Source organism: Streptomyces sp. NPDC058289, from assembly GCF_042880975.1.
GTDB lineage: Bacteria > Actinomycetota > Actinomycetes > Streptomycetales > Streptomycetaceae > Streptomyces > Streptomyces stoeckheimensis.
In genome coordinates this window covers 1-56,077 of sequence record NZ_JBHVYI010000045.1, presented here as the reverse complement: position 1 = coordinate 56,077, position 56,077 = coordinate 1, and the positions used below count along the sequence as shown (strand labels likewise).

The window sequence follows — 56,077 nt, the reverse complement described above, 5'->3', positions numbered from 1 at the left end:
GATGGTGACCGGGGCGTCCGCGAGCGGGGCGATCGCGGCCATCGTCATGAAGGTGTCGGAGATGTCGCCCATGTCGACGGTGAATCCGCCGCGCAGCGCGCCGGTGCCCGTGACCTCGGTCCAGTCCGCGGTCCTGGTGACCCGCGCCCCGGCGCGCCGCAGCACCTCCACGAACGCGGTGTCGCCCTGAAGGCTGCCGGTGCCGAGACCCTGGACCCGTACGGTGCGCCCGGTGACGGCCGCCGCAGCGAAGAAGTACGAGGCGGTCGAGGCGTCCGGCTCGATGTCGAGGTCGGTGGGCCGGTAGCCGCCCGGGTGGACCGTGATCGCGCTGCCCTCCTCCTCGACCCGGGCGCCGAAGTGCCGCATCAGGGACAGGGTCATGTCCACGTACGGACGGCTGACCAGCCGCGGCACGTCCACCGTGAGCGGTCCGCCCATCAGCGGGGCGGCCATCAGCAGCCCGGAGAGGTACTGGCTGCTGAGCCCGGAATCCAGCTCGATGCGGCCGCCGGCCAGCCCCCGCGCGGTGAGGGTGAAGGGCAGGCCCGTACCGCGCACCTTCGCGCCGAGCCCGGTGAGCGCCTCCAGCAGCGGCCGCAACGGGCGCGCCCGCAACTGGTCCGAGCCGTCGAAGGCGATCTCCCCGCGCCCGGTGGCCGCGAAGGGCGGCAGGAAGCGTGCCGCGGTGCCGGCGTCGGCGCACCAGACCCGGCCGGGGCCGGCCGGTCCGGCGCCGCGCCCGGTGACCTCCCAGACCTCGCCGGAGCCGTCGCCGTAGCCGGAGCCGTCTCCGTAGCCGTAGCCGCTGTCGCCGATGTCGCGCACCCCGCTGCCCAGGTCCGTGAGCGCGGCCCGGAAGGCGAGGGTGTCGTCACTGACCAGGGGCGCGCCGAGGCGGCTGCGGCCGGGGGCGGCCGCCGCGAGGAGCAGCGCCCGGTTGGTGATGCTCTTGGATCCGGGTATCCGGGCGTCCAGTACGGGAGTTGTCACGGCGCTCATCGTACGGAGCCTCTGCGCAGGGCGCGCTCGAAGCTCGCGCGGGCGGCCGCGGCGACCTTCGGCGCGGTCAGGCCGTGGAGTTCGTACAGGGACTGGTACGGGGCGGAGGCGCCGAAGGAGTCGATGCCCAGCGAGGTGCCGGCCGCGCCGACCAGGGCGTACCAGCCGAGGCTGGAGCCCGCCTCGACGGAGACCCGGGCGGCCACCTCGGCGGGAAGCACCTCCTCGCGGTAGGCCTCCTCCTGCGCCTGGAACCACTCCAGGCAGGGCATGGACACGACGCGGGTGGGCAGGCCCCCGTCCTGCAGGATGCGGCGGGCGTCGAGCGCGATGGGCACCTCGCTGCCGGTGGCGATGAGGATGGCATCGGGGCGGCCGCCGTCGGCTTCGGCCAGGACGTATCCGCCGCGCGCGGCGCCCTCGGCGGGGGACAGCCCGCTCTCCTCGGTGCGCTCCAGCACGGGCAGGTTCTGCCGGGACAGGCACAGGCCCGCCGGGCGGTCGTCGTTCTCCAGGATGGTGCGCCAGGCGACGACGGTCTCGTTCGCGTCGGCGGGCCGGACCACGTCCAGGCCGGGGATGGCGCGCAGCGACCAGAGGTGCTCGATGGGCTGGTGGGTGGGGCCGTCCTCGCCGAGCCCGATGGAGTCGTGGGTCCAGACGTAGGTGACGGGCAGCTTCATCATGGCCGCGAGGCGGACGGCGGGGCGCATGTAGTCGGAGAAGACGAGGAAGGTGCCGCCGTAGGGGCGGGTCCCGCCGTGCAGGGCGATGCCGTTCAGGACGGCGCCCATGGCGTGCTCGCGGATGCCGAAGTGCAGGGTCCGCCCGTACTGGTGGCCGGAGTAGGCCTCGGTGGCCAGTTCCTCGGGGATGAAGGACGGTTCGCCCTTCATGGTGGTGAGGTTGGACTCGGCGAGGTCGGCGGAGCCGCCCCACAGTTCGGGCAGTACGGAGGCGAGCGCGTTCAGCACCTCGCCGGAGGCCTTGCGGGTGGCGATCTGGCCGCCCCCGGGGAACACGGGCAGGTTCGCCTGCCAGCCCTCGGGCAGCCGGCGCTCGGAGAGCCGGTCGAAGAGCTCGGCGCGCTCGGGGTTCAGGGCGCGCCAGTCGGCGAGGGTCTTGTCCCACTGGCGGTGGGCTTCGGCGCCGCGGTCGGCGACCCGGCGGGCGTGGGCCAGGACCTCGGCGGGGACCTGGAAGGAGAGCGTGGGGTCGAGGCCCATCGCGGCCTTGGCGGCGGCGGCCTCCTCGGCGCCGAGGGCGGATCCGTGGATGCCGCCGGTGTTGCGCTTCTTCGGCGCGGGCCAGCCGATGATCGTGCGCAGCGATACGAGGGAGGGCCGGTCGGTGGTCTCGCGGGCGGTGGTGAGCGCCCGGTGCAGGGCCGCCACGTCCTCGACGTATTCACCCGTGGCGGTCCAGTCGACCTCCTGCACGTGCCAGCCGTACGCCCGGTAGCGGGCGAGGGTGTCCTCGGAGTGCGCGATCTGCCGGTCGTCCTCGATGGAGATGCGGTTCTCGTCGTAGAGGACGACGAGGTTGCCCAGCCGCTGGTGGCCGGCCAGCGAGCTGGCCTCGTGCGCGACGCCCTCCTCCAGGTCGCCCTCGGAGGCGATGGTCCAGACGGTGTGGTCGAAGGGGGAGGTGCCGGGGGCGGCCTCGGGGTCGAACAGGCCGCGCTCGCGGCGGGCGGCCATGGCCATGCCCACCGCGTTGGCGAGGCCCTGGCCGAGGGGGCCGGTGGTGGTCTCCACGCCCGGCGTGTGCCCGTACTCGGGGTGTGCGGGGGTCAGACTGCCCTCGGTGCGCAGGCCCTTGAGGTCGTCGAGGGTGAGCCCGTAGCCCGACAGGTAGAGCTGCGTGTAGAGGGTCAGGCTCGCGTGGCCGCAGGAGAGCACGAACCGGTCGCGGCCGGCCCAGCGCGGGTCCCGGGGGTCGTGCCGCAGCAGCCGCTGGAAGAGCAGGTAGGCGGCCGGCGCGAGGCTCATGGCGGTACCGGGGTGTCCGTGTCCGGCCGCCTCGACCGCGTCAACGGTCAGGGCGCGGGCGACCTCGACGGCCCGGCGGTCGGCGTCCCCCCAGAGCAGGGCGGACGCGGTGCCCTGCGGGGCTGTGGCGACGGTCATCTCGGGCCTTCCTGTTCGGGGGATTCGACGGGTCTGAAGGGTCTTACGGGTCCTACGGGTACGGCGGTTCCTACGGGTACGGCGGGGGCGCAGGCGGGTGCCGGAGCGGGGGCCGAACCAGGTGCCGAACCGGGTCCCGCCGCGCGGGCGCAGCGGGCCGCCCGGGCACGGGCGTAGCGGACGGCGGGGCGGGTCATCGGCCGAGCCGCTCGTAGGCGGCCCGGAGCAGGTCCTCGTCCGGGGCGCTGAACAGGGCGGGACGGCCGATGGCGTCGAGCACGACGAACCGCAGCCGGTTGCCCCGGGTCTTCTTGTCGATGCCCATCGCGTCGCGCAGCGGGGCCCAGGCTCCGCTGTGGGTGGTGGGCAGGCCGGCGGCGGCGAGCAGGGCGCGGTGGCGCTCGGTGTCGGCGGCGGACAGCCGGCCGTCGAGCCGGGCGAGTTCGGCGGCGAAGACCATGCCGGCGGCCACCGCGTGGCCGTGCCGGACCCGGTAGCCGGCGACCCGCTCGATGGCGTGGCCCAGGGTGTGGCCGTAGTTGAGGTGCTCGCGGCGGCCGTCCTCCCGGAAGTCCTCGGTGACCACCTCCGCCTTGACGCGGATGGCGCGCTCGACGAGCTCCCGGGTGTGGACGGCGCCGGCGGGGTCGTCCTCGACCAGGCGCAGGATCTCCGGGTCGGCGATGAACCCGGCCTTGATGACCTCGGCGAGGCCGCTGACGTAGTCGGCCGGCGGCAGGGTGTCCAGCAGGTCCAGGTCGCACAGCACCCCGGCGGGCGGATGGAAGGCGCCGACGAGGTTCTTGCCCTGAGGCAGGTTGACGGCGGTCTTCCCGCCGATGGCGGCGTCGACCATGCCGAGCAGGGTGGTCGGCACCAGGACGAGGCGTACGCCGCGCAGCCAGCCGGCGGCGGCGAACCCGGCGAGGTCGGTGGTGGCGCCGCCGCCGACGGCGACGACGGCGTCGGAGCGGGTGAACCCGGCGTCGGCGAGGGCCCGCCACAGGCCCACCACGACGGTCATGTCCTTGGCGGCTTCGCCCTCGGGCACTTCGAGGGAGACCACGATGCGTCCCTCGTCGGTGAGTTCCCGGGCGATCCGCCGGGCGGTCGGCAGCAGCGTGCGGGAGTGCACGACGGCCACCCGCAGCGGTTCGGAGCCCAGGACGCGCCCGGTCTCGCCGGTCAGCCCGTGGCCCACGACGGCCTCGTACGGCCGGTCGCCGCCGACCGGGATCCGGGTGCTCGCCGTCAAGGTCGGCATGTTCGGATTCGGCGTGTTCAGCGTCGGGGCGCTCATCGCACGGCCAAGTGGTCGAGGTAGCCGCGGTGGTTGCGGGCGGTCTCGGCGAGGGAGTCCCCGCCGAACTTCTCCAGCGCGGCGTGCGCCAGGACCAGCGCCGTCATCGCTTCGGCCACGACGGCCGCGGCGGGCACGGCGCAGACGTCGGAGCGCTGGTGGTGGGCGACGGCCGGTTCGCCGGTGGCGACGTCGATGGTGGCCAGGGCGCGCGGCACGGTGGCGATGGGCTTCATGGCGGCGCGCACCCGCAGTGGTTCGCCGGTGGTCATCCCGCCTTCGACCCCGCCGGAGCGGGCGGTGCGGCGGCGGACGGCCCCCTCCTCGTCCCGTTCGATCTCGTCGTGGGCGAGGGAGCCGGGGACCTTGGCGAGGCCGAAGCCGTCGCCGAACTCGACGCCCTTGATGGCCTGGATGCCCATGAGGGCGGCCGCGAGCCGGGAGTCGATGCGCCGGTCGCCGTGGACGTAGCTGCCCAGGCCCGGCGGAAGTCCGTACGCGAGCACCTCGACGACTCCGCCGAGGGTGTCGCCGTTCTCGTGGGCCCGGTCGACCTCGGCGACCATCGCGGCGGAGGCCTCCGGGTCCAGGCAGCGCACCGGGTCGGCGTCGACGCGCTCGGTGTCGTCCGGCCCCGGCACCACGCCCTCGGGGGCGACGGCCCCACCGAGGGAGACGACGTGGCTGACGATCGTGATCCCGTACGCCTGCTGGAGGAAGGCCCGGGCGACCTCGCCCACGGCGACGCGGGCGGCGGTCTCGCGGGCGCTGGCCCGCTCCAGTACCGGCCGGGCGTCGTCGAACCCGTACTTCTGCATCCCGGCGAGGTCGGCGTGGCCGGGGCGGGGGCGCGAGAGCGGGGCGTTGCGCGCCCGGCCGGCCAGCACCTCCGGGTCCACGCCGTCGGCGGCCATCACCGTCTCCCACTTGGGCCATTCGGTGTTGCCGACCTGGATCGACACCGGTCCGCCCTGGGTGAGTCCGTGGCGGACGCCGCCGAGGAAGGTCACCTCGTCCCGCTCGAAGGCCATCCGGGCGCCCCGGCCGTGGCCGAGGCGGCGTCGGGCGAGGGAGTCGGCGACCGCCTTGGTGGAGATCTCCACTCCGGCGGGCAGGCCTTCGAGGACGGCGGTGAGGGCGGGGCCGTGCGATTCGCCCGCGGTGAGCCATCGCAAAGTACTCAAGGGTGATCCTCTGTCGTGCGGCGTGGTGGGCCGGCGTGGTGGGCGGTCGGACCCGGCCGGTGGGGCGGCCGGATCCCCGTAGAGGGGGGAAGGATCGCGGAACGGGTCGTACGGGGATCCGCGGGCGCCGGGTCAGACGCCGACGGCCACCGGCGGAGCCTCGATCGGCCCCATCCGCTGGACCCGCCAACCGGCGCCCATCAGGCCCTGGGCCATGGTGACGGCGGTCCCGCGGGCGACCATCAGTTCCACCAGGCCGCTCTCGTCGCCGGGCGAGTGGTCGATGGTCATGTCCTCGATGTTGACGCCGAGTTCGGCGGCGTTCGCGAGGAGCCGGGCCAGTTCGCCGGGCTGGTCCCCGATCAGGACGCGGACCGGCGCGCAGGCGGGCACCGGGTGCCCGTGCTTGCCGGGGATGCGGTCGCGGCCGCTGAGGCCGCGGCCGAGCAGGTCGGCCAGGAGCGTGGTGCCCTGGGCGCGTTCGTCGGCGTCGTCGGTGGCGAGGCCCCGCAGGGCGGACACGGTGACCTGGAGGTCCTCGGCGAGTTCGGTCAGCACGTCGGCGACCGCGGTGGCGTTGGACTCCAGGATGTCGCTCCACAGCCGGGGATCGCCCCCGGCGATCCGCGTCACGTCGCGCAGCCCCTGCCCGGCCAGCCGGCAGGCGTCTTCCGGGAGGTGCTGGAGGCGGGCGGCCATCAGCGAGGCCACCACGTGCGGGGTGTGGGAGACGCGGGCCACGGCCCGGTCGTGGACGTCGCTGTCCATCACCACGGGCACCGCCCCGCACAGGGAAACCATCATGAGCGCCATGTTGAGCGCGTCGCGGCTGGTGTGGGCCGTGGGGGTCAGTACCCAGGAACGGCCCTCGAAGAGGGTGGCGCAGGCGGCGAGCGGGCCGGAGCGCTCCCGGCCGGCCATGGGGTGTCCGCCGATGAAGCTGACGGGGTCGGCGCCTGCGGCGAGGACCCCGATCTCCGGCTCGGTCTTGACGCTGGCGACGTCGGTGTACGAGCGGGCGAGGCCCAGCCTCTGCTGGGCGGCGAGCACGGTGCCGACCTGGGCCGGCGGGACGGCCAGTACGGCCAGGTCCACGGTGGTCTTCGGGGCGCCGAGGGTGCCGGCGCCGAGCGAGGCGGCGGTACGGGCGGCCGAGTCGTTCTCGTCCATGAGGTGGACGGCCACCCCGCGACGGGACAGGGCCAGTGCGATGGAGGTTCCGATGAGGCCCGTTCCCACCACCGCGGCGGAGCGGATCATCTGGGATCCCCGGCGGTGACCAGGTCTCGGCGCAGGGCGGCCGCACCGCCCAGGTAGACGTGCTTGATCTCGCGCTTGGACAGTTCCGTCTCGGCGTACGCGAGGATCCGCACGACCCGGGGCAGGGCCCCGGCGATGTCCAGTTCCTGCGCGCACATCATCGGCACGTCGGTCACGCCCAGTTCGCGGGCGGCGACCGCCGGGAACTCACTGACCAGGTCGGGGGTCGCCGTGAAGAACAGGCTGACCAGCTCCTCCTGGTCGAGCCCGTTGGCGGCGAGCATCTCCTGGAACAGCGTTCGGACCCCGTCCAGCAGGTGGCCCCGCTCGTCGACTTCCAGCTGGATGGCACCGCGCAGGGCACGCACGGACATGGGCTTCTCCCTTTGCTTCAGGACGGTACGTCGATCGGTCGCTCGGGATCAGGCGGCGGCCGGTACGGCTTCGCGGCGGGCCGCGCCGGCCGCCTGGCGGTCGCGGTACAGCTCGGCGACCCGGAAGGCCAGGTCGAGCGACTGCTTGCGGTTCAGGCGCGGGTCGCACGCGGACTCGTAGCGCTGTCCGAGGTCGGTGAGCCGGACCTCGGCGCCGCCTCCGACGCATTCGGTGACGTCGTCGCCGGTCAGCTCGATGTGGATGCCGCCGGGGTGGGTGCCGAGCGCCCGGTGGACCTCGAAGAAGCCGGTGACCTCGTCGAGCACGTCGTCGAAGTGCCGGGTCTTGTGGCCGCTGGGCGCCTCGAAGGTGTTGCCGTGCATCGGGTCGCAGATCCACGCGGGGCGCGCGCCCTCGGCGGTGACCTTGCCGATGAGCTCGGGGAGGATCTCGCGGATGTTGCGGGCGCCCATCCGGGTGATGAAGGTGAGACGGCCGGGCTCGCGCTCCGGGTCCAGCTTGTCGATGAGGCGCAGGGCCTCGTCGGCGGAGGTCGTGGGGCCGAGCTTGACTCCGATGGGGTTACGCACCGTGGAGGCGAACTCGACGTGGGCGCCGTCCAGTTGACGGGTGCGCTCACCGATCCAGATCATGTGGCCGGAGACGTCGTACAGCCGGCCGGTACGGGCGTCGACGCGGGTGAGCGCGGCCTCGTAGTCCAGGAGCAGTGCCTCGTGGCTGGCGAAGATCTCGGAGGAGTGGACGGCGGCCGGGTCGGCGCCGCAGGCGGCGAGGAAGGTGAGCGCGTCGTCGATGTCCCCGGCGAGGCGCTCGTAGCGCTCTCCGACCGGGGAGGCGGCGACGAAGTCGCGGTTCCACTCGTGGACCTGGCGCAGGTCGGCGTAGCCGCCGGTGGTGAAGGCCCGTACGAGGTTCAGGGTGGCGGCGGAGGAGTGGTACATCCGCTTGAGCCGCTCGGGGTCCGGGGTGCGGGACTCCGGGGTGAAGGCGAGGCCGTTGACGGAGTCTCCGCGGTAGACGGGCAGTTCGACACCGTCACGGATCTCGGTGGGCTTGGAGCGGGGCTTGGAGTACTGCCCGGCGATCCGGCCGATCTTCACCACGGGCACGGAGCTCGCGTAGGTGAGGACGGCGGCCATCTGGAGCAGGGTCTGCACCTTGTCGCGGACCTGGTCGGAGCTGACGGCGTCGAAGGTCTCGGCGCAGTCCCCGCCCTGGAGGACGAAGGCCTCGCCCCGGGCGACGTCGGCGAGCCGGTCGCGCAGCCGGTCGCACTCGCCGGCGAACACCAGGGGCGGGTAGGAGGCGAGGTCGTCGAGCGCGGAGCGCAGGGCGACGGGATCGGGGTAGGACGGCTGCTGGGCGGCGGGCAGCAGCCGCCAGGAGTCGACGGCCGTGGCGTGCGTGGCGAGGGTCATGGTGGCTGTGCCTCGATCGGTTTCGGTGGGAAAGGGAAGAGGTGTGGGCCTGTCGCCGCCCGGGATGGCGGCCCCGGGTGCCGGGGGTCCGTACGGTGGTGCGGCCGTACGGACCCCCGGTGGGCAATCCGTTGCAGGAGCCTGTCTCGCCAGGGGCCTAGACCGGCTCGTGGACCTCGGAGGTCCGGGCCGGGGGCGCCTGCGCCTCCGACGGCTGGGCCCCGGCTTCCTCACCGGCGGCCTTGTGGCCCTTGGTGAGGCCGAAGAAGAGCAGACCGCCGACGCCGAGGACGGCGATGACGATGCCCATCGGCACCGCGCTGTCCTCGCCGGCGAGGCCGACGAGCGGGACCACGGCCGCGCCGATCAGGTGCTGGGACAGGCCCAGCAGCGCGGCGGCCGACCCGGCTACGTCGCCGTGGTCCTGGAGGGCCAGCGCGAAGGAGTTCGGCAGGACGAGGCCGACGCTGGAGACGACCAGGAACAGCGCGACGAGCAGCGGGGCCAGACCGGCGTCGGTGAGGACGACGGCGAGCAGTCCGAGGCCGCCGACCGCGGAGACGGCCAGACCGGTGGCGAGCAGGGCGCGCGGGCCGGTCTTGTGCACGATGCGGCCGCTGACCTGGGCGGCGATGACCAGGCCGAGGGCGTTGACGCCGAAGACGACGCTGTAGGCCTGCGGGGACATCCCGTGGATGGACTGGAGCACGAAGGTCGAGCCGGAGATGTACGCGAACATCGCGGCGAAGGCGAAGCCGCAGGCCAGGTTGTAGCCGACGAACACCCGGTCGCCGAGCAGCCGGCGGAAGATCGGGCCGGTGGCCTTGAGGCCGCCGCGCACGCGCCGTTCGGCGGGGTGCGTCTCCGGCAGGGCGCCGGCGACGCCGAAGAGCATCAGGGCGCCGATGATGGCGAGGGCGATGAAGATGCCCTTCCACGAGGTGACGAGCATCAGCTGGCCGCCGAGGACGGGGGCCAGGATCGGCGCGATGCCGGTGATGAGCATCAGCATCGCGAAGAACCGGGCCGCGGCGGGCCCGCTGTGCCGGTCGCGCACGACCGCGGAGGCGATGACGATGCCGGTGGCGCCGCCGAGGCCCTGGAGGGCGCGCAGCCCGACCAGCGTCCAGATGTTGGGGGCGAAGGCGCACAGCAGGGCGGTGACGGCGAACAGCGCCAGACCGGCGATGAGCGGACGGCGGCGGCCGAGCGCGTCACTGACGGGTCCGGCGATGAGCTGACCGATGCCGAGGCCGAGCAGGCAGGCGGTGAGGCTGAGCTGAGCTGCCGAGGCGCTCGTGTTCAGGTCCTCGGCGATCTGCGGAAGGCCCGGCATGTAGGCGTCGTTGGCCAGCGGGCCGAGAGCGGTGAGTGCACCGAGGATGATGGCGAACCGGACGATGCCGGCGCTCTTCGGTGTGGCGGATGAAGTCATGTTTCTGATCCCCTCCGGGGAACGCGGAATCAGTAGGCGACGGTGATGCGGGCCTGGATCGCGTCGCCGCGCTCCAGTTCGTCCACGAAGGCGACCGCGTAGTCCGCGATGCTGATCTGGCTCTTGCCTTCGGCGTCCACCAGGAGCTGCTCACCGCCGACGCGATAGGTCCCGGTGCGCTCACCGGGCTCGATCTGGGCGGCCGGGGAGATGAACGTCCAGTCCAGGGAGCCGGCCTGGCGGTAGAGGGCGAGCGCCTCGCTCTGGGCGAGGGCGTTCTGCTTCCACATGGCCGGGAAGTTCGGGTTGTCGATGACCTTGACGCCCGGGGAGACCTCCAGGCTGCCGGCGCCTCCGAGGACCACGACACGGCGTACGCCGCTGCGGGTGAGGCCCTCGATCAGCGCGTTGGCCGCACCGACGATGATCTTGTGGTCGTCGTCGACGCCGAGCTTGGGGCCGACGGCCGAAGCGACGGCGTCGTAGCCCGCCGCGGACAGTTCGGCCACGGTGTCCGCACTGGTGGCGTCACCGGCGATCACCTTGAGGCCTTCGTGGCTGTTGCCCGCGATCTCGCCGGTGCGGGTCACGCCGGTGACGGCGTGGCCGCGGGAGAGCAGTTCGCCGGCGATGGCGCTGCCGATGTGTCCGCTGGCTCCGAAAAGCAGGATGTTCATGGTGGTGCCTCTTCTTCCTCGGTGATTCTTCGGGGGTGGTGCCGGACGAGGAGACGTCCCGCGGGCTAGTCCTCTTCGAGGAAGTCGGGCTGCTCGCGGATGATCTCGTCCCAGAGCAGCTGGAAGCTGAACCAGCCCAGCTGCTCGTTGCCGAAGCCGTCCCCAGCGGCGACGGCCTGCTCATGGGTGAAGCTCTTGGGCGTGCCCGCCGCCCGGGCGAGCAGCTGCACCTGGGCGCAGCTGTCGTAGGTGAAGAACCAGTGCACGGCCTCGTCGAGCGATCCGCCGACGGTTATCAGGCCGTGGTGGCGCAGCAGGATCGCGCGGTTGTCTCCGAGCTTCTCCGCGATGTCGCGGCCGAGTTCGGCCGAGACCGAGGGGCCCTCGTACTCCTCGTAGAGGACCTGGCGGTTGTAGAAGGCGGCGGACTCCTGGTCTATGGGGTCCAGCAGGCGGCCCAGGGCCCCCAGCGCGCGGGAGTGCGCGGTGTGGCCGTGGGCGGCGGCCGTGGCGCCCGGCTGCATCTCGTGGATGGCCGAGTGGATGACGAACGCGCTGGGGTTGACCCGGTGCTTGCCCTCCACGACGGTGCCCGCAGAGTCCACGCAGATGAGGTCGGCGACGCGGACCAGGTTGAAGGAGACGCCGAAGGGGTTCACCCAGAACCGGTCCTCGTGCTCCGGGTCGCGGACCGAGATGTGGCCCGAGATGCCCTCACCGAAGCCGTACTTGCCGAACAGCCGCAGCGCGGCGGCGAGCCGCTGCTTGCGGTGGCGGCGCGTCTCCTCGTGGGTGGCGAAGACCGGCTCGCTGGGGATCGGCAGGCCGGTGTGCGTGTCCGCCAGGTAGGCGGGCCGGTCGGTCTCGGTGACGCTCATGCTCGGGGGTCCTCATCTCCGGAATCTCCGGGTCGTCTTCCGGTGTCGGTACGGGTACGGGTGCGGGCGGCGGCCCGGCCGTGAGCGGAGCGGGCCCCGCTCGCGGCTAGACCGTGAGCAGGACGTCCTCGTTCTCCTGGGTCGCGGCCGTGACGGTCTCGGCGTGCTGCAGGATCGCGCCGACGATGTCCTGGCTGCGGTCGACCAGGGAGGGGATGCCGAAGGTGAAGAAGAGCGAGCCGGCGGCGATGTTGCCGAGCCCGTACAGGCGCGGGTCGGGCCGGCCGTTGGTGGTCAGCTGGCTGGTCGGACGCGCTATGTGCAGGCCGCCGTGGGGGTGTCGGCTGGCGACGCGGCTGCGCATGAGCGAGGTGACCAGGGGCGCGGCGCTGGTGGGGATGCGCCCCTCGGAGGCGTTGACCGCGCTGATGACGCGGTCGGCCGTGAAGTCGTGTCCCTCGGCGGTGACGACGTCGAAGCCGGCCTCGGGGTTCGGGGTGATGTTCTGCAGGCCGGCGACGATCTCCAGCTTGTCCGCCTCGACGAGGTCGAGGAGGACTCCGGCGCTGCCGGGCGGCATGGGGCAGCACAGGCTCATGATCGTGCGGTAGTGGGCGCGCAGCAGCTGGACCTTGTCCTGTTCGCGCAGCATCGGCCAGACGTCGGGGCCGGTCTCGGGGACGGCGCGCTGGAGGATGCGCAGGCCCATGTGGGGGGAGTCGACCTCTTCGATCTGCCGGCGCAGCCGGTCGACCGGGTCCTCCAGGTCGACCCGGATGATCTCCGAGACCACCGCGTCGAGGTCGGCGCCCACGTCGCGGAACTCGGCCCGCATGATGGTGGCGATGTCCTCGAGGGTGACCTCGGGGTGGATCGCGGCCAGCTCCTCCATCCGGTGCGGGGTGAAGTGCCGCAGCTCGAAGGGGACCGCCTTCTGCCGTACTCCGGGCAGGACGCCTCGCCGGGACAGCAGGCTGATCTTGCCCTGGTGGCCCTGGGCGGCCAGCGACAGGATGATGTCGATGGCGGTCAGGCCGCTGCCGATGATCGCGACGTGCTCCCGCTCGCCGACGTCCGCCAGCTTGTTGACGATCGGGTACGGGTCCCCGACGAAGCCGGGGGTGTCGCCCAGACCGTAGACGTCCTTGGGGCTGTCGCCGCCGACGCACAAGATGGCGTAGTCGAAGGCGCGGGCGCGGCCGTTGCCGGTGCGCAGCAGTACCCGGTTGGCGGCGCGGCTCGCGGAGGTGACCCCCTCGCCGACGAGGTCGACCCGCCAGCCCTGGCGGCGCAGTTCGCCGAGCGCGGCGTAGGCCGTCTGCTCCAGGTACTCGCCGTAGACGGTCCGGGGTGCGAAGCGGCTTCCGGACCAGCGATCGACTCCGGTGCGGACTCCTATGACCTTGTCCCGCGTCTCCAGCCAGTGCTCGAAGTGCTGGAGGTCGCCGGCGCGCACGGACATGTCGTCGGGCGTCGCGTTGACCTTGAGGGTCTCGGTGTCCACCTGGTAGGCACGCCCGCGCCACAGGTGCGGTGACGGTTCGAAGACCGTGAGGCTGCCCGGTTCGCTTTGTGTTCGCGACAACGCGTCGATCAAGCAGACTGCAGCCGCGCCTCCTCCGACGATGCCGATCGAGAATCCACGGGACATGTGTCAGTCACCTATCAATTCGTGGAAGGCGCGGGGTCGTCGTGCGCCGGCCTTGCTGTCCGCGATCACGGTGGCCCTTTCCTCGCCTACTCCGGGGATTCAGTGGGAGCCGCCGGCCGCCCCCGGTGCGGCGGGGGCGGGCCGGTCGGCCGGTGGTTTCGGTTCTCTGCGGCTCGGGTCCGTGCGACTCAGGCGGCGGAGTTCTTGAAGTTCTTCATCGAGACGGTGAAGTCCCCGCGGTTGGCGCGGTAGTCGATGCAGTACTCCTGCGGGTACCAGCCGCCGATCTGCCACTGCTGCGGCTGCTTGATGGGCCAGCAGCGGCTCGGGTTGACCCCGGCGGCGATGCCCTCGAACCAGGCCTTCGTGATCATCGGCTCGAGGAAGCTGATCTTGGCGTCGTAGGCGCCGTAGATGAAGGTCTGGGTGAAGGCGGTGGAGTGCCATTCGGGCGAGTTCATGTCGACCAGGTGGTTGCCCATGGCCGCCTCGGCCACGTTGTTGTTCACGTAGTCCGCCGGCAGGTACTGCGGGGGGATCGGCTTGATGGCCGTCGCGTAGTCGTCGCAGTTGATGGCCAGGCCGCAGGGGCCGCTGCGGATCGCATCGCGCTCCGCCTTGGACTGCGTGTAGAAGTGGAAGTCGAAGTGCGGGGTGTCGTAGATGTGCTCCGGCCCGTGGCCCATCGGGTTGTAGTTCAGCAGGGCCCACTTGAGCGGCATCCCGGGCAGCGCGGTCAGCTGTGAGGGCAGCTCCAGCGGGCGCTCGTGGCCGCCGACGCACTCGGTGTGCTCGTTGACCGTGCCGTTGCCGTCCATGTCGTAGCAGTGGTGGCCGTCGGTCATGGCGGTCGGCAGGCCGGTCAGCGTGTTCTTGGGGAAGACGAAGCCGACGGTCTGCGGGGTGGTGCCGTTGATCTGCGCGTACGTGCGCACGGTGCCGTTGCCGAGCGCGCTCGGGGCGCCGTACGAGGCACAGGGCCCCGCGTAGGAGAGCGTCTCCTCGAGCAGGACCTGCGAGGCCCACTGCGCGACCTTGACGGTGCGCTCGCGGGTCGGGGCGTCCCGCGTCACCAGGCAGACGGTCACCGAGCCCGACGTACGCGCCGCGGCCTCCGCGGTGGAATCCGTCGCCTGGGCCGGGTCGCCGGGCAGGATCAGCAGGGTCAGGGCTGATATGGCCAGGGCCGCCCCGAGGAGCACCCGCCAGCTCAGCAGCTTCTTCGCGCGCACGTCACACCTGTTCCAGTTCGAATCTGTGGAATCCGCCCTGAAGGAAGATCAGGGGGGTCTGGGTCTCGCGGGCACCCATGGCGACGACTTCGCCGATGACCATCACGTGGTCGCCCGCCACCACGTGGTCGCGCAGGCTGCACTCCATCCAGGCCGCCGCGTCGAACAGGAGCGTCCCGGTGGCCTCGCCCGGCGCTCCGGCCACCTCGGTCAGCGCCTGGTCGCGCTCGGGCCGCCGGCGCGCGAACGCGCGGGCGGTGGACTCGCCCTCGGCGCCGAGGATCGAGATCCCGACGACGCCGGTCCGCAGCAGCTCGGCGAAGAACTCGGAGTCGTGACGGAAGCTCAGGGACACCAGCGGCGGTTCGAGGGAGACGGAGGTGAGCGAGTTGACGGTGATCGCGTTGTGGGTGCGCACGCCGTCCTGGTCGGTGTAGGTGCTGACGACGCAGACCCCCGTGGCGAAGGAACGCATCACATCGCGCAGGTCGTGGTTCATGGCCGGGCCTCTCTGCTGGGCGCGGACGGGTGCGCGCGGCGCGTCGGCCGCGGGCACCCGTCCGTACGCGGGCTTGACGGTCAGTTGTCCTGGGCCCAGCGGCCGCGGGTCCAGCCGTCGAGGTCGTAGTCGTCCATGGCCCTCTGGACGAGGTCGCCGTAGTTGTCGAGCAGACCGGCGCCGCGCGACCAGTTCAGGGTGTCGAGGCGCACCTGGTCGGGACCGCCCGCGTAGTTGAGCTCGTACAGCTCGTGGCGGGCGCCGAACTCGGTGCCGATCGCGTCCCAGGCCAGCTTGAAGAGCTTGGTGCGCTCCTCGGCCGTGGCGCCGGTGCCGCGGTAGTAGCGGTCGAGCAGCGGGCGCAGCTCCGGGTTCTGCAGGTCCTTGGCGCTGGACGGGGTCATCAGCAGCGCGCCCGCGAGGTGCTCCTCGAAGAAGCGGTGCGTGCGCTCCCAGCTGAGCGGGGCGAGCGCCCGGTAGCCGGCCGAGTAGTCCATGCGCGGCAGTACGGTGCCGGCCGGGCCGGCCTCCGGGTCCAGGGCCATGGCGCTGGTGACGGCCCAGGTCTGGTGGCGCCAGGCCAGCAGTTCGCCGAGGCCGGCCTGGACGCCGCGGAAGCCGTCCGTGCCGTTGATGCGGGTGCCCTTGTCGAGGATGCCCGCCATGAACTCGAGCTTGACCGACATGCGGATCGCGCCCTGGAAGAAGCCGCGGGAGAGCAGGCCGGAGCGCGGGAAGTACTGGTGGATCTTCTCGGTGTCCCGGTAGATCAGGACGTTCTCCCACGGGATGAACGCCTTGTCGAAGACCAGCACGGCGTCGTTCTCGTCGAACCGGCTGGAGAGCGGGTTGTCGAACGGGCTGGTGGCCTTGCCCTCGTAGGAGGTGCGGCAGACCACCTTCATGCCGGGGGTGTTCAGCGGGGCCATGAAGGCCAGCGCCATGTCCTCGGCCTTGCCGGCTTCCAGGTTGGCCAGGTGGATCTGGCCGACGAAGGCGACGTTGCTCAGCGCCGAGGCGGTGGCCATGAGCTTGGCGCCCTCGACGACGATGCCGTCCTCGCGCTCCTCGACGACCTTGAGGTAGACGTCGCGGATCTCGTGCGCCGGCTTGTTGCGGTCGACGGGCGGGTTGACGATCGCGTGGCTGATCGAGAGGCCCTGGCGGGCGTACTTCTCGTACCAGGCGCGGGCGTTGTCGCCGAAGGGCTCGTAGAAGTCGTGGGTGACGGCCAGGCCGGCCATGAACGACGCCTTGTAGTCGGGCGTGCGGTTCATGAACCCGTAGCTCAGGCGGGCCCAGTGCTCGATGGCGTCGCGGGCCTTGACGAGCTCCTCGGGCGAGTGCGCCGGGGTGAAGAAGCGGTGGACGCGGTACCCCGTGTACCGGTCGACCGTCGTCATCAGGTCCTTGGTGTCCGGGTGGTGGAGCGCGTCGTAGAGGTGCGCGGTCGACCGCGCGGCCATGGCGAAGGCCGGGTGCGTCGTCACGTCCTTGACGAGCTCGCCGTCCACGAAGACCTGGCGACCGTCACGCAGGCTCTCCAGGAAGGAGTCGCCCGTCATGAGGTCGTTCGGAGCCTCGCCGGCCGACTGATCCACTATCGGGACCTGACCCATTTTGGTGTCCTCTCCAGGGGTAATACAAGCGACCGCTGCCGGGCGCACAGTTCGATTGACCCGAGCGTAGGGTCGGCCGCCGATCCGCTCTTGCGGGGCTGCGCACGGACAATTGCCCATCTACGCCAACCCTGGCGCCAACACGTTCGAGGCGGTACGTCAACAACCAGACGGAGACGCCTTGTTGACTTTACAGAGAGGGGTCGAGCCGCGCTTCTCAATATTGCGGAACCATGAATTCCGAATGCCCGGAAATACCTTCGACCCGGCGTTGATCCAAGTAATTCGGATACGACAGCCGGGCCGAATGGAAAAGAATTGGAAAAGATGTCCGACGGCTGGTCAGGCGGCGGGACGGGTCTGGCCTGCGGACGCCGCGTCGATACAGGCGGCCTCGGCTATCAGAATGATCTTCTCTGCGTGCGGCAGCAGCCGCATGCCCGCCTCGGTCAGCTGGACCCGGCCGCCGGCGCGATGGAACAGCGCGGCCCCGATGTAGTCCTCGAGGTTCTTGATGTGGGCGGTGACGCTGGGCTGCGAGTAGTGGAGGTTGCGGGCGGCGCGAGTGAAGCTCATCTCGGCGGCCACTTCACGGAACGAGCGTAACTGCTGGAACTGCACGGCAGGGGCTCCCTTCTGCGAGGCTCAGAGCCTCGGAGGCTAGAAACATACCACGGTGCAGGTATAACTGCAGTACGAGGATTCTCGTTTTACTTTCCCGCACGACTGCGGACATACCTGTGGCCATGCCCGCAGGGAGGGCATGGCCACAGGTCAGCCGCTGCTTCGTGGTTGACAGCGGGTTGGGCGGAGTGGACTAGTCGGACATCTCCATCGGCGAGAGGAGGTCCCTGGCGATCTGCGGGAGCAGACGGTCGATCAGTACCCCCGTGCGCGCGGATCCGTCGGCGGCACGCGGGATCGCGTCCACGGCCACCGCGTGCGAGAGCACCCACGGCATGCGCCGCTCGCAGGCGGCCAGCGCGGCCTGGCGTCCGCCGGCCTCCTGGTCCTCCTCGACCAGCGGTACGAAGGCCACCACCAGCGTCTCGCCCACCTCGGGCAGCCGGGTGCGCATCACGGCGATGTCCTGGACGCAGGGCAGGTCGAGGAGTTCGAGCTCGAGCGCGAAGAAGGCCGCCTCGAAGTCCTCCACCAGTACCTCGTCGTACGGCTGGTCGTCGAAGGAGGGCAGGTTCACGCGGACATCTCCTGTTGCATCGACTGCTCAAGCTGCAGGTTCAAAGTGATGATGGGCAGGACCGCGTCGAGGAGGTCCCCGGTGCGGATGCGGCCCGTCGGGCTGTACGGGATGGTGTCGACGGCGATGACGTGCGCGGGCAGCGACGGCACCCGGCGGGCGCAGGCCGCGCTGAGCGCCTGGTAGCCGGTGGCCTCGCGGCCGACCGCCACGGCGATGAAGGGCACCACGATCGCGTCGCCCAGTACCGGGCTGCTGACCCGCATGACCGCGGTGTCGCGCAGGCAGGGCAGGTTGAGCAGGTCCGACTCCAGCCGGAACAGCTCGGTGTCGACCGCCGAATCGCGGACCACCACGGGTACTTCGGTGACCCGCCCGGTGACCAGCAGCCGGCCGGTCTCGTCCACGTACCCGGACTCGTCGGTGACGAGGAAGCGCTCCGCGCCCCAGCCGAGGTCCAGCTCGGCGACCTGGGTCTCGCCGTCCAGGTAGCCGTCCATGACCTGGTGGCCCGCGAAGGCGAGCCGGCCGCTCTCGCCCTGCGCCACCGGCTGCCCGTCCTCGCCGAGGACGGCGACGGTGGTGCCGAGCGTGGTGTGGCCCGAGCGCGGCGGCGAGACCAGCAGCTCCTCGGGGCCCATGACCGCGGTCAGCCCGGTCTCCGCGCTGCCGAGCGCGGTGTGCAGCACCGGGCCGAGCCGCTCCCAGGCCGTGTTGACGGTCCATCGGCCCAGGTGGGCGCCGGGGGTGAGGAGGAACCGCAGGTGGCGGGTGCGCGGCGAGGGCTCGGCGGTCTCCGGCAGTCCGAGCACTCCGTGCAGGGTGGAGGGGGTGATGACACCGGTGCTGACGCGCTCGGCGACGAGCAGGGAGGCCAGGGTCTCGGGGCCGGCTCCGTCCGCGAGGACGACGGTGGCGCCGATGCCGAGCATCGTGCGGGCCAGGGCGAGGGCCGTGGGCTCCGTCGGCGGGGCGGAGGCCAGGTGGACGTCGTCCCGGTTGAGCCCGAACTCGTCGACGAGGTCCACCAGGTGGCGGCCCTCGGAGGGGGTGCGGCGCACGGCGATCCGGGAGGGCCCCTCACTGCGCGCACTGACCGCGAAGGCCTCGTACGGCCGGGGCGCCGGCAGGGTCCGCAGGGGTTCGGCCGAGGTCAGCAGGTCGAAGTTGAGCGCCTGGTGCTTGCCGGGGGCGGCCGGCGCGCCGGGGGCCGTGATCCCGTCCAGGAGGACGTGCACGGCCTGCGGGCCGCTGGGCCATACGAGCTGGTCGAGGGTGGCGCGGTGCTCCGAGGTCACGAAGACCACGGACGGCTCCAGCCAGGAGAGCACCTGGCCGAGATCGTCCTTGCCGCTCTGCGGATCCAGACCGGTGCAGGAGACGCCGAGGGTGGCGCAGGCGCTCATCGCGACGGTGAGCTGCCAGCTGTTCCCGGCGAGGAAGACCGCCCGGACCGCGCCCTCTTGGGGCAGGTGTTCGGTGAGTCCGGCCGCTGTCCGCTCCACGGTCTCGGCGTATTGGCCCCAGGTCAGCCGCACCTGGCCGTCGACCAAGGCATCCCGCGTCACGCCGCCCGCCGCGTGCCGGCGGATGTCATCGAGCTTGATCATGTGGGTTCTCCGTGGTCGGTCAAGAGCCTCGTATGTGGCTCGGGGCCGCGCCCATGGAAACAAACCTGCATGAAGGTAGGCAACCGTCATCGGAAGATCTGATGTCGCCGCACGGAGGACGGAATTCGGCTGCGGAAAGCCCTCCGCCGGGCGTCGAGGACGCCCGGCGGAGGGAAACGGTGAAAACAGGCCGGTCCGTGGGCGGACCGGCCGCAGCCGGTACTAGGCCTGGAGCTCGGCCGATTCGACGAGTTCGGCCTCGGCCCGCGCCCGCAGGTGCTTCTCCAGGTCGGCCGCGACCCGCTCGGCGCGGCCGGGAGCCATGTCGAGTTCGGCCAGCACCGTCGGCAGGGCGATGATCGGCATGATGTGCCTGAGCAGCACGGATACCCGTACTTCCAGGTCCTCCCAGTCGGCCATCACTTCCGAGAGCACCTGCACTCCGGTGAAGGCGCCGACGAAGAGGTTGGCGACCGCGTCCAGGTCCACGTGCGCGTGGAGTTCGCCGCACTCCCGAGCCTGCCCCAGGGCGAACCGGTTGTGGTCGATCCAGTCCTGGTAGGGCCGCAGGCGGTGCTCGTGGTGACTGCCGCGCTCCAGGGAGAGCCTCAGGCTGCCCTGCACGATCGGGTCACTGCGGATCTGAACGGCGAAGAGCATGCCCTTGTCGATCAGCTCCTGGAGACGGGTGCTCCGCGGTACGAGCGGGAAGCCGACCGTGTCGATCTGGCTGGCCAGAACGGCCTGTGCCAGCTCTTCCTTGCCCTTGAAGTAGTAGTAGAAGGCACCCTTGGTCAGCCCGAGCCGCTGGTAGACGTCCGCGATCGTGGCCCCGTTGAAGCCCTTCTCCGCGAACACGGCGCCGGCTGCCTCGACGATGAGTTGCCGGGTGCGCCGCGAAGTCTCCCTCTGAGACACCCTCGCTCCTTCCACGCTGCTGGCGGCCAATGATGCACCTCCTCGGAGGTATGAGCATGTCACCGAAAACAGCCGTTGCAAATTATACCAGGCAGCACGTATCTTGCGGCGAACCGAGACCTACCACGAGTGGCTCGAATCTGCCTCGAAGTCCGGAGGGGAATTCATGTTAATCACGTCGTATGCGAGCGAAAACGCCCAAAGACCGTCGGTCGGGGTCTCAGATGCAAGGCCTCCGGCCGTACCCAACTGGCTCGTGCACCGTCCCGACACCTCCGAGGTGTTCCTCTCGGCCTGGGAAAGAACCGCTCCCGACCGATTCAACGTGACCGTCCGTTGGCCTGAAGACCACCCGTTCCATACCGCCCTCCACGGTTTCCGTTCCCCCGCCGTCATCGCGGAGGCCATCCGCCAGACGGGCATCCTGCTCTCGCACGCCGAGTACGGGGTCCCCCTCGGCCACCAGTTCCTGATGTCCGACATCCGCTACCGGATCGATCCCCACCTCCTGGCATCGGACAGCGGCGCCCCCGTCCACATCGACGTCACCTGCACGAACATCAACCGCCGTGGCACCCGCTTCTCCGGCATGGTGTGTCACATGGAGGTGGTGCAGGGCGGCCGGGTCATCGCGACGGGCGGCGGCAGCCTGACGTGCACCTCTCCCGGCGCCTACCGCCGGATGCGCGGTGAGCACGCGGACGCCCGGCCGCTCCTGCCCGTGCCGGACCCGGTGCACCCCTCCCTCGTCCTGCGGACCGAGCCGAGCCACGTTCTGCTGGCCCCCACCATGGATCCCCGGTGCTGGACGCTGCGGCCGCACACCACGAACACGACGCTGTTCGCGCACAAGAACGACCACGTACCCGGCATGGTCCTCCTGGAGGCCACGCACCAGGCCGCCTACGCCGTCGCGGGCGCCACCCGGCTGTACCCCACCTCGCTGCGCCTGACCTTCGACCGGTACGTGGAGTTCCACTCCCCCTGTCTGGTCCAGGCGCAGCCGGTGACGCGGAGTCGGGACAACATCCTCTCCCTGAACGTGACCGGCCATCAGAGCGGCCAGCGGGTCTTCCACGCCCACCTGGAAGCAATTCCCGTTTCCGCCTGATCTCCTCCCTTTCCTGCGAAATGGGCATCGGTTCCCTGTGATCCGCCGGCCGAGACAGCCCTGCGCGAAGTGGCGGGAAGGACTTCGACGTGCCAGCCTGTGACGTCATCCGACTCACCGTCACCAGCAGCTGTAGGAGGGATACTCCTGTGAGCAGGCAGTGCCCGTTCGTCATCGATCCGCTCGGCCAGGACATTCACGGAGAAATCAAAGAGATACGCTCCCTTGGACGGGCCGTGCGGATCGTGCTCCCCGGTGGAGTGGAGGCGTGGTCCATCACGGACTACGCACTCGTGAAGCGCCTGCTCACCGATCCCCGGGTGTCGAAGGACGCCTACCGGCACTGGCCGGCGTGGATCGACGGAGAAGTCGACCAGGAGTGGCCGCTGGCCATCTGGGTCTCGGTGCAGAACATGGTCACCGCCTACGGCGAGGAGCACACGCGCCTGCGCAAGCCGGTGGCGGGGGAGTTCACCATGCGCCGCGTGGCCGCCCTGCGGCCCCGGGTCGAGGAGATCGCCGCCGGGTTGCTGGACCGCCTGGAACGGGCCCCGGCGGGACGGCCCCTGGACCTCCGCAGGGAATTCGCTCACGTACTGCCGCACGCCGTGGTCTGCGAGCTATTCGGAATTCCGCATTCCGCACGTGATCCCCTGCAGAGGATCATCGACAGTTTCTTCGCCACCTCGATCACCCCCGAAGACGCGATGGCGAATGGCATAGCCATGTACGAGATCCTGAACGAAGTCGTGGCGCACAAGAGGAAATTCCCTGCCGACGACTTGACGTCGGGCCTCGTCGCCGCACGCGACTCGGGCGCCGCGGATATGAGCGAGAAGGAACTCCTCGACAATCTCATCCTCCTCTTCACCGCCGGCTACGAGACGACGGTGAACCTCATAGACAACGCGGTCGTCTCCCTCCTCACGCACCCCGGCCAGCTCGCGCTCGTACGGGACGGCAAGGCCTCGTGGGAGGACGTCATCGACGAATCCCTGCGGGTGGATCCGCCCGGCGCGCACAGCATCCTGCGCTACGCCGTCGAGTCGATCGAGATCGACGACGACGTGCGGATCCCGCAGGGCGACGCGATCGTCATCTGCTTCGCCGGCGCGGGCCGCGACCCCCGCCACCACGGAGCCGGGGCGGACCTCTTCGACATCACCCGCGACACCCGCGCCGATCACGTGTCGTTCGGGTACGGAGCCCACCACTGCCTCGGCGTGAATCTGGCCCGGATGGAGGTCGCCATCGCGCTGTCGGCGCTCTTCGAGCGGTTCCCCGACATCGCCCTGGCCGTGCCGGCCGATGAACTCCGGCCGAAGTTCTCGTTCGTTTCGAACGGCCACCGCACGGTTCCCGTGATGCTGGGCCCGCCCAGCGCGCGCAACGGGTCCATTTCCAGCCAATAGCACCGGGGGCGGCCCCTCCCTGAAGACTCCACCGGACTGCGCCAGACGAAAGACGGAAGACTCACCATGACGGAAAAGACCGGCCTCCTCGTGGGCAGGCGCGCCCTGATCACCGGCGCGAGCAGCGGCATCGGGGCGGCCGCCGCCCGGGTGTTCTGCGAGAACGGGGCCTCGGTGCTCCTCACCGCCCGGCGCGAGGAGGAACTGGCCGCGCTCACCCGCGAGCTGACGGACCAGGGTTTCACCGCCGCCTACGCGGTCGTCGACGTGGCCCGCGCCGAAGAGGTCAAGGCGGCGGTGGACAGGGCGGTGGAGCTCTTCGGGGGCCTGGACGCCGCCTTCAACAACGCGGGGCTGGGTACCGTGCCCGCGCCGCTGCACCTCACCGAGGACGCGGACTTCGAGGCCGTCATGGCCACCAATGTCCGCGGCACGTGGAACTGCATGAAGTACGAGATCGCCGCGATGCTGCCGGGTGGCGGGGCGATCGTGAACAACAGCAGCGTCGCGGGCCTGGTCGGCACTCCGGCGGCCGCCGCGTACATCGCGGCGAAGCACGCCGTCATCGGCCTGACGAAGGCCGCCGCCGAGTACGCCGCCCAGGGCGTCCGGGTCAACGCCATCGCTCCCGGCACCACGCGCAGCGAGATGATGGCCCAGTGGTTCGACCTGAACCCCGGCATCGAGGAGCAACTGCACACCAGGGCCCCGCTGCCGCGCACGGCGGACCCGCGCGAGATCGCGCACGCGGCCGCATGGCTGCTGAGCGACCAGGCGTCCTTCGTCGTCGGCGCGACCGTCCCGGTGGACGGCGGCTGGACCGCCCGCTGACGGCTCAGCACGACGGCATCCGCCCGTGCAACCGGAACACGGCGGAACACGGCGGAACGCGGCGGAGCCCCCGGGCGAAGAAGAGAAGAAGAGCTGTACGGGCACATCGGAGCCCCGGGCCGGGCCGGGCCCGCGCCGATAAAATCGCCCCCATGCAGATATCCGAAAGACCCCGGGTGATCGTCCTGACGGGAGCCACCGGTTTCATCGGCTCGGCCGCACTGGACGCCCTGGCCCGCCGTCCCGGCGTCCTGGTGCGGGCCCTCGCCCGCACCCCCGGTGCGGAGCGCGAAGGCGTGGAGTGGGTACGTGCGGACCTGGGCGACCCCGGCTCGCTGCGCGGGGTCTGCGAGGGCGCGGCCGCGCTGGTGAACCTGGCCTCCTACATCGGGCGGGACGAGGAGCGCTGCCACACGGTCAACGTCCTGGGCGGCGCGGCCCTCCTCTCGGAGGCCCTGCGGGCGGGGGTGCGCCGGATCGTCCACCTGTCCACGGCCGCGGTCTACGGGAACCTCCCGCACCGCGGGATCGAGGTCGACGAGGTGGCCCCGGAGCCGGTGTCCGCCGCGAGCCGCACCCGATTGGCGGCGGAGGCCCCGGTGCTGGCCGCCGGCGGAACCGTACTGCGGCCGAGCCTGGTGCTGGGGGCGGGTGACCGCTGGGTGGTCCCGGCCCTGGCCGAGCTGATCGACCGGGTCCCGGCCAGTTGGGACGGCGGCCGCGCGCTGCTGTCCGTGATCGACGTCGGCGAGCTGGCCCGCCTGATCGACGCCCTGGCCACGGCCCCGGGCCCCGTCATGGGCGGGATCCACCACGCGAGCCACCCCGCCGCGGTGACCAGCGCCGACCTCATGTCGGCCCTGGCCGCCGAAGGGATCCTGCCGGAGGTGCGGGAGGAGTGGCCGTGGGACCGCTGCGTGGAACAGCTCCGCGTGCGCCCGGGCCGGGTGACGGAGCGGCAGTTCGCCCTGCTGGCCCGCGACTACCACCAGCGCGCCGACCCCATCTGGCGGCTGACCCGCCTGCGCCCCACCCCCACGCCCCTCGCCCTGCTCCCCTCGGCCGCCCCCTGGTACCGCGCCCACCTGGCCCGCGCCTGAAGGACACCGCCGGCCGGCCGCATCAGCGAGCGGCCTAGCGCCTGTCGTCAAACTCCCTTCGGGCGACGACGGGAGTTTGACGACAGGCCCTAGCGCTCCTCTCCATGGACGATCCGAAAGCGACGACCGGTGAGGTCCGCCGGATCCCGGTCGACCACACGAACAGGTGCCCATACCCACTGCCAGACGCCGATCCCCGGTGTCCGGGAGAACCGGATCGGCCCCCGGGTGCCCTCGACCTCCACCCGTGGCCACGCCCCGGCGACGGCTGCCCGGTCCGTGCCGTACGAACGCAGCATCTCGGCGAGGACGGTGACGCTGTCCCAGCCCTCGAAGGCCACGAACGAGGGCTCCTCGCCGAGCCGTTCGCGGAGCTCCTTACCCACCCGCTCGCCGAGCGGCCCGAGCCGCTCGGGCAGGTAGCGCAGGAAGGGGATGCCGGCGCCGTCCTCGCCCAGCGCCCCGGCCCATCCGGCGAACTCCGGTTGTCCGGCCGGAGCCCCGATCAGGACCTCCCCGAGCCGCCGGTCGCCGCGTACCGCCCTGACGATCGCCGCCGCCGGCTCCGGATACCCGACCAGCAGGAGGAGCGCGGTGGCCCCCTCCTCCACGAGCGTGTCGCAGAGCTCCTCGGCAGTCGTCCCCATCACGTCGATCTCGACGACGACACTGCCGCCGCGGGTGGCAAAGCACTCCCGCAGGATGGCGGTCCCAGCAGCCCAGTACACACTCGGCTGGGTCGCCACGGCGATCCGAGCATGCCCCGCCCCGAGCAGGAACTCCGCGTACCTCCGCCAACCATGCGACTGGGCCGGGGCCAGCCGCGCGACCCACTCCGTCGGCTCCTCGGTGAGCGCGTCGAGCACCGCGGAGGAGCAGAGGAACGGCACGCCGAGTGCGTCGGCCCGCGCCGCTGCCGCCCGGGCCACGACGCTGTGGTACTCCCCCACCACGGCGGCCACACCCAGACCGGCCAGTTCCTCCACGGCCGCCGCGGCCCGCTCCGGATCGGCCGCGGTGTCCCGGACCACGAGCTCCAGCGGCCGCCCGCCGATCCCTCCCGCGTCATTGACCTCGCGCACGGCCAGCTCGAGCCCCGCGAGCAACTGCCGCCCCGCGTCGACCCACCCGGGCGGCGTCAACGGCACGAGAGCCCCCAGCCGCACGACCGACCTCCCGGCCGGCCCCCCTGACGACGGCAATGCCGAGGCATTCACAGTGCGACGCTCCTCTGTCCCCACGCCAACACACCCCAAGCCCGCCGACGCACCCATTCGATCACCCCGCCATTGGACCCACCCCCACCCCCGAAGGCAACCGCATACCCCTCACCCCTCGCCCGCCCCCGCCAGCCGAACCCTGCCCCTCCCCGGTACACAGCCCCACCCGACCCCCGCAGCCCAGCCCCCAACAGGCCCAGGTACGCAGCCGCAACCGAACCCGGCCCACACCCCCCAACGCCCCAGGTGCCCAACCCCGAACGGACCCCGGGGCAGAGCCTCACCGGCCCCTGGTGCCCAGTCCGGCACGGCCCCAGATACGCGACCCCGCAACGGGGCCCGGGACAGAGCCCGGAGCGGAGCCCGGAGCAGAGCCGGAGCGGGGCCCGGAGCAGAGCCCCCAACGGGCCCCGGGACAGAACCCGGAACCGAGCCCAGGACAGAACCCGGAACCGGGCCCGGGACAGAGCCCAGAACGGGGTCCGGAGCAGAGCCCGGGGCAGAGCCCCCAACGGGCCCCGGGACAGAACCCTGAACCGGCCCCAGGACGGAGCCCGGAACGGGGCCCGGGGCAGAGCCCCGGTTTCGGGAAGGGGCGGGGTGGGGGAACGGCCCCGCAGGGCCCCGCACAGACCCGGCCCCGCCGCGTCCCGCCCGCCCGCCCCCGGCCGCCCGCCCCTCGGGAACCGGCTCCCCACCCCCGACGTCGTCGTACCAGCCACACCACACCCTCCCAACGGAACAGGCAGGAACGGCCCCATGACCCATGCAAACGCGGGCCCGCCCCCCAGCCCACCCCCCGGCCCCACCGCCCGGCCCCGCCCCCTCCGCCCCCGCCTCCTCACCTGGCCCTCGGCCCGCACCACCGCCCGACCCCGACCCCTTCTCCCTCGCCCCCGCGCCCTCCCCTGGCTCGCCGCCGGCACCGCGGCCGGCACCGCGGCCGGCGCCACCGTCCTCCCCGTCCTCTTCTCCGTACTCCTCGCCGCGCTCCTCGCCCGCCCCTCCCTCGTCCCCAACACGCCCGGCCACCCCGGGAGCTTGCTGGAGACGTTCCTCCCCTGGCTCGGCCTGGCCGTCCCACTCCTGCTCGCCCTGGCCCTGCGACGTCGCTCCGCGGCCACCGCCCTGGCCCTCCTGCTCCCCACCGCCGCCTGGCTGGGCCAGTTCGGCACCTTCCTCCCCCACCCCGTCACCCCCACGGCCGCCACCCCCACCGCCGCCACCCACTCAACCCACCACCCCCCTCACCCCACCCTCACCACCGTCCAGCACAACATCAGCGACGAGAACCAGAACCCCTCCCGCACCGCCAAGGCCCTCGCCGCCGCGCACCCCGCCCTCATCGCCGTCGAGGAACTCACCCCCGCCGCCATCACGGCCTTCACCGCCACCCTCGGCGCCGACTACCCCCACCACGCCACCCACGGCACGGTCGGTCTCTGGTCGACGTACCCGCTCACCGACGTCCGCCCCGTCGACATCAAGCCGTCGGCCCTCGCCGGTGACCCGCACTGGAACCGCGCCCTGCGCGCCACCGCCGCCACCCCCGGCGGGCCCGTCGCCGTCTACGTCGTCCACCTGCCCTCCCTTCGCCTCGGCGCCTCCGGCTTCGGCTCCGCCCGCCGAGACGAGAGCGCCGTCCTCCTCGGCTCCGTCCTCGCCGCCGAACCCGCCGACCGCGTCGTCCTGCTCGGAGACCTCAACGGCACCGCCGACGACCGCGGCCTGGCCCCCGTCCGCACCGCCCTAACGGCGAAGGCACCCCCCACCCCGGCCGCCGCCCACACCTCCGCCCCCGCCGCCGCCACTCCTGGCTTCGCCTTCACCTGGCCCGCGGCCTTCCCCCTGGCCCGGATCGACCAGATCCTGATCCGCTCGGGCACCGTCACCCACGTCCGTACGCTCCCCGCCACCTCCAGCGATCACCTGCCCCTCACCGCCGACATCCAGTTCGATTAACGTACGGTTATGACTGAATTCGTACTGGTGGCAGGCGCCTGGCTGGGAGCAGCTGCATGGGACGAGGTGGCCGCCGAACTCCGCACCGCACTGCGCAGCACGGGCGGCGACCACGAGGTCCACGCACTGACCCTGTCCGGCCTCGCGGACAAGCAGGGCGTCGCAGCCGGCCAGCAGACGCACGTCACGGACATAGTCGACGCCATCGACGAGCTCGGCCTGCGCGATGTGGTCCTCGTGGGCCACAGTTACTCCGGCATCCCGGTCGGCCAGGCCGCCGAGCGGATCGGCGCCCGCCTGAACCGGGTGGTCTTCGTCGACGCCAACGTCCCGACCCACAACGGATCCTTCGTCTCCGGCTGGCCTGACGGCCGCTCCGCCGTAGAGGCCTCGATCGCCGCGAACGACGGTTTCTGGCCGCCCCTGCAGGCCGCCGACTGCGAGGGCCAGGGCCTCACCGACGAGCAGACCGCCCGGCTCCTCGCCGCTGCGACCCCGCACCCGGGCGCCACGCTCACCGAACCGGCCGTACTGACCCACCCGCTCGCCGAGCTCCCCGCGACCTACGTCAAATGCCTGCTGGACGGCGCCGAACCCCACCCCGACGTGGCGAAGCTCCTGGCCACCGGCCCGGACTGGCAGTGGGTCACCCTGGACACGGGCCACTGGCCGATGTTCTCCGCCCCGTCCGCCCTGGCCCGCATCCTCCTCGACGCCGCCGCGCAGGACACCCCGCCGCCGGCTTCCGGTCTTCGCATCCACCCGGTGGACGCCGCCTCCGAAGCCTCCCTGAACGACTGGCAGCACGTCCACAACACGGTCATCCCGACGGCCCTCCTCTCCCTGGACGACGTACGTGAGCGCTCCGCGCGCCACGCCCTGCACGTCGCCCACCTCGGCGACACCCTCGTCGGATGCACGACGCTCCGGCCCCCCGCCGCCGGCTCCACGACCGCCACCGTGATCGCGCGCGTCCTTCCTGCGTACCGGGGACGGGGTTTCGGCCGCGAGCTGTACTCCTACGCACTCGCCCAGGCTCGGTCCCTCGGCGCCGAGGTGATCGAGACCGTGGTCCTCGCGTCCAACCCGGAGGGCCTGGGCTTCGCGCGCCGAGCGGGCTTCGTCGAGTTCGACCGCTACGTCCTCCCCGGCGACACCGTGCCCTTCGTAGACCTGCGCCTCGCGTGAGCGTCCGGTGGGTGCGCCTCGAACTCACCGTCCGCACCTTCGACTCCGCCCGGTTCACCCCGTACGTCGACCGGTGCCGGGCGGCGGGCGTCAGCTTCACGACCCTCGCCCAACTGGGCGACGTGGAGGACGAGCGCCGCAGGCTCTACGACCTGAACAAGGAATGCTCGGCCGACACCCCCGAGCGGGGCGCCTTCTACTCCTACGACGCCTACGCACGCCTACGCTTCGCATCGCCCTCCTACGACCCGGCCGGCATCGTCGTCGCCCGGGACCGGGACGGCACGTGGGCCGGCATGGCGGCGACCTCCCTCCATCTCTCGGACGGCTTCGCCTTCAACGAGATGACCGGCGTCCGGGCCTCCACCCGGGCCGCGGCATCTCCCTCGCGATGAAGACCCTCGGCATTGCCTTCGCCGACCACCGTGGAGCCCCCGTCATCCGCACGATGCACCACCCGGCGAACACCTCGGCCATCGCCATGAACCGCACGCTCGGCTACGCGGACGCGGACTGGCACCGGGAGTCGGTCTAGGCCGGAAGTCGCCCTAAGCCGGGACCCGGCGCTTCCGGGAGACGGCGACCCCGGCCAGGCAGACCGCACCGCCGAGCAGGGTCAGCGCGGCCGGGACCTCGTCGAGGGCGATCCACGCGATGAGCACCACGACGGCGGGCACCGCGTAGGTGGTCGCGCCCATCTTCCCCGCGGTGGTCCGCGACAGCGCGTACGTCCAGGTGGTGAAGGCGAGCGCGGTCGGGAAGAGCCCCAGGTAGAGCATGTTGAGGACGGCGGCGAGCGGAGCCCCGGGAAGCTGGTCGACGAGCTGCCCGACGAAGGGCAGGCTGACGGCCGTACCGACGAAGCAGCCGTACGTGGTCACCTGGAGCGGGCTCGCGTACGCCAGCGCCGGCTTCTGCGCGACCACCCCGGCCCCGTACGTGAGCGCGGCGACCAGGCAGAGCAGGACCCCTCCCAGCGAGGCGGACCCACCGTTCGAGGTGGACAGTCCGACCAGCACCGCTCCGGCGAAGGAGACCGCCATGCCCGCCAACAGCAAGGGCGGGAAGCCCTCCTTCAGCAGCCAGCCGCTGAGCAGCGCGATCACGATCGGGCCGATGTTGACGATCATGGCCGCGGTGCCGGCGTCCACGAGCTGCTCGCCCCAGTTCAGCGTCACCATGTAGAGCCCGAACCAGAGCACACCGGAGATCAGGATCCCGGGCCACGCCTGCCTCGGCGGCGGCGGCACCCGCTTGACGACCAGCACCAGTCCGAGCGCGACCGAGGCGGTCAGCAAGCGTCCGAACGCGAGCGCTCCGGGCCCGAAGTGCACGGCCGCCGAGCGGATGGAAACGAACGCGGAAGCCCACAGCACGACGGTCACTCCGGCGGCTATCAGAGCCCGCCGGTCGGTCCTGACCTGATCAGACGTCTTGTCCATGCGAGCAAGCTACCTGCCCCACCCGAAAGGCCCTTTGCCCTTTTTTCCCGAGCACCTACGCTCCGGCCGGAGCCAGCAGGCTCCGCAGCCGCTCCCCATAACCCCGGGGGTGCGTGGTGTTGCCGTTGTGGCCGCCCGGGAAGACCCGTATCTCCGTGCCCAGGAGGGCCGCCAGTTCCGTCGCGCACCGGTGGTCGAAGACGGTGGACGGGGTGGCGGTGCCCAGCGCGGGGATGATGCGCGTCGGGGTCCGGGTCAGGGCGTCCACATCGAGCGTGTCCTCGACGATCGCCGTGAAGTCGTGCTCGATGAAGTAGCCGAAGTTGGCACGCCGTCGCTCGTCCAGGGGTTGCGGGGTCAGGCCCGGCTCCGCGTCGCGCCTTGAGAGGTCTATCCCGAGGACCCGCGCCATCTCCGGAAAGACGGCTTCGAGCCCGCCCGTGCGGTAGATCCCTTGCAGTTCCCGCAGCTCCGCTTCGTGCCGTGCCCGCTCGCCCGCGGGCAGCAGCCTCGGGGCCACCGGCTCGTGCGCGATGAGGGTGCTCACCTGCTCCGGGTGCCGAACGGCCAGGTGCAGGCCGATGACGGCCCCCAGACTGCAGCCGAGCATCAGCACCGGCTCGTCGGTGACCGCCGCCAGCAGCCGGTGCACGTCTTCGGCGTGCTCGGCGAGCGACGCGGTTCGGCCCGGCTCCTCACGCCGGCTGCGCGAGAGTCCACGACGGTCGTAGGTCAGTACGGTGAACGCATCGGTGAGGTGCGGGACGAGATCCACAGTGCGGTCGGCGTCCCCCTCCCCGCTCTGCGCGATGAGCAGCATCGGGCCGGAGCCCTGCAGTTGGTAGTGGAGCTCAGCACTCATGGCAACTCCTTGCTCGCGGCTCCGGACCCCCAGTCCGTCACTCTCTGCAACCACAGTAACCCATCGAATCAGATACATCAAGAGAGATGCATCGAAAAAGATGCATCTTCTTCGATGGTTCGGTGGTTCCGATGTACCGTGCTCCCGTGGACGGAATCGAACTCTTCCTGCTGGGCCGCGCCTTGATGAAGCTCGGCGAGGAGGCCCTGCCCGAGCCCCCCGGCGGTCCGGATCAGTACGCCGGCGGCACCCGCTCCGTCGTGATCGTGGCCGGCGACATCGCCGCGCACCCCGACACCACGGTCGGCGAGACGGCCCAGCGCACGGGCCTCCCGCAGAGCCAGGTCTCGGGCGCCGTCGCCCGCCTGCGCGAGGCCGGCTCCGTGCAGACCTCGCCCGACCCGGCCGACCGCCGCCGCACGCTGGTCCGCCAGGCCCCCGGCACCTCCGCGCGCGTGGCCGCCGTACGCGCCGCCGGGGCGTCCAAGGTCGAGGACGCCCTCGCCCGCGCCCTCGGCGAGACCGAAGCAGAACAACTGCCGGAGCTGACCCGCGCCCTGGAGGTCCTGGCCCGCCACCTGGTGCCCCGCGACACCCCCTGACCGCGCACCGTCAGGCGTCGCCCAGCAGCAACTTCTTCTGCGGCTTGCCCATCGCATTGCGCGGGATGGCCGCCACGAACCGCACCTCGCGCGGCCGCTTGTGCACCGACAGGTGTGCGGCGACGAAGTCCGTCAGTTCCGGCCCCGTGACGCCCTCGGCCACCACGAAGGCCACGATCCGCTGCCCCAGATCCGCGTCCGGCAGCCCCACCACCGCCGCCTCGCTCACCTTGGGGTGGTCCAGCAGCGCGTTCTCGATCTCACCGGCGCCGATCCGGTAGCCCCCCGACTTGATCATGTCGATGGAGGCCCGGCCGACGATCCGGTGGCCCCCGTCGGCCTCGTCGACGGCCGCGATGTCGCCCGTACGGAACCACCCGTCCTCGGTGTAGGCGGCGGCCGTGTCCTCGGGCCGGCCCAGGTACCCGGAGAACAGCGTCGGCCCGGTGAGCTGGAGCTCGCCGATCTCCGCGCCCGCCTCCGCCGCGATCCGCGTACGGATCCCCCGGAGGGGGGTGCCGACCGTACCGGGCCGCACCTCCCCGCCCGCGCGCCCGCTCACGGTGATCAGCGTCTCGGTCATCCCGTACCGCTCCACGGGTCGCAGCCCGGTCAGCCGCTCCAGGTCCCGGAAGACCGGCGCGGGCAGCGCGGCACTGCCGGAGACGAGCAACCGGGCCCCGCCCAGCGCGGCGGCCGCCGCCGGCGCCCCCGCGATACGGGACCACACGGTCGGCACCCCGAAATACAGGCTGCCCCCGGCCTCCGCGTAGGCCTCGGGGGTGGGCCGCCCGGTGTGCACGAGACGGCTGCCGGTACGCAGGGCGCCGAGCACCCCGAGGACGAGGCCGTGCACGTGGAACAACGGCAGCCCGTGCACGAGGGTGTCCTCGGCGCTCCACTGCCAGGCCTCGGCCAAGGCGTCGAGATCGGCAGCCACGGCCTCGGCGGTGAGAACGACACCCTTGGGCGAGCCGGTGGTCCCGGAGGTGTAGAGGATCAGCGCCGGCCGCCCGGACCCGGCCACCGCCCCATGCCGATCCCCATCCCCATCTCCGCCACGCCGTGCGAAGTCCACATCGACGAGCACCGCGCCGGAGTCCCGCAGGATGTGCTCCCGCTCGGCGGGCCCCGCATCGGGCGGCAGCGGTACGAAGGGCACCCCGGCCAGCAGCCCGCCGACGGCGGCGGCGACGGTCTCCAGCGAGGCTGTCGCGGTCACCGCGAAGGCGGGCGCCCCGGCGACATCGGCAGCCACGGCACGGGCCGCGCCGAGCAGCTCCTCATAGGAGGCATCCCGCCCGGCCACTCGCAGGGCATCGGGCCGGTCTCCGTACACCCCGGTGAGCGCGGTCAGCACTGATCCCCCTACGCAGTCCGATCCCATCCAACGGCCCCACCCTACGACCGCCCCACCACCAACACTCAAGCCACGAGCCCCCACCCAGCCCCGCCAACCTTCAAGCCACGGGGCCCGGGGCGGACCCCACCCAGCAGCCCCACCGACCTTCGAGGCACGGGGCCCAGAGCGGCCCCCACCCACCCCGCCAACCTTCAAGCCACGGGGCCCAAGGCAGACCCCACCCAGCCCTGTCGACGTTCAAGCCGCGGCGCCCAAGGCAGACCCCGCCCAGCCCCGCCGGCGTTTGAGGCGCGGGGTCCGGGGCGGAGCCCCGGGGAACGGAGGAAGGGCGGGGCGGGGACAACCGCACGCAGCGCCACCACGACCGGCGCCCCGTATATCCCGTCCCCGCCCCGCCCCTCAGCGCATCACCGCGTCAGCGCATCAGCACATCAGCACATCAGCACATCACCGCGTCACCGCATCAGCGCCTCAGATCAACCCCTGCGCCAACATCGCATCCGCCACCCGCTCGAACCCAGCGATGTTCGCCCCGGTCACATAGTCCCCGGCGGAGCCGTACCGCTCGGCGGTCGCGTACGACACCGCGTGGATGTCCCGCATGATCCCCGCCAGCTCCGCCTCGACCCGCTCCGCGCTCCACGCCACGCGCCCCGCGTTCTGCGCCATCTCCAGCGCGCTGACCGCGACCCCGCCCGCGTTCGCCGCCTTGCCCGGCCCGAAGGACACCCCGGCCGCCTGCAGCAGGTGCACCGCCTCCGGCGTGGTCGGCATGTTCGCGCCCTCCGACACCGCCCTGACCCCGTTCTCGATCAGCGTCCGCGCGTCATCGGCGGTCAGCTCGTTCTGCGTGGCCGACGGGAAGGCCACCTCCGCCGCCACCTCCCAGACGCGCCCGCCCGGCACGAACCGCGCCGACGGCCCGCGACGCTGCGCGTAGTCGCTCACGCGCCCGCGCTCGACCTCCTTGATCTGCTTCAGCAGCGCAAGATCGATGCCCTTCTCGTCCACCACGTAGCCCTGCGAGTCGGACGCCGTCAGCGGGTTCGCCCCCAGCTGCTGCAGCTTCTCGATCGTGTACAGCGCCACGTTGCCCGAGCCGGACACAACGGCCGCCAGCCCGTCCAGCGACAGCCCCTTGACCGCCAGCATCTCGGCGGCGAACAGCACGCTGCCGTAGCCCGTGGCCTCCGGACGGATCAGCGAGCCGCCCCAGCCCTGGCCCTTGCCGGTCAGGACGCCGGCCTCCCAGCGGTTGGTGATGCGCCGGTACTGCCCGAAGAGGTAGCCGATCTCGCGCCCGCCGACGCCGATGTCGCCCGCCGGGACATCCGTGTGCTCGCCGATGTGACGGTAGAGCTCGGTCATGAAGGACTGGCAGAAGCGCATGACCTCGGCGTCCGACCGCCCGCGCGGGTCGAAGTCGCTGCCGCCCTTGCCGCCGCCGATGCCGAGCCCGGTCAGCGCGTTCTTGAAGATCTGCTCGAAGCCGAGGAACTTCACCACGCCGATGTCCACGGAGGGGTGAAAGCGCAGGCCGCCCTTGTACGGGCCCAGCGCGCTGTTGAATTCGACGCGGTAGCCACGGTTGACGTGGACGCGACCGCGGTCGTCCTGCCACGGCACCCGGAAGATGATCTGCCGCTCCGGCTCGGTGAGCCGCTCCAGCAGGGCCACGCCCGGTTCCGCGTACTCGGGACGCGCCGCGAACACGGGGGCCAGGGTGTCCAGGACCTCCCGTACGGCCTGGTGGAACTCGGGCTGGGCGGGGTTGCGGCGCTCGATGTCGGCGCGCAGAGCGTCCAGCCGGCCCTGCGGGTCCTTGGGGTCCGTCACGGTCTGTTCCTCCAGGGTCTCGATGCGGGGACCGGCCCCGAGATGCGGCTCGAAGCTCCGGACCACAATTCCGCATGGCGGAAATAATAATCCGAACACAGTCTCCAGCCGGAGGGTACCCCTCCTGCCGACCACGGCCACGAGCCTTTCCGGCCTGCTCTCATCGGCGCCCACTCCACCATGGATCACTCGACCCCCGCTCCACCATGGACAGAACCACGGGGCAGGACATAGACAGGCCACATGGACATCGCACGGGTCGCCGCCCTCGTCGCCGCGACGCTCACCACGGGCCTCATGGCGGGCCTCTTCTTCGCCTTCGACGTCGCGGTGATGCCGGCGCTGAAGCGCTCCGACGACCGGACCCTCATCTCCGTGATGCAGCGCGTGAACACGTCCATCATCAATGGCTGGTTCATGCTGGCGTTCCTGGGCGCGCTCCTGTTCACCGGCCTCGCGCTGGCCCTGCACCTGCCCGCCGGCGAGCACGCGCCGCTGCCCGCGCTGGCGGGCGCCCTCGTCCTCTACGTGCTCGCCGTCGCGGTCACCGGCCGGGTGAACATCCCTCTCAACAACGCGCTGGAGGCGGCCGGCCCCGCCGAGCGGATCGCGGATCCGGCCGCCGTACGCGCGGCGTTCGAGAAGAAGTGGGTACCCGCCAACCGCTGGCGCACCGCCCTGTGCACGGCCGCCCTGGCCTGCCAGTCCTGGGCCCTCCTGGTGACCGCCGCCTAGGACACGCCCCAGCCCCTCAGCGGCCGGCTGCGGACGGCGCCGATGCCCCCGTCGCTCCCGTCGCCCGCCCGTACAGTACGAGCGCCCGCGCCAGAGCGGTCAGCGCCGCCGCGCAGATCAGGGTGCGCACGATGTTCGCCGTCTCCCAGGTGCCCTTGAACTTCTCGACGACCGAGAAGTCGGTGAGCTTCGCGGCGTCACCCACGTCGGCGAGTTCGTTGTTGAGCGGGATGTTGACCGCGAAGGTCACGACGAGCACGACGAGGTACGCCGCCGCGGCCACCGCGGCCCACAGCGCGACCGCGCGGCGCCCGGCCCGCGCCTCGACGAACGCCGCGGCGAAGGCGGCGAGCAGCGCGACGACGAAGACCGTCCCGAAGAGCGGATTGCCGTCGATGACGGCGTTGAAGCTCTGCATCGCCGTGACGTACGTACGGTCGTCGGTCTTCGCCAGTCCCGGCATCACCGAGACGTCGAAGGCGAAGAACAGCCCCGCCATCAGGCCGACCAGGACGGTCGACAGGACGAGCAGCGCGGTGGAGAGTCTCGTACCGGTGGATCCCATCAGCTGTGCCCCCGTATATGCGTCGAAATCCGAATCCGGGAGGCTCCCACCGCCCCCCGACGGCTGTTGATCGTGACATCACCGGCGCCATCCGGCCAGTGATTCTTCCGTGCCTCACAGCCCCCGCCAACTCACATGTAGCTCACACGTAGGCTGCGCGAATGAGCACATCCGCCGCCTCCCTCCGCCTGGCTCCGGTCACCCCCGACAACTTCGCCGCCGTCTGCGCGCTGTCGGTCCGCCCCGACCAGGAGCACCTCGTCTCCCCGGTCGTGAAGTCGCTGGCCGAGGCCCACGCCCACGGCGAGACGGCCTGGCCCCGGGCCATCGTCGACGGCGACGAGGTCGTCGGCTTCGTGATGGCCTTCCTCGACATCGCCTGGAACCCGGCCGAGGACCCCCGGGACATCCGCTCCGGCCTCTGGCGCCTGAACATCTCGGCCGCCCACCAGTCCAAGGGCTACGGCCGCTTCGCGGTCACGGCGGTCGCCGCCGAACTCCGCCGCCGCGGCGCCTCCCACGCCTACGTCACCTGGCACCCGGGCCCCGGCACCCCCGAACCCTTCTACCTCTCCCTCGGCTTCCGCCCGACGGGCGAACAGAGCGACGGCGAAACCGTGGCCGTTCTGGAACTCGCAAACCTGTAAGGCCAGTACCGTCTGCCCCGCCCCGCCCCTACCCCGCGGCGGGGGCTGCGGCCGAGGCCGCCCCGGCCCGGTACTCCCGCGGGCTGACCCCCCGTACCCGCTTGAAGGCCGTCGAGAGGGCGAACGCCGAGCCGTAGCCGACCCGATGGGCGGCCGAGGCGAGCGTCGTGGACGGGTCGCGCAACAGGTCCGCCGCCAGCGCCAGCCGCCACCCCGTCAGATAGGACATCGGGGGCTCGCCGACCAGCTCGGTGAAGCGGCGGGCCAACGCGGCCCGCGAGACGCCGACTTTGCGGGCCAGCGACTCCACGGTCCAGCCGTAGGCCGGGTTCTCGTGCAGGAGCCGCAGCGCCGGGCCGGTGACCGGGTCGTTCTCGGCGCCGCCGCGCTCCGCGAGCCAGCCGCGTACGACGCCGATCAGCAGCAGGTCCAGGATCCGGTTCAGGACGAGTTCCTGGGCCGGCTCCGTACGGGAGATCTCCACGCCCAGCAGCCCGACCAGCGTGGGGTCCACCGGGCCGACCAGCACCCGCGGAAGCGCGGTGAGCAGGCGGCTGCCGATCTCACCCGGATCCTGGTAGGTGCCGCTCAGCAGCACCGCCGAGCCTTCCGCCGCGCCCCAGGTCCGTACCCCGAGGGCCATGGAGTCCGACACGTCCTCCCCGCCGTTCACCCTGCTGCACCGCTGGTCAGGGCCCACCCTGATCTGCGGGGGCGTGTCCTTGGCGTCGGCGAGGGTGTACGGAAGCGGTCCCCGCACCAGGGCCGCCTCACCCGGCGCGACGAGCACCGGCTCGCCCCCGTCGGGCAGCAGCCAGGCCGATCCGTGCACCATCGTCATCACCGACAGCGGGGCCCGGTCCTCGATGCGGACCGACCAGGGCGGATCGAACACGCACTTGATGAGGAAGGCCGATGTGGCCTTGGGGCCTTCGAGCAGAGCCGTCAGCGTATCCATCGGCCCATTCTCCCCACCCGCTCCCCAGCCGCCCATTCCCTACACGTCCCAGACGCCACGGGCCGCCGCCTCCCGCGCGAAGTCCGAGAAGTCCCGCGGCTTGCGGCCCAGCACTTCCTCGACCCCGTCCACCAGGTGCGCGTTGCGCCCGTCCAGGATCAGCGTGAACAGCTCGGCGAACTCCTCCGGCAGCCCGTTCTCCCGCAGCACCGCCCGGTAGGCCTCGTTCGAGACCGGGACGTACGAGATCTCGCGCCCGGTCGCCTTCGACAGCTCGGCCGCGACGTCGGCGAAGCTGAGCAGCCGCGGGCCGGAGAGCTCGTACGTACGGCCCACGTGCCGGTCGTCGGTCAGCGCGGCCACCACCACGTCGGCGATGTCCTCGGTGTCGACGAACGGCTCGACGGCGTCGGCCGTCGGCAGGGCGATCTCGCCGGCGAGCACCGGCTCCAGGAAGAAGCTCTCGTCGAAGTTCTGGTTGAACCAGGCCGAGCGCACCACCGTCCAGTCGGCCCCGGACTCCTTCAGCGCCTCCTCGCTCCGCTGCGCCGCCTCCTCGCCGCGGCCCGAGAGCAGCACGAGCCGACGGACCCCGGCGGCCACGGCCGCCCGGGCGAAGGCTCCGACGTGCTCGGCGGCGCCGGGGAAGCCGAGGTCGGGGTAGTACGTGACGTACGCCCGGTCCACGCCCTCCAGGGCCGGTCCCCAGCTCGCGGGCTCGTTCCAGTCGAAGGCCGGCTCACCGGAGCGCGACCCGATGCGGACGGGACGGCCCAGGGCGGTGAGCTTCTCGGCCACGCGCCGACCGGTCTTGCCCGTGCCGCCGATGACCAGCGTGCGGAGGGTGGTGTCGTTCTGCGTCTGCTGCGTTGTCTTCGTCATGGGAACCAGTCAACGCCCCGGGCCTGAGACGGAACATCGCCGAGAAGCTCAACCGCATACGCCTGCGTCCACGGCCCACCCTCCACCCCCGGCTACTGCTCGGTGAGCGTGTGCTTCACGAGCGCGTTCGCGTGCCCGTGCCCGAGCCCGTGCTCGCTCTTGAGCCAGCCGACGAGCTCCATGTGCTTGGTCAGCGGCGACGCGCGGATGAGCTCCTGCCACTCCGCGATCGGACGGCCGTACTTCTTCTCGATGGAAGGGAAGTAGCTGGCGGGGCCCTTCACCGGCTCGGTCATGACGGTCCTCTTCCTTCTGTTGCACACGATCTGGCGCACACGATCCGTCGCACACGATGCGACGTACGAGAGGTAGACCGGGGCCGGCGCAAAAACTCATCGGCCCCACCGAGAAGATGTCGGATGATCTCCGCATGATGTGGACCGAACGCACCGTCACCCGAGCCGACACCCGTCTGACCTGCCGTGATTGGGACTCCCACCACCCCGGGTCCACCACCCCCGTCGTCCTCCTCCACGGTCTCGCGGGCCACGCGGGCGAGTGGGACGCGACCGCCGAGCACCTGGCCCCGCACCACCGCGTGGTCGCGGTGGACCAGCGCGGCCACGGAGCCAGCGAACGCCGCCCCGCGGACGTCTCCCGCGCCGCGTACGTGGCGGACGTGCGGGCCGTCTGCGAGCAGCTCGGCCTGCACCGCCCGGTCCTGGTGGGTCAGTCGCTCGGCGGCCACACCGCGATGCTCACCGCCGCCGCCCACCCGGACCTCGTACGGGGCCTCGTGCTGGTCGACGCCGGCGCCGCCCGGGCCGACCCGGGTACCCCGGAGCAGATCGGCGGCTGGCTGGACTCCTGGCCGCTCCCGTTCCCCACCCTCGCCGAGGCGCGCACCTTCCTCACCGGTCAGGGGCTGAACGGCGAGGCCTGGGCAGCCGGCCTGGAGCAGCGCGCGGACGGCTGGTACCCGCGCTTCGAGCGCTCGGTGATGGTCGCGGCCATCACCGAAAACACCACCCGCGCGTGGTGGCCGCAGTGGCAAGCGGTCCGGTGTCCCACTCTGCTGGTCATCGGGGAGAAGGGCATCATGCCGCCCCAGGAGTCCGTCCGGATGCTCGACTCGGCCGACCCGTCCACCGCGACGACGGCGGTCTCCGTCCCCGGCGCCGGCCACGACGTCCACCTGGACCGGCCCGCCGTCGTGCACTCCCTGCTGTCCGCGTTCCTCACGGAGCTCCGGACCTAGCTCCGGCCCTGGCTCCGGCCCTGGCTCAGGGCCTGGCTCCGGACGAAGTTCCGGCAACCGGGTGGCCGTAGTGACCCCCGTACGACCACCTCGTTCACCAGGACATGATCAAGCGCATCGTCACCACGGCCCTCATCGCCGGTACCGCGGCCCTCGCCGTCGCCGCCCCCGCCATGGCCGCCGAGCCGCCGCTCGCCGACTCCGTCACCAGCACCGTCGGAGACGTCCCCCAGGACGTCGTGGGCCTGGTGCCCGGCCAGGCCGGCAACGACCTGACCGACTTCTCGGGCGCGTTCGACGCGTTCACCGCGGGCAGCGCCCGGCAGACCGTCTCCAACGGCTGACCCGCCCGCTCACGCCGAACCCCCGAACCCCCGGACCGAACCCGGCCCGGGGGTTCGTCACGTCCGGCCCCTCGGCCACGACGAGCGCGACCACCGCGACCACCGAGACCACCGAGACCACCGCGATTGCCGCGACCGCCGCGACCTGGGTCAACCACAGGTCGAGCAATATGATCACATTGCGGTATGACCACGACGAAGACCCTCTACCTGCTCTGCTCCGCCGCCCCGCCCGTCTTCGACGTGGCCCATGTCATCGAGGACGCCCAGTCCCGGGGCTGGGACGTCTGCCTCGGCCTCACCCCCACCGCCGCCCACTGGCTGTCCGGCAGCCTCGACGGTCTCGCCGCGCTCACCGGCCACCCCGTCCGCTGGCAGTACAAGCTGCCCGGGGAGCCCGACGTATGGCCGACGGCCGACGCCCTGCTCTTCGCCCCGGCCACGTTCAACTCCGTCAACGCCTGGGCCCTCGGCCTGACCGACCGGTTCGTCGTCGGGGTCGCCGCCGAGGCCATCGGCAAGGGCACCCCCGTCGTCACCATGCCCTGCGCGAACGCCGCCCTCGCCGCCCACCCGCAGTTCGACCAGTCCCTGGCCGTCCTGCGCGGCGCCGGCGCCAAGGTCCTCTTCGGCGAGGGCGGATTCGTCCCCGGCCCCGCCGGCCCGGACGCCCCGGCGCACTTCCCCTGGCCGGTTGCCCTGGACGAGGTGGACCGCACGACGGCATCCGCCGTCTAGCCCGTCCCGGCGCCGGCCCCCAGCCCCGGCCCCGTGGCGCCGCTACTCCCCCGTGGCCCCGTCGATCGCCTCGCGCAGCAGGTCGGCGTGCCCGTTGTGCCGGGCGTACTCCTCGATCATGTGGGCCAGTACGTAGTGCAGGGAGTACGCCTCACCGTCGTAGGAGCCGGTCACGTCCAGGGACTCGGCCTCGTCCACGATCGCCCGCGAGCGCGCACAGGTGTCCTCCCAGACCTTGAACGAGCCGGCGACGTCCGCGTCGTCCACGTGGAACTCCCTCCACTCCCCGGCCTCGTTCCGCCCGAAGTACCCGCGCACGTCCTCGCCGCCCACGACATTGCGGAACCAGCCGCGCTCGACCTCCGCGAGATGCCGCACCAGCCCGAGCAGGCTCAGTCCCGACGGAGCCACCGCCCTGCGCCGCAGCTGCTCGTCCGACAGCCCGGCGCACTTCATCATCAGGGTGTCCCGCTGCCACTGGAGAATGCTGGTGAGGGTGGCACGTTCGTCGCCCACCAGGACGGGCCGGGTCCGCTGTTCATCGATCATCGGATGATGATCACAGTCCCGCGGCACCCCCGCCGACCGCTTTCACATGCCGGACGCCCCTGACGTGGGCCCCTCCGCTCCCCAACCCGCCAGCCCCGCCAGCTTCTCCGGATTCACCTGCAACCGCAGGTTCACGACCCGCCCGTCCACCGCGTCCAGGTCGTAGGTCAGCGCCGCACACGCGGCTCCCCCGTACACGAACACCACCGACTCCTCCCCGTTGACCCGCGCGGACTCCAGGGTCACCGCCTGCAGCGAGGGCTTGGCCAGCATCCCCAGCAGCCAGCGCGCCACGTGGTCGGCCCCGTAGAGCGGCCGCCGGGCCGCCGTCACCTTGCCGCCGCCGTCCGACCAGGCCGTCACCTCGGGTGCGAGCAGCTCCATCACCGCGTTCAGGTCCCCGCCCGCGCACGCGGCCAGGAACCGCCGGGTCACCTCGCCGCGCTGCTCCGGCTCGGTGGCGAACCGCGGCCGCCGGGCCCGTACGTGGGCGCGAGCCCGGTGCCCGGTCTGCCGTACGGACGCCTCCGCGCGGCCCAGCACCTCGGCGATCTCCGCGTACGAGTACCCGAACACCTCCCGCAGCACGAACACGGCCCGCTCCGGCGGGCTCAGGCTCTCCAGCACCACCAGCATCGCGGTCGATACCGTCTCGGCCATCTCCACCTCCTCCGCACCATCGCGCACGGTCGGCAGGGGCTCGGTCAGGAGCGGCTCGGGCAGCCACGGCCCGATGTAGGTCTCACGGGTGGCACGGGCCGAGGTGAGCCGGTTCAACGACAGATTGGTGACCGTGCGCACCAGGTAGGCCCGCGGGTTGCGGACCGCCGCCCGGTCCGCGCGGTCCCAGCTCAGCCACGCGTCCTGGAGGACGTCCTCGGCGTCGACGACGCTGCCGAGCATCCGGTAGGCGACGTCGAAGAGCAGCCGGCGATGGGCGGTGAAGGGACCGAGGGCGTCGGAGGAGGCTCCCGGGTGGGTCTCAGCAGAGGTCACGACCGATCATGCTGCCGCGGCGCCCGCGGCCTCCGCAAGCGCACCTGCCCCGGCCGCGCTGCTCGGGTACGTCGGAGCCCAGCCCAGCTCACGCCTCGCCCTGGCGTTCGACAGTCGCAGATCCGTCCCCATGATGGTGTGCGCGAGCGGGGCCGGCTTCAGCACCCACAGCGGTACGGTCATCGGCGCGGGCGCCCCGAACGCCGCGGCCACCGCCCGCATGTGCGCGTCCCAGCCCAGCGGCTCGTCGTCGGCGATGTTGTACGCCTGCCCGGGCCGCCCCGACTCCACGCCGGCGACCACGGCGTTCGCCGCGTCGGCCACGTCGACCCAGCTCAGCGCCCGCCCCCTGGCCGCCACCACGGGCAGGGCGCGCTTGCGCAGCATCGGCACCACGTGGACATCGGTGACACCGGCCCCGTAGAACAGCCCGAAGCGCAGGCTCACCCCCTCGATCCCGTCGGCGGTGAAGGCCAGCTCCTCCTTGGTCCGCATCGCGCCCACGTGCCGCTCCAGCCCGACGTTCGCCCCCTGCGGCCCGAAGCCGTCGTCCTCGCCGAGCACGGCCCCGCCGTGGTCCCCGTACCCGTAGCCGAACATCATCGACTCCACGACGAACCGCCGCGCCCCGGTCTCCCGCGCAGCGGCCAGCAGGTTGACGGTGCCCTCGGTGCGCAGCGCGTTCGTCCCCGCCATGTCCTGGTGCCGGGCCATGGTCTTCCCCGAGAGCGCCGTGGCCGCGTGCACCACCACGTCGAAGCCGAGCCCGTCCACGGCGCGCAGCAGGCCCTCACGGTCGAGCAGGTCGGCCCGGACCTCCATCCCGGCGCCCCGGCCGAGACCGGCGACCTCGTGCCCGGCCGCGCGCAGGGCCCGTACCGCCCGCTGTCCCAGAACCCCGCTCGCACCCGCCAGCAGAACCTTCATGGCCGTCTCCTTCTTCGCTCGCTCCGCGCGCTGTCATCCATGAGACAGATGGGCGGCCCGGAACGTGACACGAAGCAAAGGCGGCCTGGGTCACAAGGAGCGGAAGAAGGCCCGGACGTCGCCCACCAGCAGCTCCGGAACCTCCATCGCGGGGAAGTGCCCGCCCTTCTCGTACGAGGTCCAGCGCACGATGCGGTCGGTCCGCGCGGCGATGTGCCGCAGCGGTACGAAGTTGTCCCGGGGGAAGTCGGCGAGCGCGGTCGGGGTGCTGGACACCTCGGGCGGTGCGCCCTGGTAGTCGGCATGGGCACGCTCGTAGTAGATGCGGGCGGCGGAGCCCGCGGTCCCGGTCAGCCAGTACAACGTCACGTTGGTCAGCATCTGATCGCGATCCACGGGGCAGCGCGGGTCCGCCCACTCCGCGAACTTCTCGCCGATCCACGCGAGCAGCCCGACCGGGGAGTCGTTCAGCCCGTACGCGAGCGTCTGCGGCCGGGTCGCCTGGATGTCTGCGTAGCCCTGCCGCTCGCGCGCCCAGACCCGGTACCGCTCCCAGGAGGCGAGCGTGCGCTCCCGCTCGGCCGGGCTCAGCGGGGCCAGTTCCTCCGGCCGGGGCTCGGCGGTGGCACCGCCGCCCGGGAGCAGGTTCAGGTGCACCCCGCGCACGTTCCCGGGCCGGATCCGCCCCAGCTCCCTCGAGACGGCGGCGCCCCAGTCGCCGCCCTGGACCCCGTACTCCTCGTACCCGAGCCTCTCCATCAGCACGCCGAAGGCCCGCGCGACCCGCTTGAACTCCCACCCCCGCTCGGTGGTCGGCCCGGACAGGGCGAAGCCGGGGATGTGCGGCAGCACCAGATGAAAGGCATCACCAGGATCCCCGCCGTGCGCCCGCGGATCCGTCAGCGGACCGGCGACCTTCTGGAACTCCACGAACGAACCCGGCCAGCCGTGGGTCATGAGCAGCGGCGTGGCATCCGGCTCGGGCGACCGCAGGTGCGCGAAGTGCACCCGTGCCCCGTCGATGACGGTGGTGTACTGCGGCCATTCGTTCAACCGCGCCTCGGCGGCCCGCCAGTCGTAGCCGGTACGCCAGTACCCCGCGAGCTCACGGAGCTCCCCGAGCGGCATCCCGTACACCCGGCCCGCCCCCGGCAACTCATCGGGCCACCGCGCCAGCTCCAGGCGCCGTCCCAGATCGTCCAACTCGGACTGCGCCACATCCAACCGGAACGGCACCGCCCACTGCTCCACGTCACCCATGCCCTCGCACCTTCCACCCACTACCGACCCCACCAACGCCCCCCTCACCGTTAACGCCGTTAATGCCCAACCCCTCGACCAAGCCCCCACACCGCCGGGCGTTAACGCCGTTAATGCCTACCCCCCGACCACCCGCCGGGCATTAACGCCGTTAACACCCAGCCCCACCCCCACACCCCACACCCCTCCGGCGTTAACGCCGTTAATGCCTCCCGCCCCCCAACACTGCGAGCCCCCTCAGCGTTAACGCCGTTAATGCCCACCCACCACCCAGCCCCAGCCGTCCTCAGCGTTAACGCCGTTAATGCCCCGCCCGCCCCGCCCGCCCCACACGCCCACACCATCGGGGCCACGCCCCTCACCGTTAACGCCGTTAATGCCTCGCGCCCCGCCCTCGCCCCCGCTGGCCCCCACGACCAAGACCACGAAGACCCACACCACAACCACCGGCGTTAACGCCGTTAATGCCTAACCCCGCCCACCCACCCGCTCCGCCACCAGCAGCCCGAGCCCGTCGAGGATCCGCTCCAACCCGAAGTCCAGCGCCTGGTCCTGCCCGCCGGCCTCCGCCACCGAGGCCAGCGCGGCCCCGAGCGCCGGGTACTTCTCCCCGTGCACCCGCATCACCTCCCCGAGCACCGACGTCAGCTGCGCGTCCGGCCCCTCCCCCGCGGCCCCGCCCGCCATCGCACGCTCCTGCTCCGCGATCCCGCGTACGTGCCCCGACACCAGCACCACCGCGTCGATCGACTCGGCCCCCGTAAGCCCGCACCCGTCGAGCGCGGCGAGTGCCCGCTCCATCCACTCGACCTCGACCGGCCCCATCACCCGCGCCCCGACGGTCGCCTCCAACAGCCACGGATGCGCCCGGAATCCGGCGAGCAGCTCCCGTGCCCACGCCGCCAGCCGCTCACGCCAGCCCTCCCCCACGGGGCGGCCGTCCAGGACCGAGGGGTCCGCCATCGCGGCTTCCACCATCAGCGAGACCAGCTCCGCCTTGCCCGGCACGTACCGGTACAACGCCATCTTCGTGACGGCCAACCGCCCGGCCACTCCCTGCATCGATACGCCGGCCAGCCCCTCGGCGTCCGCCAGGACGACCCCCGCGCCGGCGATCCCCTCCAGCGTGAGCCCTCTCTTGGGCCCGCGCGCAGGCTTCACCGGCGGCCCCCAGAGCAGCCGAACGGCCGCGCCCCACTGCTCGTCCGCGTCCGTCATGGGATCCCCTCGCACTCCACCCGCCATTAAACTGCGTCTACCGTACACGTTAACGGCGTTAATGCCCTTCCCGGCGTTAACGCCACCCACCCGCCGTCCCACCCCCACTCCACGCACCCCACCGCGTTAACGCCGTTAATGATCCACTTCGACAAAAAGTACTGGCCGACTGGTTTTCTTCATGCACATCTGCCTAGATTGATCCGGGCCGAACCCCCGGTGACCACCTCCCCGGTTCCGCCCAACCACCGCAACCCCAGGGAGAATCCGCATGGCGAGGGCCAGACAGGAACGAGCCGAGATCACCCGGCAGGCGATCCTCGACGGCGCGGCCATCGCCTTCGACCGGACCGGCTTCCACGGCACCAGCCTCACCGACGTGGTCGGGCACGCCGGCGTCACCAAGGGCGCGCTCTACTTCCACTTCTCGTCCAAGGAAGCCCTCGCCCAGACCTTGATGGACGAGCAGTTCCAGGTCGCCGAGGCCCTGCCCGCGATCGCGGAGCCGGGTCTCCAGACCGCCATCGACATGACCCACCGGATGGCGTTCGGGCTCCGCTCCAACGTCCGGATCCGTGCCGGGATCCGCCTGGTCATCGAGTTCGGCTCCTTCACCGACCCGGACCCGAGCCCGTACAACGCCTGGATCGACACCTGCCACGGCATCCTCGTGCCGGCCCAGGAGCGCGGCGACGTCCTGCCCTCGGTCGACGCTTACGACGCGGCGACCATGCTCGTCGGCGCGTTCACCGGCATCCAGGTGACCTCACACGTACGCACCCACCGCGAGGACCTGCACGCCCGGGTCATCGACCTGTGGAACTTCCTGCTCCCGGGGATCGTGCCCGCGGAGCGCATCTCCCGCTTCGACCCGGCCGGCTCGCCCGAGTGCCGGTCCGATCTGGGGCTCTCGGCCCCGGACTCCTCTCCGGCCGCGGCCGGCTGACGACGCGTCCAGGGCGGCCTCGCACACGCCGTGGTGAACCACGGGGGTGCTCACTACGGCGTGTGCGAGGCCGCCCTGTCCCAACACCCCGCCCCCGCCCGGGGGCGATTCCCGGCCGATCCACACCACTTCGTTAGCAAAACTCAAGCGTGGCGCCCACGAACACCCTTGAACGTTAGTAAAGTCCCTCGCATGACTTCGCCCTCGTCAGCGAGCGACCGTGAGAAGGTCGTCTCCAAACTCCCTCCGTGGCTGCGCCAGGAGCTCAAGATCCGCACCGCCCAGCTGCGGGTGGACATCCAGGACGCCGTCCATCAGGGCATCGCCCACTGGAGCGCGCTCGCCTCCTCCCCCTCCCCCGTCGACACCTCCGGCGCCGAGTCCTTCTCCACCTGGCTGCCCGCCGGCCAGTGGGAGTCCTTCCGTACCGACTCCAAGGACCGCGGCGTCTCCCTCATCCAGGGACTCGCCCAAGCCGTCTCCCTCTGGCTGGAGATGAACCCGGCCCCCACCGTGAAGCGGCCCTCGGTCGTACGGCGCATCGTGGTGTGCAACCAGAAGGGCGGTGTCGGCAAGACCGCCATCACCGCCGGCACCGCCGAAGCCCTCGCGGAGGACCCCGACACCCTCCACCCGGTCCGCGTGGCCCGCCAACTGGCCCGTCTCTCGGCCGTCGAGGACGGCGACGAGACGACCCCGGAGGCCATCGCGTCCGCCGCATCCGCCCCGCCGGTCGACCTCGAAGACCTCCCCGGCCTCGGCATGCGCGTCCTGCTCGTCGACTTCGACCCGCAGGGCCACCTCACCAAGCAGCTCGGCCGGCAGCCGCTGCCCATCGGCGGCGACAGCCTCACCTGCCACATGGCGGGCGAGGCCAAGGGTCCCCTCGCCGACCTGATCGTCCCCATCCCGGACGAGCACTTCGGCGACCGCCTGCACATCCTCCCGGCCTGTACGGACGCCTTCCTCCTCGACGTCCGCCTCTCCACGGTCCGCGCCCGCGAGGCCGCGCTCGAACGGGCCCTCGCCCCCGTCGAGGCCGACTACGACGTCATCCTGATCGACTGCCCGCCGAGCCTCGGCCTCAGCATGGACGCCGCCATCTACTACGGCCGCCGCCGCGACGCCGAACAGCCGGGCGCATCCGGCGCGCTGATCGTGGTCCAAGCAGAGGATTCCTCGGCGGACGCCTACGACCTCCTGACCTCCCAGATCAACGATCTTCGCGACGACCTCAGCCTCGACATCGACTACCTGGGTCTCGTCGTCAACCTCTACGACGGCCGGCGCGGCTACATCGCGACCTCCTCCCTCCAGGCCTGGATGGACATAAAGGATCCGCGCGTGGTGGCCATCGTTCCCGACCTCAAGGAACAGCGCGAAGCGGTCCGCGTGAAGCAGCCGCTGTTCGTCTACGCACCCAAGGGCGAGCAGGCGGTCGCCCTGCGCGCCCTCGCAAGGGAGATCTCATGAGCAAGGCCGACAAACTCGGAGTCTCGAGCTCCTTCGCCCGTGCCCAGCCCGTCGGCGTCAGTTCCCGCCGCACGGCCATCGCCGAAGCCACCGGCGCCCCCACCTCCGGCGTGGTCCCGCCCTCGGAGGTGCCGATCGAGGCCCTCGCCCACAATCCGTTCAACCTCCGCGAGGACCTCACGGAGCTCGAAGAGCTGGCCGCGTCGCTCACGGTCCGGGGCCAGCTCCAGCCCCTGGCCGTCGCCACCCGCATGGCCTTCATGGAGGCCCACCCCGGCAACGCCGACGGCCTGGGCCGCGCCCCGTACGTGGTCATCGACGGCAACCGGCGCCTGGCGGCGGCCCAGCGCGCCGGCCTTCGCACCATGCAGATCCACGTCAACGACTCCCTCGCCTCCTCGGCGGCGGACATCCTGGAGTCGGCGCTCATCGCCAACGTCCACCGCGTCGACGTGGCGCCCATGGACCAGGCCCGCGCCCTGCAGGAACTCGTCGAGGTCCACGGCTCCCAGGCCCAGGTCGCCAAGCGCCTCGGCAAGACGCCGGCCTGGGTCTCCCAGCGCCTGACCCTCCTCAACCTCACCCCGGAACTCCAGGACAAGGTGGAGACCGGCGAACTCAAGGTGGAACCGGCCCGCCGCATCGGCCGCCTCCCCCAGGAGGACCAGGCGACCGCGGCAGAGGAAGCCGTTAACGCCGTTAACCCCCCGCGCCAACGCACCCGCCCGACCCCGCCCCCGGCCCCCACCCCGGAGCCGCACCCGTCCCCCACCACGTCCCCCCGCCGCATCACCATCGCGGCGGACTCCCCGGACACGATCGCGGACGCCCTCACCGCCCACCTCACCCCGGACGACCTGAAGGCGGTGACAGAACTCCTCCTGACCCGCATCTAACCCGCCCCACCCCAGACCGCACCCAACACGAAGGGGGCGTTGGCCCAGCCGGACCACCACCGCCCCCACGTGTGTTTCACGTGCGTTCCATGGTGCGGTTCGCATAAGCTGCGCCTGGAGGTGCCCATGCCCAACGCGCACGACAACGAACAGACCACGCTCTTCGCCGCGGTCGATGCCCTGCTGGAAGAGGCCGCGGCACAGGATGCCCTCCCGCACCCGGACGAGCGCAAGCGCCTCCGCGAGGCCGCGGGCCTGAGCCAGGACCAGATCGCCCAAGCCCTGGCCGTCCGCCGCGAAACGGTCACCTCCTGGGAAACGGGCCGCACGGCCCCCCGCCCCCCCAAGCGCGCCGCCTACGCCCGCCTCCTCAACGGCCTGGCGGACCTCCACGGCATTAACGCCGTTAACGCCCCCGCACCCGCCACCGAAGGCACCGGGCCCATTAACGCCGTTAACACCCCGCACGCCCCCACGCCCCAGGCCGCCGCAGCGCAGCCCGCACCCCCTCAACCCGCCACTCCCCAGGCCCGCGCCGAAGGCGCCGGGCCCACCCCCAGCGGCGCCGCACCCGTTAACGCCGTTAACGGCGTTAACGCCGTTAACGGCGCCCCCCAGGCCGCAACCCCGCAATCGGTGCCTGAGGCGGAGCCCCAGTTCCGGGAAGGGACAGGCAGGGGAACAGCCCCGCAGGGCCCCACCCACCCGCACCCCGCGCCCCGAACCCCCCAGCCGGGAACGGGAGCCACCACGGCCACGGCCACGCCCACCCCCCGCACAGGCGCCGCCAAATCCACCCCCGCACCCCTCCTCGAGGGCAACGGCCCCCTAGCCGTACTGGACGGCGCAGGAAAGGCCCACGCCGCCCACGGCGCCGTACTCACACCCCCCACCACCCTCCCCGCCCTCATCGAATGGGCCCTCACCCCCGCCGCCGGCCTCCGCTCCCCCCGCCTCCACCGCAACGGCAAGGACGGCGACCCCCTCCTCGTCCTCACCCCCGCCGCCACCGAGGCACTCGGACTCCCCCTGGTCCTGGAAGACCGCCGCGGCCTCCGCCTCCCCGACGACCACCCGGTCATCAAGCAGCTCACCAAATCAAAATGGCAGCTGACCCGCCGCGGCTTCGGCCCCTGGCCCCGCATCTACCGCCCCGCCACCCCCACCACCGGCCGCCAGTGCGTCCAGCTCGCGATCCTCCCCTGGGGCGCCCTCGACCCCCGTGCCTGGGGCGAGCACACCGCCGAGCTCCCCGCACCGGAACTCGCCGATCTCCTCACCGCCTACGCGACCCGTGTCCTCACCCCCCGCGGCTCGACGGCCGTCTCCGGCCTGGAGTTGATGACGGCGCTGCGCCCGCCCACCCGCGCCGCCCGCGACGAGTCCACGAACGCCTGGGTCTCCGCCCCGGTCCCCGGCTCGCTCACCCGCCCCGTCGACCCCGCTCCCCCGGAGGCCCCCGACGAGCACCCGGTCGTCGCGGCGCTCTACCCGCGCTCCCACCAGCGCACCCCGGACCAGGTCCTCGACGAAGAGGCGTACGACTGGATCCGGGACCCCCAGCTCCTCACCGACGCCGAGTGCACCCGCACCCACGCCGTCGGCATCGACGTGAACATGGCCTTCGCCGCGGCGGCCAACCGCCTCCTCGTCGGCACCGGCCCCGCGGTCCACACCGACGGCCCCCGCTTCGACCCGAAGCTCCCCGGCTGCTGGCTCGCCGACCTCTCCGCCCAAGCCGCCGCCCTGGACCCCCGCCTCCCCAGCCCCTTCACCCCGCACGGCCTCCCGCCCACCGGCCCCGCCTGGTACGCCACTCCGACCCTCGCGTACGCCCAGGAGCTCGGCCTCACCGTCCAGCCCACCGAGGCCTGGCTCCGCCCGGAACACGGCCCGTACCTCGACGCCTGGTACACCCGCCTGCGCGACGCCTACATCACGACGATGGCGGAACTCGGCGTCCACGCGTCCCTCACGGACTCCGCCTTCCTTCAGGCGATGGCGGAGTACAAGGGCGACCCCGACCACCCCCTCCCCCAGACCGCGGTCCTCTCCGCGATCAAGTCCACCGTCAAGGGCGGAATCGGCAAGCTCCGGGAACGCCCGCAGGGCGCCGGCTACCGCCCCGGCGAGAGCTGGCCCGCCCTCGAACGCCCCACCTGGCGCCCCGACATCCGCGCCGCCGTCATCTCGACGGCCCGCGTCAACATGCACCGCAAGATGCAGAAGCTCGCAACAGCAGCAGACCTCTACCCCATCGCCGTCCTCTCCGACTGCGCGGTCTACCTCTCCGACGGCCCCAGCCCCCTCGACTTCCTCCCCCGCACCCCCGAGGGCAAGCCCCTGCCCGGTGGCTTCCGCCTCGGCGTCAGCCCCGGCATGGTCAAGCACGAGGGCACCCAACCCCTCCTCTGGGCCGTTCAACTGCTCGACGAACGCCACAACCCCGCCCGCCACATCAAGGGCCACGACGCCGCGGCCGACGGAGAGTAAGAGCCACCCATGTCCGAGATCAGCGACAGCCTCGACCGCGCCGACGAGCAGAACTTCACCCGCCCCATCCCCAAGTCGGCGGGCGCCCAAATCCGGTACCTCGTAAAGCAACTCAAATCAACGAAGGCCGTTGCAGACCTCCTCGCCATCTCCCGGCGCACGGTGGAGCGGTACGTGAAGGACCAGATCAAGCAGCCCAAGCCGGCCCTCTCCGCCCGCCTGGAGCGCGAAGTCCGCCGCCGCTGGCAGCCCCTCGTCCGCAAGCGCGCCCGCGACAAGGCCGCGAAGCAGACCGGCCTGGTCATCGAGACCCGCGCCCGCTTCGGCTTCAGCGCCGCCCCCGGCACCACCGACGACGGCCGGATGCGCCGCATCACCCAGCACCTCCCCCCGGAGTACGCCTCCCGCCTCTTCAGCGCCCACGAGGCCGGAGCCACCGAAGCCCAGCTCCGCGGCATCACCGCCGAAGGGCTCCAGGAGATCTACTTCAAGGACAACGGCGCCCGCGCCCAGGGGCTCCTCGTCGAGTTCACCGACATCGACTACGTGGAGCTCAACTTCTAAAAGCCGGACAACCGGACCGAGCACGACGGCGCGTTGGCGAAACGTTTCGAACAGGTACGCTCCGCCAGGATCGACAACCTGGCCAGCGGGACGACACCATCGACACTCCCCCGAGGCCCCCCAAGCCCCCCTGAGCCCCTCGGACACCACAAAGGGCCCCAGAGTACTCCGGGGCCCCCAAAGACCCCTGAGCACCCCTCAGAAGCCCTACAAACACCACCCACTCAGCCAACCGCGTGCAGCGCCCGACGCCGCTTCGATTCAGCCGCCTTCTTCGCAACGGCCTGAGCCGCCCGCTTCTTGCGCTGCTCGGCGAGTTGGTCCTGATACGCCGCCACCGCCCGGTGGTAGCTGGCCACATAGCCCCGCGCGTCCAGCCGCTCCTCCGCGTCCATCTCGTTCACGGCCGCGACCGCATCTTCGAACGAGGTGTACCCGGCGAGCATCGGGTTGATCTGATAGACCCCGTTCCGGATCTTCCTGACCAACTTCGCCAACTCCAGGCTCCGCAGCGCAGCGTTCACGCTCGGCCGGCTCAGGTCCAGCATCCCGCCGACCGTCGCCTGGTCGATGAGGATCCGACCGCCCGGCTCGCTGAGCGAACGCAGCTTGAGCAGTACCCGGTACGCCGCCGGCGGCAGGTCGAGGTCGGAGAGCAGCCCGTCTGCGTTGACCGCAGCGAATCGCAAGGTGCTCACTGAGCCGTCCCTTCTCCCGTGCGCTTCGTCCGGCTCACCCGACGCGCAGCGCGCTCTCTTGCCCGTTCGGCCCGCAGTTCCGCGATGGCCTGCCTCATGTGGTCCAGCGAGGGGAAGCGCACCAAGTCCGGCAGGCTCGTATCGCTACGAATCTGCGAGATGGTCCCGTGCTGCTCCACCTTCACGAACTCACCCGTCATCTCGGTACCCGGGATGAACTCCGCCACCCGGTAACTGTAGGGCGGGTTGAACTGATACACACCCCGCCGCACCTTGAAGACGATCCCATGAGACATCACCGTGTGCAGAGCTTCCGACGTCTTCGTCCGGCTGACATCCAGGATGGTAGCCATCTCCTCCTGGGTAAGTGGAATCCGCCCCCCCGCCCGCTGGCAGGCGATGAGCAGCAGGATCAGCCGCAGGGGCAGCGCTTCCCGGAAGTACTGGGCGATGACGAGGAAGAACTCGAGGCTGTCCATCGAGAACGCATTCGGCTGGTTCTCGGTCCCGTAGAACTCCAGCGGCTTGCGCTCGCCGTCCAAGGTCAGCTTCCGCGTCGGGTACCGCTTCGCGAGGCTGTCCAGATCCTTGACCGGAGCCAGGGGCTGACTCCACGCGGAGATCGCGTCGTCCACCGGCAGATCGGGACGCGGGGTCCCTACCGGATTGCCCCGGCGGCGCTGTGGCTCTGATGACACGAGGCTGCTCTCCACTCCGTTGATCTGCGGAGATCAGTATGTCAACAAGGGTGACACAAGTGTCACGCTCGTTGACGTTCGGCGTGTCTTGTGTCCCCTCACAGGTGACATATCTCAGCCACACAGTTCCCCAACCTCCCTCCCACCCCTCCCCGGCCAACCCCACCCACCCCACCACCAGTTAGCCGGCAGATCTCCCCCCATACGTCAGCCCCCCCGACGTTTTAGCGCGTTTTACGTCAACGTCACTGACATTTTGCAGCCGTTGTGTCCCCCTAGCAGCGACACAACACCCGAGATATGTCCCTCCTGAGGGGACATATCTTTTCCCCCGCACCCCCTCTGACCTGCGACGACGCATCTCCGTACCTTCTATAGGCCGGTGGTCGCTCCCGCCCAAGCTTTCAACCCCCTCCCAACCGCCACGCAAGAGCCCTCACCCGCCCAAAAAACAACCCCCTCCAACCCCCCAACTCCCCCACCGGAACCCCCCACTCCCCAGCCACAACCCCGCAGAATCTGACTGATTCCCATCTCTATCCACCCTCCATTTTGAATCAAGCCCCTCCACCCAACCCTTAACCCCGCGAACACACCCACCCCCACCCCTATTAACGCCGTTAACTCCACCGCCAAAACCCCAGGTCACCACCCCCCACACCAACCCACCTCACCAAACACCCCAAAACCCAACCTTCACCACTGCGAAGACCACACCCCACCCCACCCCACACTCCCAAACCCCCAAAGAACACCAATGGCTGATTAGAAACCCAGGCTCAGCACAAACAACGCTGATGTCCTCCGCCGAAAGCATTGGCAAGCCCCAAAACCCACTTCCCATATGAAGGACCAAAGAACAGAACACCAAGGTCTCCCTCCAAGACAAAACTGAGGCCCTCCAGGAAGCTCGCTTAGCCCTGCACGGCAGGTTCCACAGAACAAGGAGAGGCCATTCAGCCCCAACCACGTAGCTCGTGGACCTCCCACCAGCCGGAGAGTCCCACCCAAGGACGAACCCGGGCGGTACCTCACCCAAAGACCAAGGCCCAGGCCTTGAAGCACCTCCACCCTTGGAACAACCTGAAACTCTCGCCTCACCCCAACCAAGGCCTCGGGCAACAAGGGGACTCCGGCCGAGCACAGCAAGGCAGTTCAATCCGAAGCCCACAGAGCTTCAGTCTCCATCAGCGCCAACGACCCCCACTCTGAAACGAAGCCGAGGATTACCTCACCAAAAGGCAAGACACCGCTCCCCGAAAGAGGCCCCTCCAAACACAGCAAGGCGGATCTCTCCTGAACGCGCAGTACTCAGGCACCTGAAACGAAGCAGAGGGTCTATCGGTGCAGGCGGTCCCTGGCGCGAAGCGCCAGGGTTTCCCTCCCAAGCCCGCAGCGCTTGGGAACCCGGAGCAAAGCGGAGGATTCGTCAGCTCGGAACGGGCCGTGCTGGCGCGAAGCGCCAGCGCTTCATCGGAAGCGCGCAGCACTTGGCAGACCCGTATCGAAGCGGAGGGTCTACCGCCATAGGCGGTCCCGGCGCGAAGCGCCGGGGTTCCCCTCTCCCAAGCGTGTAGCGCTTGGGTACCCAGAGCGAAGCGGAGGGTACCCCGGAGCCCCTAAGGGGCCAGGCCGGCGCGAAGCGCCGGCCCTTCTTTCCAAGCGCGCTTCGCTTCGGTACCCGGAGCGAAGCGGAGGGTACTTCCCCCTGCGAGCCCGCAGCTAAGCGAAGGGCCTCGCAGCCACACAGCGGCGGGGTTCAGGCGGAGCCGGAAGAGCTCTGGGGTGGGGGAGCGAAACGGACCCACCCAACGGGCCGAAGGCCCAGACCCCGTGAAACGGGGTCATCTCCCGCGCGGAGCGCGGGAGTCTTTGGGCCTGCGGAGCAGGCCCG

General features: G+C 71.5%; 52 protein-coding genes, 2 pseudogenes and 1 CRISPR repeat array (1 of these 55 cut by a window edge). Of the genes and pseudogenes, 20 read left to right on the top strand and 34 right to left on the bottom strand.

Annotated elements, in window-relative coordinates:
* From aroA to ACFVX6_RS22910, 18 genes are all read right to left on the bottom strand, one after another.
* Nucleotides 1-978, bottom strand: the 5' portion of a protein-coding gene (aroA, locus tag ACFVX6_RS22995) for a 3-phosphoshikimate 1-carboxyvinyltransferase (protein WP_389694286.1). 282 nt of this gene lie to the left of the window's left edge; 978 of the gene's 1,260 nt are visible here — the first part of the coding sequence; its start codon is at nucleotides 976-978; its stop codon lies beyond the left edge, outside the window.
* Nucleotides 979-998: 20 nt separating this feature from the next.
* Nucleotides 999-3,131, bottom strand: a complete 2,133-nt coding sequence (tkt, locus tag ACFVX6_RS22990) for a transketolase (protein ID WP_389694250.1) — start codon at nucleotides 3,129-3,131, stop codon at nucleotides 999-1,001.
* 193 nt (nucleotides 3,132-3,324) lie between these two features.
* Entirely contained in the window at nucleotides 3,325-4,395 is a 1,071-nt protein-coding gene (gene aroB / locus ACFVX6_RS22985) for a 3-dehydroquinate synthase (RefSeq protein ID WP_389694248.1), read from the bottom strand.
* Nucleotides 4,396-4,427: 32 nt separating this feature from the next.
* Nucleotides 4,428-5,615: a chorismate synthase gene (gene aroC, locus ACFVX6_RS22980; protein WP_389694246.1), complete on the bottom strand. Its 1,188-nt coding sequence runs from the start codon at nucleotides 5,613-5,615 to the stop codon at nucleotides 4,428-4,430.
* Nucleotides 5,616-5,747: 132 nt separating this feature from the next.
* Nucleotides 5,748-6,872: a prephenate dehydrogenase gene (locus ACFVX6_RS22975; RefSeq protein ID WP_389694284.1), complete on the bottom strand. Its 1,125-nt coding sequence runs from the start codon at nucleotides 6,870-6,872 to the stop codon at nucleotides 5,748-5,750.
* Nucleotides 6,872-7,249, bottom strand: coding sequence for a chorismate mutase (gene aroH / locus ACFVX6_RS22970; protein WP_389694244.1), 378 nt, complete (start codon nucleotides 7,247-7,249; stop codon nucleotides 6,872-6,874). Before aroH ends, ACFVX6_RS22975 begins: the two co-directional genes overlap by 1 nt.
* 48 nt (nucleotides 7,250-7,297) lie before the next feature.
* A complete protein-coding gene (locus tag ACFVX6_RS22965) occupies nucleotides 7,298-8,689 on the bottom strand; it encodes a class II 3-deoxy-7-phosphoheptulonate synthase (protein WP_389694242.1) in 1,392 nt (463 codons plus the stop codon).
* Between the two features lie 157 nt (nucleotides 8,690-8,846).
* A complete protein-coding gene (locus ACFVX6_RS22960) occupies nucleotides 8,847-10,124 on the bottom strand; it encodes a multidrug effflux MFS transporter (RefSeq protein ID WP_389694240.1) in 1,278 nt (425 codons plus the stop codon).
* 29 nt (nucleotides 10,125-10,153) lie between these two features.
* The gene (locus ACFVX6_RS22955) at nucleotides 10,154-10,801 is read right to left on the bottom strand and encodes an NAD(P)-dependent oxidoreductase (RefSeq protein ID WP_389694238.1); all 648 of its coding nucleotides are present in this window, start codon (nucleotides 10,799-10,801) and stop codon (nucleotides 10,154-10,156) included.
* Between the two features lie 65 nt (nucleotides 10,802-10,866).
* Entirely contained in the window at nucleotides 10,867-11,679 is an 813-nt protein-coding gene (locus tag ACFVX6_RS22950) for a class II aldolase/adducin family protein (RefSeq protein WP_389694236.1), read from the bottom strand.
* Between the two features lie 106 nt (nucleotides 11,680-11,785).
* Nucleotides 11,786-13,330 carry an FAD/NAD(P)-binding protein gene (locus tag ACFVX6_RS22945; RefSeq protein WP_389694234.1) on the bottom strand — a complete coding sequence of 515 codons (1,545 nt, stop codon included), beginning with the start codon at nucleotides 13,328-13,330 and terminating at the stop codon, nucleotides 11,786-11,788.
* Between the two features lie 188 nt (nucleotides 13,331-13,518).
* On the bottom strand, nucleotides 13,519-14,562 hold the full coding sequence (locus tag ACFVX6_RS22940) for a hypothetical protein (RefSeq protein ID WP_389694232.1): 1,044 nt from the start codon (nucleotides 14,560-14,562) through the stop codon (nucleotides 13,519-13,521).
* Between the two features lies 1 nt (nucleotide 14,563).
* Nucleotides 14,564-15,061, bottom strand: coding sequence for a flavin reductase family protein (locus tag ACFVX6_RS22935; RefSeq protein ID WP_266914258.1), 498 nt, complete (start codon nucleotides 15,059-15,061; stop codon nucleotides 14,564-14,566).
* A gap of 80 nt (nucleotides 15,062-15,141) precedes the next feature.
* Nucleotides 15,142-16,662, bottom strand: coding sequence for a 4-hydroxyphenylacetate 3-hydroxylase family protein (locus ACFVX6_RS22930; protein WP_389694230.1), 1,521 nt, complete (start codon nucleotides 16,660-16,662; stop codon nucleotides 15,142-15,144).
* Between the two features lie 360 nt (nucleotides 16,663-17,022).
* Nucleotides 17,023-17,301: a LysR family transcriptional regulator gene (locus ACFVX6_RS22925; RefSeq protein WP_389694228.1), complete on the bottom strand. Its 279-nt coding sequence runs from the start codon at nucleotides 17,299-17,301 to the stop codon at nucleotides 17,023-17,025.
* 196 nt (nucleotides 17,302-17,497) lie between these two features.
* A complete protein-coding gene (locus ACFVX6_RS22920) occupies nucleotides 17,498-17,881 on the bottom strand; it encodes a hypothetical protein (protein ID WP_389694226.1) in 384 nt (127 codons plus the stop codon).
* The gene (locus ACFVX6_RS22915; RefSeq protein ID WP_389694224.1) at nucleotides 17,878-19,491 is read right to left on the bottom strand and encodes a class I adenylate-forming enzyme family protein; all 1,614 of its coding nucleotides are present in this window, start codon (nucleotides 19,489-19,491) and stop codon (nucleotides 17,878-17,880) included. Before ACFVX6_RS22915 ends, ACFVX6_RS22920 begins: the two co-directional genes overlap by 4 nt.
* A 222-nt stretch (nucleotides 19,492-19,713) precedes the next feature.
* Nucleotides 19,714-20,409, bottom strand: coding sequence for a ScbR family autoregulator-binding transcription factor (locus ACFVX6_RS22910; protein ID WP_274553525.1), 696 nt, complete (start codon nucleotides 20,407-20,409; stop codon nucleotides 19,714-19,716).
* Between the two features lie 166 nt (nucleotides 20,410-20,575).
* Here ACFVX6_RS22910 and ACFVX6_RS22905 point away from each other — a divergent pair, with 166 nt between their 5' ends.
* The 4 genes from ACFVX6_RS22905 to ACFVX6_RS22890 all read left to right on the top strand — a co-directional run bounded on the left by ACFVX6_RS22905 (nucleotide 20,576) and on the right by ACFVX6_RS22890 (nucleotide 24,863).
* Complete coding sequence (locus ACFVX6_RS22905; protein WP_389694220.1) at nucleotides 20,576-21,520, top strand: ScbA/BarX family gamma-butyrolactone biosynthesis protein; 945 nt, start codon at nucleotides 20,576-20,578, stop codon at nucleotides 21,518-21,520.
* Between the two features lie 236 nt (nucleotides 21,521-21,756).
* Complete coding sequence (locus tag ACFVX6_RS22900) at nucleotides 21,757-22,932, top strand: cytochrome P450 (RefSeq protein ID WP_389694218.1); 1,176 nt, start codon at nucleotides 21,757-21,759, stop codon at nucleotides 22,930-22,932.
* Between the two features lie 66 nt (nucleotides 22,933-22,998).
* Nucleotides 22,999-23,763, top strand: coding sequence for an SDR family NAD(P)-dependent oxidoreductase (locus tag ACFVX6_RS22895; RefSeq protein WP_389694216.1), 765 nt, complete (start codon nucleotides 22,999-23,001; stop codon nucleotides 23,761-23,763).
* 152 nt (nucleotides 23,764-23,915) lie between these two features.
* The gene (locus ACFVX6_RS22890) at nucleotides 23,916-24,863 is read left to right on the top strand and encodes an NAD-dependent epimerase/dehydratase family protein (protein WP_389694214.1); all 948 of its coding nucleotides are present in this window, start codon (nucleotides 23,916-23,918) and stop codon (nucleotides 24,861-24,863) included.
* Between the two features lie 89 nt (nucleotides 24,864-24,952).
* On the opposite strand, the gene ACFVX6_RS22885 is transcribed toward ACFVX6_RS22890, so the two are convergent.
* Complete coding sequence (locus ACFVX6_RS22885) at nucleotides 24,953-26,023, bottom strand: ABC transporter substrate-binding protein (protein ID WP_389694282.1); 1,071 nt, start codon at nucleotides 26,021-26,023, stop codon at nucleotides 24,953-24,955.
* 819 nt (nucleotides 26,024-26,842) lie between these two features.
* Between ACFVX6_RS22885 and ACFVX6_RS22880 the strand changes: the two genes are divergently transcribed.
* The 5 genes and pseudogenes from ACFVX6_RS22880 (at nucleotide 26,843) to ACFVX6_RS22860 (ending at nucleotide 29,768) form a co-directional block, all read left to right on the top strand.
* Nucleotides 26,843-28,045: an endonuclease/exonuclease/phosphatase family protein gene (locus ACFVX6_RS22880; protein WP_389694212.1), complete on the top strand. Its 1,203-nt coding sequence runs from the start codon at nucleotides 26,843-26,845 to the stop codon at nucleotides 28,043-28,045.
* Between the two features lie 9 nt (nucleotides 28,046-28,054).
* Nucleotides 28,055-28,771 (top strand): annotated as a pseudogene (locus ACFVX6_RS22875) (alpha/beta fold hydrolase); the annotation flags it as partial.
* A 30-nt stretch (nucleotides 28,772-28,801) separates the two neighbouring features.
* Nucleotides 28,802-29,233, top strand: a complete 432-nt coding sequence (locus ACFVX6_RS22870; RefSeq protein ID WP_389694280.1) for a GNAT family N-acetyltransferase — start codon at nucleotides 28,802-28,804, stop codon at nucleotides 29,231-29,233.
* An 11-nt stretch (nucleotides 29,234-29,244) separates the two neighbouring features.
* Complete coding sequence (locus ACFVX6_RS22865) at nucleotides 29,245-29,628, top strand: hypothetical protein (RefSeq protein ID WP_389694210.1); 384 nt, start codon at nucleotides 29,245-29,247, stop codon at nucleotides 29,626-29,628.
* Complete coding sequence (locus ACFVX6_RS22860) at nucleotides 29,625-29,768, top strand: hypothetical protein (protein ID WP_389694208.1); 144 nt, start codon at nucleotides 29,625-29,627, stop codon at nucleotides 29,766-29,768. The genes ACFVX6_RS22865 and ACFVX6_RS22860 overlap by 4 nt, the downstream gene beginning before the upstream one ends.
* Nucleotides 29,769-29,781: 13 nt before the next feature.
* On the opposite strand, the gene ACFVX6_RS22855 is transcribed toward ACFVX6_RS22860, so the two are convergent.
* A complete protein-coding gene (locus ACFVX6_RS22855) occupies nucleotides 29,782-30,675 on the bottom strand; it encodes a DMT family transporter (protein WP_389694206.1) in 894 nt (297 codons plus the stop codon).
* A gap of 55 nt (nucleotides 30,676-30,730) precedes the next feature.
* A complete protein-coding gene (locus ACFVX6_RS22850) occupies nucleotides 30,731-31,537 on the bottom strand; it encodes an alpha/beta fold hydrolase (RefSeq protein ID WP_389694204.1) in 807 nt (268 codons plus the stop codon).
* 185 nt (nucleotides 31,538-31,722) lie between these two features.
* Between ACFVX6_RS22850 and ACFVX6_RS22845 the strand changes: the two genes are divergently transcribed.
* Nucleotides 31,723-32,139 (top strand): MarR family transcriptional regulator, encoded by a 417-nt coding sequence (locus ACFVX6_RS22845; RefSeq protein WP_389694278.1) that lies wholly within the window; start codon nucleotides 31,723-31,725, stop codon nucleotides 32,137-32,139.
* Nucleotides 32,140-32,149: 10 nt separating this feature from the next.
* On the opposite strand, the gene ACFVX6_RS22840 is transcribed toward ACFVX6_RS22845, so the two are convergent.
* Complete coding sequence (locus ACFVX6_RS22840) at nucleotides 32,150-33,526, bottom strand: AMP-binding protein (protein WP_389694202.1); 1,377 nt, start codon at nucleotides 33,524-33,526, stop codon at nucleotides 32,150-32,152.
* A 447-nt stretch (nucleotides 33,527-33,973) separates the two neighbouring features.
* Nucleotides 33,974-35,338, bottom strand: a complete 1,365-nt coding sequence (gene gdhA / locus ACFVX6_RS22835) for an NADP-specific glutamate dehydrogenase (protein WP_389694200.1) — start codon at nucleotides 35,336-35,338, stop codon at nucleotides 33,974-33,976.
* 243 nt (nucleotides 35,339-35,581) lie between these two features.
* Here gdhA and ACFVX6_RS22830 point away from each other — a divergent pair, with 243 nt between their 5' ends.
* On the top strand, nucleotides 35,582-36,073 hold the full coding sequence (locus tag ACFVX6_RS22830; RefSeq protein ID WP_389694198.1) for a DUF1772 domain-containing protein: 492 nt from the start codon (nucleotides 35,582-35,584) through the stop codon (nucleotides 36,071-36,073).
* A gap of 16 nt (nucleotides 36,074-36,089) precedes the next feature.
* On the opposite strand, the gene ACFVX6_RS22825 is transcribed toward ACFVX6_RS22830, so the two are convergent.
* Nucleotides 36,090-36,638 (bottom strand): anthrone oxygenase family protein, encoded by a 549-nt coding sequence (locus tag ACFVX6_RS22825; RefSeq protein ID WP_389694196.1) that lies wholly within the window; start codon nucleotides 36,636-36,638, stop codon nucleotides 36,090-36,092.
* A 161-nt stretch (nucleotides 36,639-36,799) separates the two neighbouring features.
* Here ACFVX6_RS22825 and ACFVX6_RS22820 point away from each other — a divergent pair, with 161 nt between their 5' ends.
* Entirely contained in the window at nucleotides 36,800-37,285 is a 486-nt protein-coding gene (locus tag ACFVX6_RS22820) for a GNAT family N-acetyltransferase (protein ID WP_389694194.1), read from the top strand.
* A gap of 28 nt (nucleotides 37,286-37,313) precedes the next feature.
* Here ACFVX6_RS22820 and ACFVX6_RS22815 read toward each other — a convergent pair whose 3' ends face one another.
* The 3 genes from ACFVX6_RS22815 to ACFVX6_RS22805 form a co-directional block, all read right to left on the bottom strand.
* Complete coding sequence (locus ACFVX6_RS22815; protein ID WP_389694192.1) at nucleotides 37,314-38,243, bottom strand: AraC family transcriptional regulator; 930 nt, start codon at nucleotides 38,241-38,243, stop codon at nucleotides 37,314-37,316.
* Nucleotides 38,244-38,282: 39 nt separating this feature from the next.
* Nucleotides 38,283-39,125: an NAD(P)H-binding protein gene (locus ACFVX6_RS22810; protein WP_389694190.1), complete on the bottom strand. Its 843-nt coding sequence runs from the start codon at nucleotides 39,123-39,125 to the stop codon at nucleotides 38,283-38,285.
* Between the two features lie 92 nt (nucleotides 39,126-39,217).
* A complete protein-coding gene (locus ACFVX6_RS22805) occupies nucleotides 39,218-39,421 on the bottom strand; it encodes a DUF4287 domain-containing protein (protein WP_389694188.1) in 204 nt (67 codons plus the stop codon).
* A gap of 134 nt (nucleotides 39,422-39,555) precedes the next feature.
* Here ACFVX6_RS22805 and ACFVX6_RS22800 point away from each other — a divergent pair, with 134 nt between their 5' ends.
* The 3 genes from ACFVX6_RS22800 to ACFVX6_RS22790 all read left to right on the top strand — a co-directional run bounded on the left by ACFVX6_RS22800 (nucleotide 39,556) and on the right by ACFVX6_RS22790 (nucleotide 41,465).
* Nucleotides 39,556-40,383: an alpha/beta fold hydrolase gene (locus tag ACFVX6_RS22800; RefSeq protein ID WP_389694186.1), complete on the top strand. Its 828-nt coding sequence runs from the start codon at nucleotides 39,556-39,558 to the stop codon at nucleotides 40,381-40,383.
* Nucleotides 40,384-40,487: 104 nt separating this feature from the next.
* A complete protein-coding gene (locus tag ACFVX6_RS22795) occupies nucleotides 40,488-40,727 on the top strand; it encodes a hypothetical protein (protein ID WP_389694184.1) in 240 nt (79 codons plus the stop codon).
* A 186-nt stretch (nucleotides 40,728-40,913) separates the two neighbouring features.
* Nucleotides 40,914-41,465: a flavoprotein gene (locus tag ACFVX6_RS22790; RefSeq protein WP_389694182.1), complete on the top strand. Its 552-nt coding sequence runs from the start codon at nucleotides 40,914-40,916 to the stop codon at nucleotides 41,463-41,465.
* Between the two features lie 42 nt (nucleotides 41,466-41,507).
* Here the strand turns inward: ACFVX6_RS22790 and ACFVX6_RS22785 are convergent, their stop codons facing one another.
* From ACFVX6_RS22785 to ACFVX6_RS22765, 5 genes and pseudogenes are all read right to left on the bottom strand, one after another.
* Nucleotides 41,508-42,014 (bottom strand): DinB family protein, encoded by a 507-nt coding sequence (locus ACFVX6_RS22785; protein WP_389694180.1) that lies wholly within the window; start codon nucleotides 42,012-42,014, stop codon nucleotides 41,508-41,510.
* 42 nt (nucleotides 42,015-42,056) lie between these two features.
* On the bottom strand, nucleotides 42,057-43,010 hold the full coding sequence (locus ACFVX6_RS22780; protein WP_389694178.1) for an RNA polymerase sigma-70 factor: 954 nt from the start codon (nucleotides 43,008-43,010) through the stop codon (nucleotides 42,057-42,059).
* 6 nt (nucleotides 43,011-43,016) lie between these two features.
* Nucleotides 43,017-43,937, bottom strand: a complete 921-nt coding sequence (locus ACFVX6_RS22775) for an NAD-dependent epimerase/dehydratase family protein (RefSeq protein WP_389694176.1) — start codon at nucleotides 43,935-43,937, stop codon at nucleotides 43,017-43,019.
* Between the two features lie 90 nt (nucleotides 43,938-44,027).
* A complete protein-coding gene (locus ACFVX6_RS22770) occupies nucleotides 44,028-45,197 on the bottom strand; it encodes an epoxide hydrolase family protein (RefSeq protein ID WP_389694174.1) in 1,170 nt (389 codons plus the stop codon).
* Nucleotides 45,198-45,244: 47 nt separating this feature from the next.
* A CRISPR array of direct repeats spans nucleotides 45,245-45,666; the repeat unit is 20 nt; unit sequence GCGTTAACGCCGTTAATGCC.
* A 50-nt stretch (nucleotides 45,667-45,716) separates the two neighbouring features.
* Nucleotides 45,717-46,160: pseudogene (locus ACFVX6_RS22765) on the bottom strand (TetR/AcrR family transcriptional regulator C-terminal domain-containing protein); the annotation flags it as partial.
* Between the two features lie 526 nt (nucleotides 46,161-46,686).
* On the opposite strand from ACFVX6_RS22765, the gene ACFVX6_RS22760 reads away from it, so the two are divergent.
* From ACFVX6_RS22760 to tpg, 5 genes are all read left to right on the top strand, one after another.
* Nucleotides 46,687-47,361 (top strand): ScbR family autoregulator-binding transcription factor, encoded by a 675-nt coding sequence (locus ACFVX6_RS22760; protein ID WP_389694172.1) that lies wholly within the window; start codon nucleotides 46,687-46,689, stop codon nucleotides 47,359-47,361.
* A gap of 192 nt (nucleotides 47,362-47,553) precedes the next feature.
* The gene (locus ACFVX6_RS22755) at nucleotides 47,554-48,834 is read left to right on the top strand and encodes a ParA family protein (protein ID WP_389694170.1); all 1,281 of its coding nucleotides are present in this window, start codon (nucleotides 47,554-47,556) and stop codon (nucleotides 48,832-48,834) included.
* On the top strand, nucleotides 48,831-49,730 hold the full coding sequence (locus ACFVX6_RS22750) for a ParB/RepB/Spo0J family partition protein (RefSeq protein WP_389694168.1): 900 nt from the start codon (nucleotides 48,831-48,833) through the stop codon (nucleotides 49,728-49,730). Before ACFVX6_RS22755 ends, ACFVX6_RS22750 begins: the two co-directional genes overlap by 4 nt.
* A gap of 126 nt (nucleotides 49,731-49,856) precedes the next feature.
* Nucleotides 49,857-52,223, top strand: a complete 2,367-nt coding sequence (gene tap, locus ACFVX6_RS22745; protein ID WP_389694166.1) for a telomere-associated protein Tap — start codon at nucleotides 49,857-49,859, stop codon at nucleotides 52,221-52,223.
* A 9-nt stretch (nucleotides 52,224-52,232) separates the two neighbouring features.
* A complete protein-coding gene (gene tpg / locus ACFVX6_RS22740; RefSeq protein ID WP_250744355.1) occupies nucleotides 52,233-52,787 on the top strand; it encodes a telomere-protecting terminal protein Tpg in 555 nt (184 codons plus the stop codon).
* A gap of 224 nt (nucleotides 52,788-53,011) precedes the next feature.
* On the opposite strand, the gene ACFVX6_RS22735 is transcribed toward tpg, so the two are convergent.
* Nucleotides 53,012-53,485: a MarR family transcriptional regulator gene (locus ACFVX6_RS22735; RefSeq protein WP_250744360.1), complete on the bottom strand. Its 474-nt coding sequence runs from the start codon at nucleotides 53,483-53,485 to the stop codon at nucleotides 53,012-53,014.
* A complete protein-coding gene (locus tag ACFVX6_RS22730; RefSeq protein ID WP_239516702.1) occupies nucleotides 53,482-54,120 on the bottom strand; it encodes a hypothetical protein in 639 nt (212 codons plus the stop codon). The genes ACFVX6_RS22735 and ACFVX6_RS22730 overlap by 4 nt, the downstream gene beginning before the upstream one ends.
* Nucleotides 54,121-56,077 lie beyond the last annotated feature (1,957 nt).

Bases quoted from the DNA above. Each gene is read 5' to 3' on its own strand.
- tkt (WP_389694250.1), bottom strand. From the start codon at position 3,131: ATGACCGTCGCCACAGCCCCGCAGGGCACCGCGTCCGCCCTGCTCTGG.
- aroB (WP_389694248.1), bottom strand. From the start codon at position 4,395: ATGCCGACCTTGACGGCGAGCACCCGGATCCCGGTCGGCGGCGACCGG.
- aroH (WP_389694244.1), bottom strand. From the start codon at position 7,249: ATGTCCGTGCGTGCCCTGCGCGGTGCCATCCAGCTGGAAGTCGACGAG.
- ACFVX6_RS22965 (WP_389694242.1), bottom strand. From the start codon at position 8,689: ATGACCCTCGCCACGCACGCCACGGCCGTCGACTCCTGGCGGCTGCTG.
- ACFVX6_RS22960 (WP_389694240.1), bottom strand. From the start codon at position 10,124: ATGACTTCATCCGCCACACCGAAGAGCGCCGGCATCGTCCGGTTCGCC.
- ACFVX6_RS22955 (WP_389694238.1), bottom strand. From the start codon at position 10,801: ATGAACATCCTGCTTTTCGGAGCCAGCGGACACATCGGCAGCGCCATC.
- ACFVX6_RS22950 (WP_389694236.1), bottom strand. From the start codon at position 11,679: ATGAGCGTCACCGAGACCGACCGGCCCGCCTACCTGGCGGACACGCAC.
- ACFVX6_RS22945 (WP_389694234.1), bottom strand. From the start codon at position 13,330: ATGTCCCGTGGATTCTCGATCGGCATCGTCGGAGGAGGCGCGGCTGCA.
- ACFVX6_RS22935 (WP_266914258.1), bottom strand. From the start codon at position 15,061: ATGAACCACGACCTGCGCGATGTGATGCGTTCCTTCGCCACGGGGGTC.
- ACFVX6_RS22915 (WP_389694224.1), bottom strand. From the start codon at position 19,491: ATGATCAAGCTCGATGACATCCGCCGGCACGCGGCGGGCGGCGTGACG.
- ACFVX6_RS22905 (WP_389694220.1), top strand. From the start codon at position 20,576: ATGTTAATCACGTCGTATGCGAGCGAAAACGCCCAAAGACCGTCGGTC.
- ACFVX6_RS22895 (WP_389694216.1), top strand. From the start codon at position 22,999: ATGACGGAAAAGACCGGCCTCCTCGTGGGCAGGCGCGCCCTGATCACC.
- ACFVX6_RS22890 (WP_389694214.1), top strand. From the start codon at position 23,916: ATGCAGATATCCGAAAGACCCCGGGTGATCGTCCTGACGGGAGCCACC.
- ACFVX6_RS22880 (WP_389694212.1), top strand. From the start codon at position 26,843: ATGACCCATGCAAACGCGGGCCCGCCCCCCAGCCCACCCCCCGGCCCC.
- ACFVX6_RS22860 (WP_389694208.1), top strand. From the start codon at position 29,625: ATGAAGACCCTCGGCATTGCCTTCGCCGACCACCGTGGAGCCCCCGTC.
- ACFVX6_RS22855 (WP_389694206.1), bottom strand. From the start codon at position 30,675: ATGGACAAGACGTCTGATCAGGTCAGGACCGACCGGCGGGCTCTGATA.
- ACFVX6_RS22850 (WP_389694204.1), bottom strand. From the start codon at position 31,537: ATGAGTGCTGAGCTCCACTACCAACTGCAGGGCTCCGGCCCGATGCTG.
- ACFVX6_RS22845 (WP_389694278.1), top strand. From the start codon at position 31,723: ATGAAGCTCGGCGAGGAGGCCCTGCCCGAGCCCCCCGGCGGTCCGGAT.
- ACFVX6_RS22840 (WP_389694202.1), bottom strand. From the start codon at position 33,526: ATGGGATCGGACTGCGTAGGGGGATCAGTGCTGACCGCGCTCACCGGG.
- ACFVX6_RS22830 (WP_389694198.1), top strand. From the start codon at position 35,582: ATGGACATCGCACGGGTCGCCGCCCTCGTCGCCGCGACGCTCACCACG.
- ACFVX6_RS22825 (WP_389694196.1), bottom strand. From the start codon at position 36,638: ATGGGATCCACCGGTACGAGACTCTCCACCGCGCTGCTCGTCCTGTCG.
- ACFVX6_RS22820 (WP_389694194.1), top strand. From the start codon at position 36,800: ATGAGCACATCCGCCGCCTCCCTCCGCCTGGCTCCGGTCACCCCCGAC.
- ACFVX6_RS22815 (WP_389694192.1), bottom strand. From the start codon at position 38,243: ATGGATACGCTGACGGCTCTGCTCGAAGGCCCCAAGGCCACATCGGCC.
- ACFVX6_RS22810 (WP_389694190.1), bottom strand. From the start codon at position 39,125: ATGACGAAGACAACGCAGCAGACGCAGAACGACACCACCCTCCGCACG.
- ACFVX6_RS22805 (WP_389694188.1), bottom strand. From the start codon at position 39,421: ATGACCGAGCCGGTGAAGGGCCCCGCCAGCTACTTCCCTTCCATCGAG.
- ACFVX6_RS22800 (WP_389694186.1), top strand. From the start codon at position 39,556: ATGATGTGGACCGAACGCACCGTCACCCGAGCCGACACCCGTCTGACC.
- ACFVX6_RS22795 (WP_389694184.1), top strand. From the start codon at position 40,488: ATGATCAAGCGCATCGTCACCACGGCCCTCATCGCCGGTACCGCGGCC.
- ACFVX6_RS22790 (WP_389694182.1), top strand. From the start codon at position 40,914: ATGACCACGACGAAGACCCTCTACCTGCTCTGCTCCGCCGCCCCGCCC.
- ACFVX6_RS22785 (WP_389694180.1), bottom strand. From the start codon at position 42,014: ATGATCGATGAACAGCGGACCCGGCCCGTCCTGGTGGGCGACGAACGT.
- ACFVX6_RS22775 (WP_389694176.1), bottom strand. From the start codon at position 43,937: ATGAAGGTTCTGCTGGCGGGTGCGAGCGGGGTTCTGGGACAGCGGGCG.
- ACFVX6_RS22770 (WP_389694174.1), bottom strand. From the start codon at position 45,197: ATGGGTGACGTGGAGCAGTGGGCGGTGCCGTTCCGGTTGGATGTGGCG.
- ACFVX6_RS22760 (WP_389694172.1), top strand. From the start codon at position 46,687: ATGGCGAGGGCCAGACAGGAACGAGCCGAGATCACCCGGCAGGCGATC.
- ACFVX6_RS22755 (WP_389694170.1), top strand. From the start codon at position 47,554: ATGACTTCGCCCTCGTCAGCGAGCGACCGTGAGAAGGTCGTCTCCAAA.
- ACFVX6_RS22750 (WP_389694168.1), top strand. From the start codon at position 48,831: ATGAGCAAGGCCGACAAACTCGGAGTCTCGAGCTCCTTCGCCCGTGCC.
- tap (WP_389694166.1), top strand. From the start codon at position 49,857: ATGCCCAACGCGCACGACAACGAACAGACCACGCTCTTCGCCGCGGTC.
- tpg (WP_250744355.1), top strand. From the start codon at position 52,233: ATGTCCGAGATCAGCGACAGCCTCGACCGCGCCGACGAGCAGAACTTC.